This window comes from Brachybacterium atlanticum (assembly GCF_025669985.1).
Classification (GTDB): domain Bacteria; phylum Actinomycetota; class Actinomycetes; order Actinomycetales; family Dermabacteraceae; genus Brachybacterium; species Brachybacterium conglomeratum.
Map to the genome: position 1 here is coordinate 113,428 of NZ_JAKJJW010000003.1, position 55,494 is coordinate 168,921.

The 55,494-nt window shown below is 69.9% G+C and carries 48 protein-coding genes and 4 pseudogenes; 38 read left to right on the forward strand and 14 right to left on the reverse strand.

Going from position 1 to position 55,494, the window contains the following annotated elements; translation table 11 throughout:
- Positions 1–71: 71 nt before the first annotated feature.
- A complete protein-coding gene (locus L3K22_RS02450) occupies positions 72–1,385 on the forward strand; it encodes a thermonuclease family protein (protein WP_263310001.1) in 1,314 nt (437 codons plus the stop codon).
- A 198-nt stretch (positions 1,386–1,583) separates the two neighbouring features.
- On the opposite strand, the gene L3K22_RS02455 is transcribed toward L3K22_RS02450, so the two are convergent.
- Positions 1,584–2,156: a recombinase family protein gene (locus L3K22_RS02455; RefSeq protein ID WP_010551803.1), complete on the reverse strand. Its 573-nt coding sequence runs from the start codon at positions 2,154–2,156 to the stop codon at positions 1,584–1,586.
- A gap of 192 nt (positions 2,157–2,348) precedes the next feature.
- Between L3K22_RS02455 and cmtR the strand changes: the two genes are divergently transcribed.
- The 3 genes from cmtR to L3K22_RS02470 all read left to right on the forward strand — a co-directional run bounded on the left by cmtR (position 2,349) and on the right by L3K22_RS02470 (position 4,740).
- Positions 2,349–2,708 carry a Cd(II)/Pb(II)-sensing metalloregulatory transcriptional regulator CmtR gene (cmtR, locus tag L3K22_RS02460; protein WP_006590980.1) on the forward strand — a complete coding sequence of 120 codons (360 nt, stop codon included), beginning with the start codon at positions 2,349–2,351 and terminating at the stop codon, positions 2,706–2,708.
- Entirely contained in the window at positions 2,705–3,307 is a 603-nt protein-coding gene (locus tag L3K22_RS02465; protein WP_070501740.1) for a cadmium resistance transporter, read from the forward strand. The genes cmtR and L3K22_RS02465 overlap by 4 nt, the downstream gene beginning before the upstream one ends.
- A gap of 455 nt (positions 3,308–3,762) precedes the next feature.
- Positions 3,763–4,740, forward strand: a complete 978-nt coding sequence (locus L3K22_RS02470) for an aldo/keto reductase (protein ID WP_263310020.1) — start codon at positions 3,763–3,765, stop codon at positions 4,738–4,740.
- 58 nt (positions 4,741–4,798) lie between these two features.
- On the opposite strand, the gene L3K22_RS02475 is transcribed toward L3K22_RS02470, so the two are convergent.
- Complete coding sequence (locus L3K22_RS02475) at positions 4,799–5,539, reverse strand: DUF2238 domain-containing protein (protein ID WP_259881916.1); 741 nt, start codon at positions 5,537–5,539, stop codon at positions 4,799–4,801.
- The gene (locus L3K22_RS02480) at positions 5,536–6,297 is read right to left on the reverse strand and encodes a glycosyltransferase family 2 protein (RefSeq protein ID WP_070500903.1); all 762 of its coding nucleotides are present in this window, start codon (positions 6,295–6,297) and stop codon (positions 5,536–5,538) included. Before L3K22_RS02480 ends, L3K22_RS02475 begins: the two co-directional genes overlap by 4 nt.
- A gap of 124 nt (positions 6,298–6,421) precedes the next feature.
- Between L3K22_RS02480 and L3K22_RS02485 the strand changes: the two genes are divergently transcribed.
- The 20 genes from L3K22_RS02485 to L3K22_RS02580 all read left to right on the forward strand — a co-directional run bounded on the left by L3K22_RS02485 (position 6,422) and on the right by L3K22_RS02580 (position 31,173).
- Positions 6,422–7,339: a class II glutamine amidotransferase gene (locus L3K22_RS02485; protein ID WP_263310002.1), complete on the forward strand. Its 918-nt coding sequence runs from the start codon at positions 6,422–6,424 to the stop codon at positions 7,337–7,339.
- Entirely contained in the window at positions 7,336–8,415 is a 1,080-nt protein-coding gene (locus L3K22_RS02490; protein ID WP_263310003.1) for a CPBP family glutamic-type intramembrane protease, read from the forward strand. The genes L3K22_RS02485 and L3K22_RS02490 overlap by 4 nt, the downstream gene beginning before the upstream one ends.
- Positions 8,416–8,445: 30 nt before the next feature.
- Positions 8,446–9,375, forward strand: coding sequence for a serine hydrolase domain-containing protein (locus tag L3K22_RS02495; RefSeq protein WP_263310004.1), 930 nt, complete (start codon positions 8,446–8,448; stop codon positions 9,373–9,375).
- A 109-nt stretch (positions 9,376–9,484) separates the two neighbouring features.
- Complete coding sequence (locus L3K22_RS02500; RefSeq protein ID WP_263310005.1) at positions 9,485–10,822, forward strand: hemolysin family protein; 1,338 nt, start codon at positions 9,485–9,487, stop codon at positions 10,820–10,822.
- 172 nt (positions 10,823–10,994) lie between these two features.
- The gene (locus L3K22_RS02505; protein ID WP_263310006.1) at positions 10,995–12,746 is read left to right on the forward strand and encodes a pyruvate dehydrogenase; all 1,752 of its coding nucleotides are present in this window, start codon (positions 10,995–10,997) and stop codon (positions 12,744–12,746) included.
- A gap of 187 nt (positions 12,747–12,933) precedes the next feature.
- A complete protein-coding gene (locus L3K22_RS02510) occupies positions 12,934–14,661 on the forward strand; it encodes a tyrosine-protein kinase domain-containing protein (RefSeq protein WP_263310007.1) in 1,728 nt (575 codons plus the stop codon).
- Positions 14,661–15,635 carry a glycosyltransferase family 2 protein gene (locus L3K22_RS02515; protein WP_263310008.1) on the forward strand — a complete coding sequence of 325 codons (975 nt, stop codon included), beginning with the start codon at positions 14,661–14,663 and terminating at the stop codon, positions 15,633–15,635. The genes L3K22_RS02510 and L3K22_RS02515 overlap by 1 nt, the downstream gene beginning before the upstream one ends.
- Complete coding sequence (locus L3K22_RS02520) at positions 15,632–16,660, forward strand: CgeB family protein (RefSeq protein ID WP_263310009.1); 1,029 nt, start codon at positions 15,632–15,634, stop codon at positions 16,658–16,660. Before L3K22_RS02515 ends, L3K22_RS02520 begins: the two co-directional genes overlap by 4 nt.
- Entirely contained in the window at positions 16,648–17,736 is a 1,089-nt protein-coding gene (locus L3K22_RS02525; protein ID WP_259881899.1) for a hypothetical protein, read from the forward strand. The genes L3K22_RS02520 and L3K22_RS02525 overlap by 13 nt, the downstream gene beginning before the upstream one ends.
- Complete coding sequence (locus L3K22_RS02530) at positions 17,733–18,440, forward strand: acylneuraminate cytidylyltransferase family protein (RefSeq protein WP_259881897.1); 708 nt, start codon at positions 17,733–17,735, stop codon at positions 18,438–18,440. The genes L3K22_RS02525 and L3K22_RS02530 overlap by 4 nt, the downstream gene beginning before the upstream one ends.
- A complete protein-coding gene (locus tag L3K22_RS02535) occupies positions 18,437–20,686 on the forward strand; it encodes an N-acetylneuraminate synthase family protein (RefSeq protein WP_373317972.1) in 2,250 nt (749 codons plus the stop codon). Before L3K22_RS02530 ends, L3K22_RS02535 begins: the two co-directional genes overlap by 4 nt.
- Positions 20,677–21,690: an acyltransferase family protein gene (locus L3K22_RS02540; protein ID WP_263310011.1), complete on the forward strand. Its 1,014-nt coding sequence runs from the start codon at positions 20,677–20,679 to the stop codon at positions 21,688–21,690. The genes L3K22_RS02535 and L3K22_RS02540 overlap by 10 nt, the downstream gene beginning before the upstream one ends.
- Entirely contained in the window at positions 21,687–22,790 is a 1,104-nt protein-coding gene (locus L3K22_RS02545; RefSeq protein ID WP_259881892.1) for a glycosyltransferase family 4 protein, read from the forward strand. The genes L3K22_RS02540 and L3K22_RS02545 overlap by 4 nt, the downstream gene beginning before the upstream one ends.
- Positions 22,787–24,019 (forward strand): ABC transporter permease, encoded by a 1,233-nt coding sequence (locus L3K22_RS02550; RefSeq protein ID WP_259881890.1) that lies wholly within the window; start codon positions 22,787–22,789, stop codon positions 24,017–24,019. Before L3K22_RS02545 ends, L3K22_RS02550 begins: the two co-directional genes overlap by 4 nt.
- On the forward strand, positions 24,016–25,089 hold the full coding sequence (locus L3K22_RS02555) for a glycosyltransferase family 4 protein (RefSeq protein WP_259881888.1): 1,074 nt from the start codon (positions 24,016–24,018) through the stop codon (positions 25,087–25,089). The genes L3K22_RS02550 and L3K22_RS02555 overlap by 4 nt, the downstream gene beginning before the upstream one ends.
- Before the next feature lie 52 nt (positions 25,090–25,141).
- On the forward strand, positions 25,142–25,933 hold the full coding sequence (locus L3K22_RS02560; protein ID WP_259881887.1) for a hypothetical protein: 792 nt from the start codon (positions 25,142–25,144) through the stop codon (positions 25,931–25,933).
- Positions 25,930–26,889 carry a glycosyltransferase family 2 protein gene (locus tag L3K22_RS02565; RefSeq protein WP_259881884.1) on the forward strand — a complete coding sequence of 320 codons (960 nt, stop codon included), beginning with the start codon at positions 25,930–25,932 and terminating at the stop codon, positions 26,887–26,889. The genes L3K22_RS02560 and L3K22_RS02565 overlap by 4 nt, the downstream gene beginning before the upstream one ends.
- Positions 26,886–28,025: a glycosyltransferase gene (locus L3K22_RS02570; RefSeq protein WP_259881882.1), complete on the forward strand. Its 1,140-nt coding sequence runs from the start codon at positions 26,886–26,888 to the stop codon at positions 28,023–28,025. Before L3K22_RS02565 ends, L3K22_RS02570 begins: the two co-directional genes overlap by 4 nt.
- Entirely contained in the window at positions 28,022–29,941 is a 1,920-nt protein-coding gene (locus L3K22_RS02575) for an ABC transporter ATP-binding protein (RefSeq protein ID WP_259881880.1), read from the forward strand. The genes L3K22_RS02570 and L3K22_RS02575 overlap by 4 nt, the downstream gene beginning before the upstream one ends.
- Positions 29,938–31,173 carry a glycosyltransferase family 4 protein gene (locus L3K22_RS02580; protein ID WP_263310012.1) on the forward strand — a complete coding sequence of 412 codons (1,236 nt, stop codon included), beginning with the start codon at positions 29,938–29,940 and terminating at the stop codon, positions 31,171–31,173. The genes L3K22_RS02575 and L3K22_RS02580 overlap by 4 nt, the downstream gene beginning before the upstream one ends.
- 15 nt (positions 31,174–31,188) lie before the next feature.
- On the opposite strand, the gene L3K22_RS02585 is transcribed toward L3K22_RS02580, so the two are convergent.
- From L3K22_RS02585 to L3K22_RS02610, 6 genes are read right to left on the reverse strand one after another with little or no spacing between them, the layout of a single operon-like run.
- A complete protein-coding gene (locus tag L3K22_RS02585; protein ID WP_259882699.1) occupies positions 31,189–32,157 on the reverse strand; it encodes a glycosyltransferase family 2 protein in 969 nt (322 codons plus the stop codon).
- Positions 32,154–33,005 (reverse strand): alpha-1,2-fucosyltransferase, encoded by an 852-nt coding sequence (locus L3K22_RS02590; RefSeq protein ID WP_259882703.1) that lies wholly within the window; start codon positions 33,003–33,005, stop codon positions 32,154–32,156. The genes L3K22_RS02585 and L3K22_RS02590 overlap by 4 nt, the downstream gene beginning before the upstream one ends.
- Positions 33,002–34,006 carry a hypothetical protein gene (locus tag L3K22_RS02595; RefSeq protein ID WP_259882705.1) on the reverse strand — a complete coding sequence of 335 codons (1,005 nt, stop codon included), beginning with the start codon at positions 34,004–34,006 and terminating at the stop codon, positions 33,002–33,004. The genes L3K22_RS02590 and L3K22_RS02595 overlap by 4 nt, the downstream gene beginning before the upstream one ends.
- Positions 34,003–34,959 (reverse strand): glycosyltransferase family 2 protein, encoded by a 957-nt coding sequence (locus tag L3K22_RS02600; protein WP_259882707.1) that lies wholly within the window; start codon positions 34,957–34,959, stop codon positions 34,003–34,005. The genes L3K22_RS02595 and L3K22_RS02600 overlap by 4 nt, the downstream gene beginning before the upstream one ends.
- Position 34,960: 1 nt before the next feature.
- Entirely contained in the window at positions 34,961–35,485 is a 525-nt protein-coding gene (locus L3K22_RS02605; RefSeq protein WP_259882708.1) for an acyltransferase, read from the reverse strand.
- Positions 35,482–36,459 carry a glycosyltransferase family 2 protein gene (locus L3K22_RS02610; RefSeq protein ID WP_263310013.1) on the reverse strand — a complete coding sequence of 326 codons (978 nt, stop codon included), beginning with the start codon at positions 36,457–36,459 and terminating at the stop codon, positions 35,482–35,484. The genes L3K22_RS02605 and L3K22_RS02610 overlap by 4 nt, the downstream gene beginning before the upstream one ends.
- A gap of 843 nt (positions 36,460–37,302) precedes the next feature.
- Here L3K22_RS02610 and L3K22_RS02615 point away from each other — a divergent pair.
- Together L3K22_RS02615 and L3K22_RS02620 are read left to right on the forward strand one after the other, a co-directional pair.
- Entirely contained in the window at positions 37,303–38,787 is a 1,485-nt protein-coding gene (locus L3K22_RS02615) for a sugar transferase (protein ID WP_259882712.1), read from the forward strand.
- 2 nt (positions 38,788–38,789) lie between these two features.
- Entirely contained in the window at positions 38,790–39,365 is a 576-nt protein-coding gene (locus tag L3K22_RS02620; RefSeq protein WP_259882713.1) for a VanZ family protein, read from the forward strand.
- Here L3K22_RS02620 and L3K22_RS02625 read toward each other — a convergent pair.
- On the reverse strand, positions 39,265–40,098 hold the full coding sequence (locus L3K22_RS02625) for a nucleotidyltransferase family protein (protein WP_259882715.1): 834 nt from the start codon (positions 40,096–40,098) through the stop codon (positions 39,265–39,267). The two genes, L3K22_RS02620 and L3K22_RS02625, sit on opposite strands and share 101 nt — an antisense overlap.
- Positions 40,099–40,219: 121 nt before the next feature.
- Between L3K22_RS02625 and manA the strand changes: the two genes are divergently transcribed.
- The 3 genes from manA to L3K22_RS02640 are packed head-to-tail and all read left to right on the forward strand — an operon-like array spanning position 40,220 to position 42,860.
- The gene (gene manA / locus L3K22_RS02630; protein ID WP_259882717.1) at positions 40,220–41,434 is read left to right on the forward strand and encodes a mannose-6-phosphate isomerase, class I; all 1,215 of its coding nucleotides are present in this window, start codon (positions 40,220–40,222) and stop codon (positions 41,432–41,434) included.
- Entirely contained in the window at positions 41,431–41,718 is a 288-nt protein-coding gene (locus tag L3K22_RS02635) for a PqqD family peptide modification chaperone (RefSeq protein WP_259882719.1), read from the forward strand. Before manA ends, L3K22_RS02635 begins: the two co-directional genes overlap by 4 nt.
- Positions 41,715–42,860, forward strand: coding sequence for a hypothetical protein (locus tag L3K22_RS02640; protein ID WP_259882720.1), 1,146 nt, complete (start codon positions 41,715–41,717; stop codon positions 42,858–42,860). Before L3K22_RS02635 ends, L3K22_RS02640 begins: the two co-directional genes overlap by 4 nt.
- Here L3K22_RS02640 and L3K22_RS02645 read toward each other — a convergent pair whose 3' ends face one another.
- Positions 42,861–43,424, reverse strand: a complete 564-nt coding sequence (locus tag L3K22_RS02645; RefSeq protein WP_259882722.1) for an arsenate reductase/protein-tyrosine-phosphatase family protein — start codon at positions 43,422–43,424, stop codon at positions 42,861–42,863.
- A gap of 327 nt (positions 43,425–43,751) precedes the next feature.
- Here L3K22_RS02645 and L3K22_RS02650 point away from each other — a divergent pair, with 327 nt between their 5' ends.
- Positions 43,752–45,437, forward strand: a complete 1,686-nt coding sequence (locus L3K22_RS02650) for a choice-of-anchor G family protein (protein ID WP_259882724.1) — start codon at positions 43,752–43,754, stop codon at positions 45,435–45,437.
- A gap of 212 nt (positions 45,438–45,649) precedes the next feature.
- Here L3K22_RS02650 and L3K22_RS02655 read toward each other — a convergent pair whose 3' ends face one another.
- The 3 genes from L3K22_RS02655 to L3K22_RS02665 all read right to left on the reverse strand — a co-directional run bounded on the left by L3K22_RS02655 (position 45,650) and on the right by L3K22_RS02665 (position 48,717).
- Positions 45,650–46,801, reverse strand: coding sequence for an acetyltransferase domain-containing protein (locus L3K22_RS02655; RefSeq protein ID WP_263310014.1), 1,152 nt, complete (start codon positions 46,799–46,801; stop codon positions 45,650–45,652).
- Positions 46,798–47,835, reverse strand: coding sequence for a TlpA family protein disulfide reductase (locus L3K22_RS02660; RefSeq protein WP_259882728.1), 1,038 nt, complete (start codon positions 47,833–47,835; stop codon positions 46,798–46,800). Before L3K22_RS02660 ends, L3K22_RS02655 begins: the two co-directional genes overlap by 4 nt.
- Before the next feature lie 273 nt (positions 47,836–48,108).
- A complete protein-coding gene (locus L3K22_RS02665) occupies positions 48,109–48,717 on the reverse strand; it encodes a hypothetical protein (RefSeq protein ID WP_263310015.1) in 609 nt (202 codons plus the stop codon).
- A gap of 186 nt (positions 48,718–48,903) precedes the next feature.
- Between L3K22_RS02665 and L3K22_RS02670 the strand changes: the two genes are divergently transcribed.
- From L3K22_RS02670 to L3K22_RS02700, 8 genes and pseudogenes are all read left to right on the forward strand, one after another.
- A complete protein-coding gene (locus tag L3K22_RS02670; RefSeq protein ID WP_263310016.1) occupies positions 48,904–50,334 on the forward strand; it encodes an aldehyde dehydrogenase family protein in 1,431 nt (476 codons plus the stop codon).
- A 662-nt stretch (positions 50,335–50,996) separates the two neighbouring features.
- Positions 50,997–51,516 (forward strand): annotated as a pseudogene (locus L3K22_RS02675) (transposase family protein); the annotation flags it as partial.
- A 91-nt stretch (positions 51,517–51,607) separates the two neighbouring features.
- Positions 51,608–52,027, forward strand: coding sequence for a hypothetical protein (locus L3K22_RS02680; RefSeq protein WP_259883749.1), 420 nt, complete (start codon positions 51,608–51,610; stop codon positions 52,025–52,027).
- Positions 52,028–52,290: 263 nt separating this feature from the next.
- Positions 52,291–52,668 (forward strand): annotated as a pseudogene (locus L3K22_RS02685) (transposase); the annotation flags it as partial.
- Between the two features lie 46 nt (positions 52,669–52,714).
- Entirely contained in the window at positions 52,715–53,455 is a 741-nt protein-coding gene (locus L3K22_RS02690) for an ATP-grasp domain-containing protein (RefSeq protein ID WP_263310021.1), read from the forward strand.
- 147 nt (positions 53,456–53,602) lie between these two features.
- Positions 53,603–54,076 (forward strand): annotated as a pseudogene (locus L3K22_RS16775) (glycine-rich domain-containing protein); the annotation flags it as partial.
- A 453-nt stretch (positions 54,077–54,529) separates the two neighbouring features.
- A complete protein-coding gene (locus tag L3K22_RS02695) occupies positions 54,530–54,700 on the forward strand; it encodes a hypothetical protein (RefSeq protein ID WP_259883748.1) in 171 nt (56 codons plus the stop codon).
- Between the two features lie 510 nt (positions 54,701–55,210).
- A pseudogene (locus L3K22_RS02700) lies at positions 55,211–55,372 on the forward strand (integrase core domain-containing protein); the annotation flags it as partial.
- Between the last annotated feature and the right edge of the window lie 122 nt (positions 55,373–55,494).

Genomic DNA, 55,494 nt, shown 5'->3' on the forward strand with positions numbered 1-55,494 from the left:
TTGTCGCACCGGTCGGAGATGCTTCAAGCATTGACGAGCAGGTGCTCTCGAGAGGAACGAATCAGGTGGTCATGGGCAGGTTCAGCGGGTCGCGTCGGGGTCGGATCGCGAGCGTCGGAGAGGAGGGGCGTCGGCCGCGGCGTGCGCGGAGCCTGGGCCTCGCCCTCAGCGCCATTCTCGCGGGGACCCTGCTCACCGGCTGCCACGACGGCAGCGGCGAGGGCACCGTGGTGCGCGTGATCGACGGTGACACCCTGGTCGCGGTCGTCGCTGGGGAGGAGACCACGATCCGCCTGCTCAACATCGACACCCCCGAGACGAAGCACCCCGACCTGCCCGTGCAGTGCCTGGGCCCCGAAGCGACGGATTTCCTCGCCGAGCGGCTCCCGGCCGGCACCGAGATTGAGCTCGAGTACGACGAGGAGCGGCTGGACCGCTACGACCGCACCCTCGCGGGTGTGTACGAGTCGGGCTCGCTGGTCAACGCCGAGATCGCCGCGGAGGGACTCGGCGTGCCGGTCTACTTCGAGCCCAACGACCGCTTCCTGCCCGAGGTCGAGGAGGCCGCGGCGACCGCGCAGTCCGAGGGGCTCGGTCTCTTCTCCGCCGCGACCGAGTGCACCGTCCCCGCACAGGTCGAGTCCCTCGGCGCCGCGGCCGACGAGATCCCGCAGACGGTCGCGGGCGACCCCGCCCAGGCGCTCGCCGACGCGACGACGCTGGTCGAGGGCGCGGAGGCGCTCGTCGATGCGCTCGACGCGGACGTGCTCGCGACCGGCCCGAACGCCGTTCTCGCCCTGCCGCTGGTCGCCCCCTTCCTCGGCGGGCAGCGGAAGGCCGCCGACGAGGTGCGCGAGCGCGCCGTCGAGGGGCGTGACCGGGTGCAGGGCCTCAAGGACGACTGGGACGAGGAGCAGGAGCGGCTGCGCGAGCAGAAGGAGCGCGAGGAGCGGGAGCGGCAGGAGCGCGAGCGGATCGAGCGGGAGGAGCAGGAGCGCGAGCGGATCGAGCGGGAGGAGCAGGAGCGCGAGGAGCTGGAGCGTCGCGAGCGGGAAGCGGCACCGGCCGCGGACTCGTCCGACGAGGAGACAGTCTCCGGCGCGACGAGCTCGGGCAGCGGCAGCGGCTCGGGGTCCGACGGGAAGTCCGGCTCCGGGGGCGGGTCCTCGAGCTCTGGCGGTTCGAACTCCGGCGGCGGCAACTCGGGCGGCGGCGCTTCCGGCGGTGACTCGTCCGGCGGCGGCAGCTCGGGCAGCGGGAAGTCCGGTGGCGGGAAGTCCGGCTGTGAGCCCTACGGCCCGGAGATCCCCTACTCGGACGACGGCGGCTACACCGGCAAGCGCTACGGCATGCCCGGCGGCAAGACCTTCCGCAAGTGCAGCTGACCGGCACGTTCGCCACCTGACGGTGACGGCGGCTCGCCGCGGCCGTCCCCGTCGATCCCGGGCCGTCTCCCCGGCCAGCGCCGGGCCGGCGCGTCCCGGTCCCTCCTTCCCGTGCTGATCGCCTCGTCCCGCTCAGACTGTGGATGTGATGGCTTGGTGGCGGGTTTCTGTGATCGCTCAGTGGCGGTGCAGGCGCGGTCAGGTGTCGGCCGTGGTGCGGCGCAGCTCGCGGTAGATGGTGGTGCGGGAGACATTGAACAGCTCGGCCAGCTCGGCTTGGGTGTGCTCACCGGCGGCGTGCAACGTCAGCAGGTGCTTGCGCTGAGAGGGCGAGAGCTTGGGCTTCTTGCCTTTGAGTTTGCCCTTGGATCTGGCGATGGCCATGCCCTCGCGGGTGCGCAGGCGGATGAGGTCCGCCTCAAACTCGGCCACCATGCCGAGCACGTTGAACAGCAACCGGCCGACGGCGTCGTTGGGGTCGTAGACGCTGCCTCCGAGACTGAGCGCCACTCCCTTGATGGTGAGCTCGTCGGCGATGTCCCTCGCGTCCGGGAGCGAGCGGGCCAGCCGGTCGAGCTTGGTCACCACCAGGGTGTCCCCATCCCGGGTCGCGGCCAGTGCCTCGCGCAGCCCGGGCCGGGCGCGGGTCGTTCCCGTGAGGCCGTGGTCGAAGTAGACGTTCTTGTTCTCGACTCCGAGGCGCTCGAGTGCTTCCCGTTGGGCGGAGAGGTCTTGCTCGAGAGTCGAGACGCGCGCGTAGCCGACATGCATGTCCCCATTGTTGCAGTTGCCCTCCCCTCACCGCCCATGTCACCGTACGGGTCTTGCGTACATGACGATCCCTCATAAAAAGTCGTCGAGGAGTAAGCTCGCACGACGTACGGTGAAGGATCCCCTTACGGGCATGCGATCTGGGCTGACGCCTGTGACCGAGTGTTCAGTGCGCGCTGTATAGTTCAGTCCATGCTGACTATTGCTTCGCGTCTCGACGTGATGAACCGCCTGGGTCGTGCACTGGCCGACCCCACTCGATCCCGGATCATCTTGACCCTGCTCGACCATCCCGCTTACCCGGCGGAACTGGCCCGAGATCTGGACCTGACACGCCCGAACGTGTCCAACCACCTGGCATGCCTGCGCGATTGCGGGATCGTCGTCTCCGAGCCCGAGGGTCGTCGGACACGATATGAGATCGCCGATTCGCACCTGGCGCAGGCGCTGACGGCACTGGTCGATGCCACCCTGGCAGTGGACGAAGACGCCCCGTGCATCGATCCCGCCTGCTCGCTTCCCGGATGCGACGCAGCTGGGGAGGGCGCATGATCCTCACCTCGGTCTTGCAGGCGATGGGCCTGTTCGCAGCGACCAACATCGACGACATCATCGTGCTCTCCCTCTTCTTCGCGCGAGGGGCAGGCCAGCGCGGCACTACCGCCCGCATTCTGGCCGGCCAGTACCTCGGATTCGCCGGCATCCTCGGTGCCGCGGTCCTGGTGACCATCGGTGCCGGAGCATTCCTGCCCTCGGCAGCCATCCCGTACTTCGGTCTCATCCCTCTGGGCCTCGGCCTCTGGGCCGCATGGCAGGCCTGGCGCGGAGACGATGACGACGATGACGACGAGGCCAAGGTTGCCGGCAAGAAGGTCCGCGTGTGGACAGTCGCAGGCGTCACCCTTGCCAACGGCGGCGACAACATCGGCGTCTACACCCCTGTCTTCCTCAGCGTGGAACCTCTCGCAGTAGTCGCCTACTGCATCGTCTTCCTCGCGCTCGTCGCGGTCCTGGTGGCCCTGGCAAAGTTCGTCGCCACCCGCCCCCCGATCGCCGAAGTGCTCGAACGCTGGGAGCACATCCTCTTCCCCATTGTTCTCATCGGCCTCGGCATCGTGATCCTCGTCAGCGGCGGAGCCTTCGGACTCTGACGTAGCGGCAGCGATCCAAACGGCCCCGACCGGGCGCACCCCTCTCGGTTCAGACCGCGACACCTACCTGCAGCCAGTCCTGCGTGATCGCGGCAACAAGACCGCCACGGAGCGCTGCAAAAACCCCGCCACCAAGCGAACGAAGCCACACGCTCAGACATCCACGTCTCGGCGGCTCCCCGGGACGGGACGGGCCGCTGACAGCGCGGCGCGGGGGAGTTGTTCGACGAAACGTGCCACGAATCTGGCACGTTTCGTCGAACAACTCCGGGAGAGTCGTGCAGCGGGGTGCGCACGGCCCGTCCGCGGGAGGGGTGCTCTGACAGGTCCTCCCATCGCGGCGCGGGCGGCGCGAGGGTGGGGGCATCGGGCGAGCGACGCCCGCACCATCGCAGCAGGAGGAGCACCGCATGGAGTACGTGAAGCTGGGCCGCACCGGACTGGACGTGTAGCGGCTGTGCCTGGGCACGATGGGTTTCGGCAGCGCCGAGCGCTGGATCCACAAGTGGGTCCTGGAGGAGGACGACTCCCGCCCCGTCATCAAGCACGCCCTCGACGCAGGCATCAACTTCTTCGACACCGCGAACGTGTACTCGATCGGCCGCAGCGAGGAGATCGTGGGCAAGGCCCTGGTCGACTACGCGAACCGCGACGAGATCGTGCTGGCCACGAAGGTGCACGGGACGATGCACGAGGGCCCCAACGGCGGCGGGCTCTCCCGCAAGGCGATCCTCGCCGAGGCGGAGGCGAGCCTGCGCCGGCTCGGCACCGACTACATCGACCTGTACATCATCCACCGCTGGGACCACACCGTCCCGATCGAGGAGACGATGCAGGCGCTGGATGACCTGGTCCGCTCGGGGAAGGTCCGCTACCTCGGGGCCTCGGCCATGTTCGCCTGGCAGTTCCTGCAGGCGCAGCACGTCGCCGAGGTGAACGGCTGGACGAAGTTCGTCTCGATGCAGAACCACTACAACCTCCTCTACCGCGAGGAGGAGCGGGAGATGATGCCGCTGCTGCGCGAGCTCGGCGTCGCCTCCACGCCCTACAGCCCGCTCGCCGCCGGCCGCCTCACCCGTGACTGGGATGCGGACACCGAGCGGGCCCGCACCGACCAGACGGCGAAGTCGAAGTACGACTCCACCGAGGACACCGACCGCGCCATCGTCGAGCAGGTCGCGAAGATCGCCGCAGACCGCGGCGTGGAGCGCGTCCACGTGGCGCTGGCCTGGCTGCTCGCGAAGAACCCGGTCGTCTCCCCGATCATCGGCGCGACCAGGACCTCGCACATCGACGGCGCGCTCGGCGCGCTCGACCTCGAGCTCACGGCCGACGAGATCGCCGCGCTCGAGGCGCCCTACGCCCCGCACAGGGTCGTCGGCGCGCTCGCCCCGGGGGAGTCCACCCTCGGCGGGCGCGCGAAGACCCGCTGAGCCGAAGCCCGGAGCCCCGGGACCCAGGTCAGCGTGTCCTGTACTACCATCTGGCGGGTCAGGGCACGGTGGAGGAAGGACCGCAGTTGTCGTCATCGATGCAGCGCTCGGCGGTCGCCGCATGAGCACCGCCGCTCTCCTGCTGCTCCTGCTCTCCGGGATCTTGCTCTTCGCCACGATCATCGCCATCTACGCGACGGTCGTGACCTCGAAGAGCCGCGCGGTGCCGGGCTGGGTCTGGGGTCTCGGAGCCGCGACCCTGCTCGTGGCGTTCGTCGCGGTGCTGCTGATGCGCTGAGCGCCGTCGGCGCCACAGCAGCGCCGCGACCGCGCTGCCGCCGAGCGCCACGATCAGATCCAGCGCGGTGTCGGCCGGGGCGATGTGCACGGCGGGGTCCACCCAGTGATGACCCGCCAGCTCCATCAGCTCCCAGACCACCGCGAGGACCGCGCCGGTCACGACCACCTCCGCCGCGGAGACCTCCCGGGAACGGACCACCCGCGCCACCAGCACGGCGAGCAGCCCGTTCAGCACGGTGTGCACCGGGACGTCCCACCAGGGGATCCGCTCGTAGAGCAGGAGGAACGAGCTGATCGCCGCGACCATGCAGGCCGCCGAGGTCGCCACCTCCCAGGCCAGCGGGAGGCGAGAGCGCCAGCCCACCACCTGCGCGAGCGCCACCAGCATCGCCACCGCGGCCTCCACCCCGTGCCCGGTCAGCGCGAGGCCCGCCGACAGGGCGAGCCCGGACCAGCGCACCGGCAGCAGGGCCACGGCGCGTGCCTGTCCGGCGGTCATCGCCCTCGACCCGGCGCGGTGAGCCTCGCCGCCCAGCGCTGCCACGGCCGCTCGAGACGCCAGTTGCGTCGCAGGGTGCGAGTCGCACGGCGCCACCGACGCAGCGGATCGTGGCCGACCCGCAGCGCCCGGGCCGACATGCCCACCGCGACCGTCCGCGTCACCTGGACGCGCTGCCCCGGCCGTACCCGGAAGGACAGGTCCATGTCGTCATGCACCTCTGCGCTGCGGGAGGTCTCCTCCCGGACCTCGTGCCACCATGCGCGCCGCATCGACATGGTCGTGCCGAACGCCGGGAAGTGCCCCAGCGCCGCGGCGGTGCACAGCAGGTACGTGCCGACGTAGAGACCCGAGAGGAGCTCCCCGAGAGGTGCGGGAATCCGGAAACGGCCGGGGCCGGTGACGAGCACGGTGCGGGGCCCCGACCGGACATGTGCGAGACGATGGGCGCCGAGCCATCCGGGCGAGGGTCGGCTGTCCGCGTCGCAGCGCACGATGAGGTCCCCGCGGGCGACGTCGTAGCCCGCGGCGGCGGCCGCGGCGATGCTCGGAGGGGGAAGGGTCAGCACGATGCAGCCCGCGGCTCGGGCCACCGCTGCGGAGCCGTCGCACGAGCCGTTGTCCACCACTATGATCTCGAGCGCGGGCTCCCGCTGCTGCGCGAGGGCCTCCAGGAGACCTCGCAGCTCGGCGGCGTCGTCGCGAACGGGCACGACGACCGAGCAGCTGCGGGGCTCGGTGTCGGCGGGGGACTCCACATCGCAGAACGCTACCCGTGCTTCCGGGGCGGATCCTGGCAGCGCTCGCCCGGGCGGCCGATCTCCCGGCCGGGTGTCGGCCCTCACGGCGATCTCGGCCGTCCCGCTCTACAGTGGAGGCGTCATGTGCCGACTCTTCGCCCTCCATTCCGACCAGCCCATCACCGCCGACTTCTGGCTGCTGGACGCCCCCTACTCCCTGCTCAGCCAGTCCCGCTTCAACGCCGACGGGACGGGGCTGGGCTGGATCGACGAGCACGGTGCCCCGCAGGTCGCGAAGAAGCCCGTGGCCGCCTACGCCTCCGAGCGCTTCGGACAGATCGCCACCGCGGTGCGGTCCCGCGCGATGATCGCGCACGTACGGCTCTCCTCCGGCACCGGGCACAGCGACGAGAACACCCACCCCTTCCTGCAGGACGGGATCCTCTCCGCCCACAACGGGGTGCTCGAGGTGACCGAGCAGATGAAGGAGCGGGTGCGCGCGCTCGGCGCCGCACATCACGTCCGCGGCGTCACCGACAGCGAGTGGATGGCCGCGCTGATCACCGGGGAGGTCGCCGCGCACGGCGGCGACCTGCGCGGCGGCGTCGTCGCGGCGCTGGACTGGATCGCGCGGAACGTGCCCGTCTACTCGGTGAACGTGCTGGTGCTGAAGGACGAGGAGCTGATCGCGGTGCGCCTGCCCGCCACCAACGAGCTGTGGGTGCTGGAGCGCGAGGCGACCACGTCCGCGCCCCGCGAGGCGCTGGACCAGTCCTCCGCCACGCTGCGCACCCGCAGCGAGGACCTCGCCGGCATCGACTCGGTGGTGATCGCCTCCGAGCCGATGGACGATGACCCCGCCTGGCGTCTCATGGACTCCGGCGAGCTGCTGCACCTCGCGGCCGACGGCTCCATGCACCGCGAGCGCCCCTTCGGCCCGCTCGCCCAGCCGCTGGCGCTGGAGGACCTCGGCCTCTCCGCCGCCGCGTCCCAGGCGCACGCCGCCCAGGACCAGGCGCAGCAGGAGCGTCGCCGCCGCCTCGCCGAGCGCGCCGCATGAGCGGGGCGAGCTCCGAGCCGGCCGGCGCTGCCGCGCCCGACAGCACCCCCGACGCCGCACCGTCGGCCACCCTTGCGACGGCGTACCACCGCCTCGCGACCCTCCGCCCCGCCTGGTCCCGGCCTGCGAAGCCGCTGCTCAGCCTCGGCGCGGCCCTCCTCGCCTATGTGGTGCTCAGCTCCGTCGTGCTGGTCACCGCGGTGCTGCTGCTCGCGGTGGTGCCCGGCGTGAACATCGCCCGTGGCGTCACCAGCGGCGACCCGACCAGCCCCCTGGACGTCGGCCTGGCGCTGGCGATGGGCGCGATGTGGCTGCCGGCGGGGATCGTCGGCGTGCGCGTGGGCGGCTGGCGACCGCTCGGCACCGCCTGGTCGGTCGCGGCCCGTCTGCGCCCGGACCGCTCCCTGCTGATCGCCGGAGCCGGGGGAGGGCTCGCGGTGGTCGTGCTCGCCGCGCTCGCCGGCATGCTCGCCGGAGCCCCCGACGCCGCCGGGTCCGGCGCCTCGATCCCGCAGCTGCTGCTGGTGGTGCTGCTGGTGCTGGTCCTCGCCCCGGTGCAGGCGATCGGACTCGAGCTGAGCCTGCGCGGCACCGTGATGCAGGCGCTCGGCACCTGGCTGCGCAGCCCCGCCCTGCCCGTCCTCGCCGGCACCGCCGTGATGCTGATCGGCCGGGATCTCACCCCGGCTGTGCTGCTTCCCGCGCTCGCCCTCGGCCTCAGCGCCGGAGCGCTCGCCTGGAAGACGGGCGGGCTCGAGCTGCCGATCGCGCTGACCACCATGCTCACCGTCCTCGCGCACCTGGTCGGGGCCGTTGGCGCGGGCAGCGGCGCGGGCGCCGGCGTCGGCGCCGTCGGGGCGGCCGCCGCGGCACCGGGCACCTCCGCCGCCGCGCTCTCCGTCCCCGCCGCGAGCGCGCCAGAGGCGGCGCTCGCCGGCGGGATCACGGGCGCGATCGCGCTGCTGCTGCTCACCGGCCTGCTCGTGGTGTGGATCGGCCGACGTGAGGGCGTGCGCCTGCTCCAGCCCGTCACCCGGCCTGCAGGCCAGGAGGCCCCCGACCCGGTGCACATCTGAGGCATCGGCCCCACCGGCTACGGTCGAGCCATGAGCGACCTCGCTGCCACCCCCGCCGACCACCTCCTCCTGCTGCCGCTGCGCCAGCGGATCCTGGAGCAGCGCCTGGGCGTGCGCGTCCTGCACCTGCACCGCACGGGCCGTCCCGAGCTCTCCCACCGATTCGTCGAGGACACCGTCGAGAACGTCTACTCGGTCTCGAAGACCGTCACCGCCCTCGCCGTCGGGATCGCACAGGCCGAGGGGCTGCTGCAGGTCCAGGACCTGCTCACAGACCACCTGCCCGCCCCGACCGGCGGGTACGGGCAGGGCGTGGACGAGGTGCGGCTGCGGCACCTGCTGACCATGACCTCCGGCTCCCCGGTGCTCGGCTTCCTCGACGCCGAGCGCGAGCACGAGAACCTCACCGCCCACCTGCTCGCCACCGACCTCACCGCCGCGCCGGGCGAGCGGTTCGAGTACTCCAACGGCTCGATCTTCCTGCTCGCCCGCGTGATCGAGGAGCGCACCGGGCAGACCCTGCGCGACTGGCTGATGCCGCGCCTGTTCGCACCGCTCGGGATCCTGAACCCGCAGTGGTTCACCACCCGTGACGGCCACACCTGGGGCGCGACCGGCCTGCACCTGAAGAGCGGTCAGCTCGCCCGCCTCGGCCGCCTCCTCCTGGACCGCGGCGCCCACGAGGGCGCCCGGCTCGTCCCGGCCGACTGGATCGACGCCCTCCACGCCGAGGGCACCTGGGTCACGACCGGCGACCCCGAGCCGGAGGCCGCCCGTTACGGCTTCGGGGTCTGGGACTGCACGGCCGACGGGGCCTGGCGGGCCGACGGTGCCTACGGCCAGTTCCTGCTGGTCCTGCCCGCGCAGCAGGCCGTGCTCACCGTGACCTCTCACCTCGAGGGCCGCGCCGGCGCCGAGATCCTCCGCGCCGTGTGGGAGGAGCTGCTGCCGCTGCTGTGAACAGTCCGGCGCCGCCCTCCGGTGCGTGCCGCGAGGGACGACCCTGCCGCGACCGGCGCGGCCCGTTGCCTGAGCCGCGCCCCAGGCGCGCACCGGTAGGTTTGTCCCCATGGATCCTTCCGTCCTCCTGAACATCGCCCTCGTGCTGCTCTTCGTGCTGATCGGCGGCGTGTTCGCGGGCACCGAGATGGCGATCGTGAATCTCCGCGAGTCGCAGATCGACCAGCTCGAGGAGTCCGGGCCCCGCGGCGCGAAGACCGCGACGATGGTCCGCGACCCCAACCAGTTCCTCTCCGCGGTGCAGATCGGCGTGACCGTCGCCGGGTTCTTCTCCTCCGCCTACGGCGCCGCCACGATCGCGCCGTCGCTCGTGCCGGTGCTGACCGGGCTGGGCCTGCCGGAGGCCACCGCCGGGACCGCCGCGCTGATCGGGATGACGCTGATCATCGCCTACCTCTCCCTCGTGCTCGGCGAGCTCGTCCCCAAGCGCCTGGCCATGCAGAACGCGCTGGCCATGACCAAGGTGGTCGGCCCGCCGCTGCACCTGTTCGGGCAGCTGATGCGCCCGGTGATCTGGCTGCTGTCGGCGTCGACCAACCTCGTCGTGCGCCTGCTGGGAGGCGACCCGGACGCGAACCGCGAGGCGGTCTCCGCCGAGGAGATCAAGGCGATGGTCCGCGACTCCGACGCTCTGGATCAGGCGGAGTCGCGGGTGCTGGCCGACGTGTTCGACGCCTCCGAGCGCACCGTCGTCGAGGTCATGCAGCCCCGTCACCAGGTCCACTTCCTCGACGGGCGTCAGAGCGTCGAGGAGAGCCGACAGGAGATCCGCGACACCGGCTTCTCCCGCTATCCCGTCACCGGCGACGACGTCGACGACGTGCTCGGCTTCGTGCACGTGCGCGACATGCTCCTGGTCGAGGACCCGGTCCGCACCCGCATGTCGGAGCTGGTGCGCCCCATCGAGCACATCCCGGGCACCGTGCAGGTGCTCTCGGCGCTGAACCGGATGCGCGCCCACGCCGACCAGATCGCCGTGGTCGTGGACGAGTACGGCGGCACCGACGGCATCGTCACCCTCGAGGACCTGCTCGAGGAGCTCGTGGGCGAGATCTACGACGAGTTCGATGCGAAGACCTGGCCCGCCCCCGGCGGCCTGGACAGCATCCTCGCGGCCGACGGCACCTTCGAGGGCGGCCTGATCCTGCAGGAGTTCGAGGCCGCGACCGACATCTCCCTGCCGGACACCGGCGGCTACGAGACCGTCGGCGGCTTCCTCATGGCGCAGCTGGGACGCATCCCCGAGGCCGGGGACATGGTCGCGATCGACGGCGGCACCCTCGAGGTCGCCGAGGTCGACGAGCGCCGGGTGAAGACGGTGCGCTTCATCCCGGGGACGCCCGCCGAGGGCGAGGTGCAGGCCGACGAGGAGACTCCCTCCGTCTGAGCCGGCGGGGCCCGCCCCCGCCGCGCCGCGCCTCCGCTGCCGCCCGCGCCGTTCCCGAGCCGATCGGTCGGGGCTCAGCCCTGCCCTCGGGGCATCTCGCGAGTAGGGTCGAGGACATGCACTCCGTCCCGGGACCGTGCTCCCGGGTACCCACACCTCGGGAGGACCTCTCATGGCTCGCAGCACCTTCGCCCAGCTTCTCGTCGCCCAGCTCCGCGACCTCGGCGTGGAGCGCATCTACGGGGTGGTCGGCGACTCGCTGAACCCCGTGGTCGACGCCGTCCGCACCACCGAGGGCATCGAGTGGGTGCACGTGCGCAACGAGGAGGCCGGCGCCTTCGCCGCGGGAGCCGAGGCCCGCCTGACCGGGAAGCTCGCCGTGTGCGCCGGCTCCTGCGGCCCGGGCAACACCCATATGATCCAGGGGCTGTACGACGCGCACCGCGACAACGCGCCGGTCCTCGCGATCGCCTCCCATATCCCCTCGGAGAAGATCGGCACCGGCTTCTTCCAGGAGACCCATCCCGAGCGGCTGTTCCAGGAGTGCTCCCACTTCTGTGAGATGGTCAACTCCGGCCCCCACGGCGCGACGATGCTGCACATCGCGATCCAGACCGCGATCGCGAAGAGCGGCGTCTCCGTGCTGGTGCTGCCCGGCGACGTCGCCGACCAGGGGGTCGACGCCCCGCTCACCCGGGATCTCGCCACCGAGCTCGGCGCGGTCCAGCCCGCCGCAGGCCCCGTCGGCCGTCTCGCCGAGCTGATCGACGACGCGGACACCGTGATGCTGTTCGCCGGCGCCGGGGTGCGCGGCGCCCGCGAGGAGGTTCTCGCGCTCGCCGAACGGGTCAAGGCGCCGATCGGCCACGCCTTCGGCGGCAAGGAGTGGATGCAGTACGACAACCCCTACGACGTGGGGATGAGCGGCCTGCTCGGCTACGGCGCCTGCTACGAGGCGATGCACGAGGCGGATCTCGTGATCCTGCTGGGCACCGACTTCCCCTACAGCGAGTTCCTGCCGCGCGAGAACGGCAAGGGGGCGCCGCGGATCGTGCAGATCGACGCCGACGCGTCCCGGCTGGGCCGCCGCGTGGGCCTCGACCTCGCCGTGCACGGCGACGTCGCGCTCACCCTCCAGGCGGTGCTGCCGCTGCTGACGTCCACCAAGGGGCACCGCTACCTGCACCGCCAGCTGAAGGCACACCACAAGGCGCTCTCCGGTGTGGTCGCCGCGTACACGAAGAACGTCGAGCGGATGACGCCCATCCACCCCGAGTTCGTCGCCGCGACTCTCGACGAGCTCGCCGACGACGACGCCGTGTTCACCGTGGACACCGGCATGTGCAACGTCTGGGGCGCCCGCTACATCACCCCCAACGGGAAGCGACGCGTGTTCGGCTCCTGGCACCACGGCACCATGGCCAACGCCCTCCCCCAGGCCATCGGCGCCTCGAAGGCGTTCCCCGGCCGGCAGGTGATCTCGATGAGCGGCGACGGCGGGCTCGGCATGCTGATGGGCGAGCTGCTGACCGTGAAGCTGCATGAGCTGGACACGAAGATCCTCGTGTTCAACAACTCGAGCCTGGGGATGGTGAAGCTCGAGATGCTGGTCGAGGGCCTGCCCGATCACGGCACCGACCACGAGGCCGTGGACTACGCCGCGATCGCCGAGGGCGTGGGCATCGGCGCGGTGCGCATCACAGAGCCGAAGAAGCTGAAGAAGCAGCTCGCCGCCGCGCTCGCGACCCCTGGCCCGGTGCTCATCGACGTGGTCACCGATCCCGACGCCCTCTCGATGCCCCCGAAGATCACCGCCCAGCAGATCCGCGGCTTCGCCACCGCCTCGACGAAGGTCGTGCTCGGCGGCGGGGTGGGGAGGATGGTCGACATGGCCGCGAGCAACCTGCGGAACATGCCGCGGTGACAGCGGCTCTCCCGCCGCGCTCGGCGACTCGGTCGATGCTGGTTCGGCGACCGGCAGGTGGACACCGGCACAGGGTCGGGCGAAGCGCCTGTTCGTGACGTGGTCGTGATGACATTCCGGTCGGTTGTGCACCGGTTTCACCTAATATGACCAGGCCCCCTCGAATGACCTCAGAAGAAGAGTTCCGGTGACGATCGAAGACTTCCTCAGGCTGCTGCTGCGCAACCTCCTGCTCCTCGTCGCCGGCCTCGTGCTCGGTGCCGCCGCCGGCTACGGCCTCTCCTTCACGCAGAGCACCACCTACTCCGCGAGCGCGCTCGGCTACGTCTCCGCCAGCGCGCAGTCCGACGAGAACGGCGACCCGATCCAGCAGGCCAGCGGGAACATGCAGTTCCAGTACTCGAAGGCGCAGTCCTACCTGCCGCTGTTCAACACCCGCGCGGTGGGCCAGCGGATCGTGGACGAGCTGGGCCTCGAGGCGAGCCCCGACGAGGTCGCCGGTTCCCTGCAGACCACCCTGGACCCCAACGCCCCGATCATCACCGTCGAGGCCGTCGCGCCCACCGCGGAGGAGGCCTCCGCGATCGCGAACGCCGCCGTCGAGGCGACCGCCGCCGAGGCCCGCTCCCTCGAGACCGGCGGGAACGAGAACGCCGCCGTCGGCGTGCAGCTGACCAACTACCAGAACGCCGTCGTGCCCGGCGCCCCCGTCTCCCCGGACCGCGAGAAGTTCCTGATCGCCGGCGCCGCCTTCGGCCTGCTGGTGGCGCTGGGCCTCGCCTGGCTTCGGGACCGCAACGACAGCCGCCTGCGCACAGCCGACGACGTCACCGACGTGGTGGGTCTGCCCACCCTCGGCGCGCTCCCGGACGCGAAGGAGTTCGCCCGCGGCAAGGACGGCGTGCTGCCCGAGCCCGCGTTCTTCCCGAGCCGGGAGGCGCTGCGCAAGCTGCGCACGAATCTGCGCTACATCGACGTGGACAACCCGCCCCGCTCGATCGTGGTCACCTCCTCCGCCCCCGGCGAGGGGAAGTCCACCGTCGCCTCGAACCTCGCCCGCGTCATGGCCCGCGCCGGCCAGCCCACGCTGCTGGTCGATGCGGACCTGCGCCGCCCGATGATCGCCCAGCAGTTCTCCGTGGACGGCGAGGTGGGCCTGTCCCAGCTGCTCGCCGCCTCGGTGAGCCTCGAGGACGTCGCCGAGCCGACGACCGTCCCGCTGCTGACCCTGCTCCCGGCCGGGCAGATCCCGCCGAACCCCTCCGAGCTGCTCGGCTCGCGCCGCATGCAGGAGCTGATCGAGGAGCTCTCGCGGCAGTACTTCGTGATCATCGATGCGCCGCCGGTGCTCGCGGTCACCGATGCGCAGCTGCTCACCCGCCACTCGGACGGCGCGATCCTCGTGGCCGTTCCCGGCCAGACCCGCACCGCCGCGATGCAGAAGGCGGTCGAGGCGATCCGCGCCGTGAACGGCACCGTCTACGGCGCAGTGCTCAACCGCGCCTCGACCGGCCGCCTGAACCGACTCGCCTACGGCGACGCCGTCTACGGCTACAGCGCCTACGGCAAGTACGGCTACGGCGCGCTCGGCGGCTACGACGAGTCCGCCGTGGTGCCGGATGCCGAGGAGGTCGACGTCGAGCAGGCCGGCGGTCCCGCCGAGCCCGGCCCTGCCTCCGCGCCCGCCGCAGCCGTCGCTGCCCCGGACGCCCCGCGACCTGCGGACACGGAGGCTCCGCGACGTGCCGCGCAGGCTTCGCCGCGCCCCGAGGCGCAGCCCGTCGCTCACCCCGCCCGTGCGGCCGACGAGTCGGCGCCGGTCGAGCACGACGAGAACGAGCCCGAGGGGGACTCCGCGCCCGCTGCGCGCACCTCGCCGCGCGGTCGCCGCGCCGCCCCCACCTGGGGCCGGTGATGAGCCTCCGCGGGCTCGGGGCGATCGTTCCCGTCCACGGAGCGCTCGCTCCCGTGCTGCCGCTGCTCGAGTCGCTGTGCGGCGAGGCCGTGCCCGCCGCGCAGCGCCCCGCCCGTGTGGTCCTGGTCGACGACGCGAGCCCCGTCCCCGTCGCCGCCGACGAGCTGCCGGCCGGGGTCGAGCTGGTGCGCCGGCCCGCCAACGGCGGCTTCGGCGCCGCCGTGAACACCGGACTGGACGCGCTCGCCGCGCCGGTCGGTGCGGCCGACGCCGCGGGCGGGCCCGCGATCGAGCACGCCCTCGTGCTGAACTCCGATCTGCAGATCCCGCCGGGCTTCTGCGCGGACCTGCTCGCGCACGCCCTGCCGTGGATGCCCGCCGTGGTGGGCTGCCGGAACGTCGGCGAGGACGGCGGCTCCGGCTACGCCGCGAGGTACTTCCCCACGATCTCCCACCAGGTGGTGGAGTGGCTGGTGCCGCTCGCCTCCCAGCGCCACCGCGACGTGCTGCACCGCGCCGTCGGCCACGACCTCGACGCCGAACGCGGCAGCGGGATGGTGCCGGTGGACTGGGTCTCCGGGGCGGTGCTGCTGCTGCCGCTCGCGGAGGTGCGGAAGGCCGGCGGCTTCGACGAGGGGTACTTCATGTACACCGAGGAGGTGGACCTCCAGCTGCGGCTGCGCCGCGCGGGGATCCCCGCCCTGCTCGATGCGGACCTCGAGGTGCGCCACGTGGGCGGCGGCTCCTCCGGCGGGGAGGCCCGCCGGCGTCGCTGGCTCGTCGGCGCCCGCATGCGCTTTGCCCGCAAGCACGGCAACGTGCACCTGCTTCGCGGCGCGATGACGCTGGCCACCGGCGTGAACCTGCTGTGGAACAGCGCTCGCCGCGCCGCCGGACGGGACGTGGCCCCGCTGGCCGCGGCCCGCGAGGAACTCGACCTGATCCACCGCGCCGGAAGGACCCTCCCGCGATGAGCCCCGCCCCCTCCACCCCGGAGCGGCTCCTGCTGATCTCCCCGGCCTTCCACGGCTACTGGCGCAGCATCGGCGACGCCCTCGCCCGCCGCGGCTACGAGGTCCACACCGCCCGCTACGACGCCTACGACACCGTCGGCGACAAGCTGCGGCTCAAGGCGACCGTCGAGCTGCCCGACCGCCTCCACCTGCCCGGCGACCGCCGCACCGCCGAGCGCGCCCGCCTCACCGACCGCGTGATCGCGCGGATGCGGGAGGTGCGCCCGCACCGCGTCGTCGTCATCAAGGGCGACGGCCTCGATCAGCGGTTCTGGGATGCGCTGGGGGACACCCCGCGGATCCTGTGGCTCTACGACGACCTCCACCGCCACGACTACACCGACGAGTTCCTGCGCCAGGTCGGGCCCGTGGTGGACTACGCCCGCTCCGAGACGGACATGCTCCGCGCCCGCGGCGTCGACGCGCACTTCGTGCCCAACGCCTTCGACCCCCACCGCAGCGAGCCCACCAGCCGACGCACCGACGAGATCGTGTTCATCGGGTCCGGCTACGCCAACCGCAAGGAACTGCTCACACACCTCGCCGAGCACGACCTGCCCGTGCACGCCTGGGGCCGGGACTTCTCCCGCCACCCGTTCGACCGCGCCCGCACCTTCTCCTGGTCACGGCCCCCGATCGCCGCCTCCCGCGAGGTGCCGCTCGAGCGCGCCTACCAGATCCACGCCGAGGGCGCGGCGGCCGTCGCGATCCACGGCCTGCAGAACGGGCACGCGATGCGCACCTTCGAGATCCCCGGCATGGGCGGCGTGCAGCTCGTGGACCGCGACGACGTGGACCAGTTCTACGAGGTCGGCACCGAGGTCGCCGTGTGGCACGATCGCGAGGAGCTCCTCGATCTCGCCCGGCGCGCCCTGCAGGACCGGGCCTGGGGGGAGAGGATGCGAGGAGCCGGCAGGCGCCGCACCCTCGCCGAGCACACCTTCGATCATCGCCTCGAGGAGGTCGATTCGCTGTGGCAGGACTGATCCACCCCAGCTCCCTGGAGCGCTGGCAGGAATGGCAGAGCACGCGGAACCGCGCCCGCCAGGTCAAGCATGCCGTCACCAGCGCGGTGCGCTCGCGTCGCGGGACTCAGCAGCTGCCCGGCCTGGTGCTCCACTCCCGAGAGGGTGAGGGGGACACGCGCCTGCTGATCGCCCTGGACTCCGCCTCCCCGACCTCCCGCGCGAGCCTGCTGACCTCCCTGCCCTACCTGCGCATCGGCGTGGACGTGCTCAGCCCCGCCGGCCTCGACCTGCCCGAGCTCGACGGCGACGAGTGGACCCATCAGCGGATCGAACCGGCCACCACCGAGGACGAGCAGCGCCGCCGCCTCGCCGTCGTGCTGGACAGACGCGGGATCGGCGCCGTGCTCACCCTCGGCCAGCACCTCGCCGCGGGTCGCTCCGCCCACGAGTGGGCGCTCGCCACCGACACCGCCTCCGCCGTGGTCCAGCACGGGGCCCTGACCCCCTACGCCCCGCCGCTGCCGCCCCGCACCACGCTGCTGGCCTGGAGCGACGCCGACGCGGAGTTCTACCGCTCCGGCCGCGACGACGTCGAGGTGCGCACCGTCGGCTCCCAGCTGCTGTGGCAGGCCGGCAAGGAGAGCGAGGGCGAGGTCGACGTGACCGGGCAGAAGCCCGTGTTCCTCGGCCAGATGCACGGCGCCGAGCTGCCGCGCCGGATCACCGCGGGGATCGCGATGTCCTTCTGCCGCGCCGAGGGCGCGCTGTACCGCCCGCACCCCTCCGAGGTGGACGTCCTCTCCCGCGCCGCGCACAGGCTGATGACGCGCCGCGGCGTCGAGTTCCAGGACACCTCGATCCCGCTGCACGAGGTGCGCGCCCCGGTGGTCGGGATCTTCTCCACCGGCGTGCTCGAGGCCGCCGCCCGCGGCATCCCCTCCTGGGTCGCCGGCGAGAAGGTGCCCGCCTGGGTGCGCGAGTTCTGGGACCGCTACGACATGCGCCGCTGGGGCGGGGAGCCCACCCCCGCGCTGGCCACCGGGGCCGACGAGCCCTCCCGCCTCATCGCCCAGATCCTCGAGGGCGCCGGATGACGGCACTGGTCGTGATCCCCGCGCGGGGCGGCTCCAAGGGCATCCCGCGCAAGAACCTGCTGCCCGTGGGTGGGCGGCCGCTGATCGCCTGGACGATCGCGCAGGCCCTCGAGGCGCAGCAGGACGATGACGTGATCGTCGCCGTCTCCACCGAGGACGAGGAGATCGCGGAGGTCGCCGCCGCGCACGGCGCGCGTGTGATCCAGCGCCCCGCCGAGCTCGCGACCGACGACGCCCCTACCGAGCCGACGGTCCTGCACGCCATGGACGTGGTCGAGGCCGAGGGCACGACCCTGGACGCCGTGGTGCTGCTGCAGGCCACCTCGCCCGTGCGCCGCCCGGACACGATCCGTCGGGCGCTCGCCATGTTCCGCGGGAAGGGCGTCGATGCGCTGGTGGGCGTGGTGCCGGAGTCGCCGTTCTTCTGGCGCCTTCCGGAGGCGCCAGGGCAGAGCGCGCGCGCCGCCTACGACGTGGACGCCCGGCCCCGCCGCCAGGAGCTCACCGCGCAGCAGATGCACTACTTCGAGAACGGCAGCCTCTACGTCACGGCGCCGCACATCTACCGCACCAAGAACAACCGCATCGGCGGGCGCACGGACCTGTTCGTGCTGGACGAGGTGGAGGGCGTGGACATCGACACCCTCACCGACGTCGCCGCCGCCGAGAGCATGCTCGCCCGACTCGGATGGAGGACCTCGTGATCCTGGACCGCACCACCGCCCCCTACACGGTCGACGTCACCGCAACCGTGCTCGAGGCGCTGCGGCGCATCAGCGCGAACAAGGCCCGGGTCGCGTTCGCCCTGGACGAGCACGGCACCGTGCGCGGCACCCTCAGCGACGGCGACATCCGCCGCTGGCTCGTGGAGCACACCGCCCCCGACCTCGCCGCCCCCGCGGTCGACGCCGCGAACCCGCGCTTCGTCTCGGTCCCCGAGGGCACCCCGGTCGCCGAGATCACCCCGCTGTTCCGCGACGGCGTGGACCGCATCCCCGTGCTCGACGAGCGCGGCCGCCTCGTCGCCGTGGCCACCCCCGGCGCGCGCACCCTCACCATCGGTCGCCGCACCGTGGGCGAGGACCATCCCGCGCTGATCATCGGCGAGATCGGCAACAACCACCAGGGCGACGTCGAGCTCGCCACGACCCTCGTGGACCACTGCGTGGCGGCCGGCGTGGACGTGGTGAAGTTCCAGCTGCGCGACATGGCGGCGCTGTACCGCTCCGGCGGTGCCGCCAGCGCCGGCGAGGACCTCGGCCCGCAGTACACGATGAACCTGCTGGCCAAGTACTCCCTCTCCGTCGAGGACATGTACCGGGTGTTCGACCACTGCGCCGCGCGCGAGGTCGACGTGATCTGCACGCCCTGGGACCTGCCCTCGGCCGATGCCCTGCAGCGCTACGGCGTGCCCGGATTTAAGATCGCCTCCGCGGATCTCACCAACCACGACCTGCTCGCCCACGTCGCCGGCTTCGGCGCCCCGATGATCGTCTCGACCGGCATGAGCACCGAGCAGGAGATCACCGGTGCGGTCGAGGTGCTGCGCGGCCAGGGCGCCCCGTTCGCGCTGCTGCAGACCCAGTCGACCTATCCCGCGCCCTACAAGGACGTGAACCTGCGGTACATGGACCGCCTCGCCGAGCTGGGCGACGGCCTGGTGGGCTACTCCGGGCACGAGCGCGGCTGGCACGTGCCGGTCGCGGCCGTGGCCCGCGGCGCGCACATCATCGAGAAGCACGTGACCGTGGACAAGACCCTCGAGGGCAACGACCACAAGGTCTCCCTGCTGCCCGACGAGCTGGGGCAGATGGTCCGCCAGATCCGCGACGTCGAGGAGGCGCTGGGCACCGACGGCCCGCGCGAGCTCTCCACCGGCGAGCTGATGAACCGCGTGAACCTCGCCAAGTCGCTGGTCGCCGCCCGCGACCTGCGCTCCGGCGACGTGGTCACCGCCGCGGACATCGACGTCAAGAGCCCCGGCCGCGGCCTGCAGCCCAACCAGCGCGAGGCGCTGCTGGGCACCACCCTGCACCGCGACGTACCCGCCGGCGACTTCTTCTACCCGGGCGACCTGGCCGGCCGGCCCCGGCAGCGCAGCGGCTACAGCTTCCGCCGTCCCTGGGGGCTGCCGGTGCGATTCCACGACTTCCGCGCCCTGCTGGAGGTCTCCGAGCCGGACTTCCTCGAGTTCCACCAGAGCGCGAAGGACATGGACCTCGACCTCTCCGAGTTCTTCGCGCCGGGGGAGAAGCTCGAGCAGTTCTTCACCGTGCACGCCCCGGACCTGTACCCGGGCGACTTCCTGATCGACCTCGCCTCCCCGGACGAGGCGATCTGGGAGCGCTCGATCCACGAGGTGCAGCGCGTGGTGGACCTGACCCGCGACCTGCGCGAGCACTTCACCTGCGAGCAGGACCCGATCGTGGTGGTGACCATGGGCGGCTTCCTCCCGGACCGTCACCTGCGGCCCGAGGAGCGCTACCCGTTGTACGAGCGGGTGCAGCAGGGCCTGGAGCGGGTGGACGAGGCCGGGGTGCGCCTGACCGCGCAGACCCTCCCGCCGTTCCCGTGGCTGATGGGCGGCCAGCAGCACCACAACCTGTTCATGGAGCCCGAGGACACGGTGTGGTTCTGCGAGACCTACGGCCGCCGCCTCACCTTCGACGTGTCCCACTCGAAGCTCGCCGCGAACTTCTACCAGCGCCCCTTCAGCGAGTACATCGACCTGATGGGCCCGCACACCGAGCACCTGCACATCGTGGACTCGGTCGGGGTGGACGGAGAAGGAGTGCAGGTGGGCGAGGGCGAGGTCGACTTCAAGGACCTCGCCGAGCGCATGGACCGCCTCGCCCCGAACGCGCCGTTCATCCCGGAGATCTGGATGGGGCACGTCAACACCGGAGAGGGCTTCTTCGTGGCCCTGGATCGGCTGCAGGAATGGTTCTGACCGAGACGAAGCCCGCCGCGCCGCGGATGACGTGGATGGACCTGGTGCGCGGCGGCGCCATCCTCCTGGTGGTCTTCTGGCATGCGGCGTCGGTCCCCGATCAGCTGCTCGACGGCGCCGAGCCCGGCTACTACGTCAGGAAGCTCAACGCCGCACTCGGACCGTTCCGCATCCCGACGCTGCTGGTGCTCTCCGGCCTGCTCGTGGAGCGGTCGCTGGCCAAGGGCACGTGGAGGTACGTGACGGGCAAGCTCCGCCACGTCGCCTGGCCCTACGCAGTGTGGCTGACCATCATCTTCGCGACGATGGGCTGGCTGAGCAGCCTCACCCACGTGAAGGTGTGGGTCTCCGGCGGGATCCTCTGGTACATGGTGGCGCTGCTGTTCTGCTACGCCGCCGCGATGCTGCGGCCCCGGTGGATGCCCTGGCTGCTCTTCGCGGCGCTGCCGCTAGTCGTGCTGTGGCTGGCCGAGCCGGGCATCCCCATCCTGGACCGGTACCTCTGGTACGGGGCGTTCTTCTTCTTCGGCGCGGCGGTGGGGCCGCACCTGGCCACGATCCAGACGCGCATGCCGATCTGGGCCGCGGCCCTGCTCGCGCTGGTCACGCTGGGCGGCGGATACATCGTGGCCAAGCGGCTGCTGGTCTCGCAGACTCCTGAGTACCTCCCCGTCTCGCTGGCCGGGATCCTCTTCGTGCTCAGGCTCGCGCCCCGCATCCCCCGGTGGCCCCCCACGCGGCTGCTGGAGTGGTACGGGCGCAATTCGATCGTGATGTACGTGGGGCATGCGTTCGCCTCCTATGCGACCGTGCGCGTGCTCGACGTGACCGGCACGGAGAACATGCCCTATGTGATCCCGCTGATGATGATCATGACGTTCGGCGTCCCCACTCTGCTGGTCCTCGCGCGCCGGCGGATCGAGTGGCTCTTCGTGTCCCCCGAGCTGCGGCGCTCGCGCCCGGCCGCCCGTGCACCGCGCCACCTCTCGGTGACCACGCCATGACCGCAGCACCGGCGGAGAGTCGTGACCGGACCGCGCTGTGGTGCGTGCCCGTCGCCGACCTCGGCGGCGTGGCTCGCCACGTGCTCGACGCCGCCCGCGTCGGGATCCCCGGCTGGCGTCTGGTGGTGCTGTGCCCCGAGGGGCCGCTCGCCGCGGCGCTGCGCGCTCAGGGCACGCCCGTGGTGACCGGGCCGGTCTCCCCGGCCGACGGCACCGCCGCCGCGGTGCGCACGATCCGCCGCAACCTCCAGCGCCTGCGCCCCGACCTGCTGCACACCCATCTCGCCTTCGCGGACCTCGCCGGGGTCGCGGCCGTGACCGGGCTGCGCTCCGGCCGCGGTGAGCGGATCCGCCTGGTCTCCACCGAGCACGGGATCTCCGGAGTGCGCGGCTACTACCAGTCCAACGGCCTGCAGGCTCGGGTGAAGGCCGGGGCGCATCGCGCCCGCCTGCTGCGCACCGACCGGGTGATCGCCGTCAGCGACTCCACCGCTGCGCAGGTCGCCGAGCAGTGGGGGAGCGGGCAGAAGCTCACCGTGATCCGCAACGGCGTCGACGCTCCGCAGCCGACCCCGCAGCCCCACGCGGGCCTGCGCGTGCTGTCCCTCGCACGCCTCGCCCCGGAGAAGAACATCGACCAGCTGATGCGGGCCTTCGCCCTCGTCGCCCGCGAGCACCCCGAGGCCCGACTCACGATCGCCGGTCGCGGACCGGAGGACGGTGCCCTGCGCACCCTCGCCTACTCCCTCCACCTCGAGGACCGGATCGACTTCCCCGGTCACGTGGACGCCGGAGAGGCACTCGGCTCGCATGACGTGGTCGTGCAGCTCTCGGCCTGGGAGAACCTCTCCTACACGCTGCTGGACGCCGCGGCCCACGGCCTCGGCGTGGTCGTCACCGATGTGGGGGGCAACGGCGAGATCGTGCCCGAGCGGTGCCTGGTCACGGCCGAGGAGGCATGCTCGCCGGAGCTCGTGGCCGCGCGGATCATCGAGCAGGGGAACGACCTGGCGGCGCGGCCCGAGCAAGCGGAGCACGGGCTCACCGTCGCGGAGATGACCGTGGCGATCGCGGACGTGTACCGGGAGGTAGCCGCATGAGCAACCGCAATGCCTCTCGGGAGGCGACGATCGACCGCACCGCCACCACGATCGGCTCCCGCCTGCGCACCGAGACCTCGGGCGCGCTCTCCGCGATCGGGAAGCTGCGCATCCCGGAGTTCGTGCTGTTCTTTGGCCTGATCTTCGAGGGATCCATGTTCGGCCTGCCGATCCCGCTCAATCAGGTGGTGATGGTCGGGATCATCCTGCTCGCGATCACCCGCCGACCGCAGGTGGAGCTCGGCCGACTGCAGCTGCTCGTGCCACTGCTGGTGATCGGCTTGTTCTACATCGGGATGATCTCGATGTTCGCGGATCCCACCGAGTTCGCATTCGACTGGAAGCGACGACTGATCAGACTGGCTCTGACGGCGGTCCTGCTCATGGTCCTCGCCTCCGGGCGCATCGATTTCCGCTCCGGCTTGGCAGGGCTCGGCGTGGGGATGATATTCAATGCGTTCGCGTTCTACGCCGGGTTCGCGCCGGACAACTACGGGGGATACCTCTCGGGCTTCTTCGAGGACAAGAACGTGGCGGGCATGGCGTACGCCGTCTTCGGGGTGCTGATGCTCGCCGTGGTGGAGCGACGCTGGGCGAGGGTGCTGCTGGTCCTCCTCATCGGAGTCCTCGTCTGGGAGACGGGCTCTCGCACCTCGATCGCTGCTCTTGCGGCGGGGGTGGGGTGGATCGTCCTGGCGCCGAAATTGTCGGTGCTCGGACGGTGGCTCCTGGGGATCGCGATCGTGATCGGCGTGTCCCAGGTCGCGGAGGACTATTCCCAGATCGGCGTCTTCTCGGATCGGGAAGGATCGGATCTGCTGCGAAGTCGGATCGACGGCGCCTCCGAGGTCAAGGTCCACGACGCCGGCTTCTTCGGCTCGGGACTAGGCGAGGCCTATGTGGTGTTCGACGACGACCCGGGCAAGGTATGGCTGTTCCACGACTCGTATTGGACGGCACTGGTCGAGGGCGGGTGGCCATGGCTGCTCATCGTTCTCGGCGTGACCGTGGTGTTCGCTCTGCGCCCGTTCGCCCGTGAGCTGAGCCGTCAGGAGATCGTCGCCCAAGCCGCGACCGTGACCACGTTGATCTGTGCCTGGCGCCTCGGCGAGGTGCTGTTCACCCTCCAGTGGGCCCTCGTCATCGCCATCGCCCTGTACGCACATGCGCGGGCACGAGACAGATCTGAGGCGGAAGAAGACTCTTCACCTGAGGCGGAAGCGCGGTGAGCGTTCCGAAGATCGCAATCGCGACCAACAACGGCGACATGGGTGGCGGCGAGGTCATGCTGCTCAACATCGCTTCTGCATTGCGATCGATGCAGATCGACGTGACGGTACTCGCGCCGACGACTCCGGGGGAGCTGCTCGACGAAGCGCGCGCCCGTGGCTTCGACGTGGTTCCGCTGAAGGCATCAAGCCGCCCCGGGTACATGCGTGCGCTCGCTTCCTGGCGACTGCGAAACCGCACGATCCCGCTGTGGTGCAACGGGTTGGTGCCGACTGTCGCGACGACCGGGATGGGACCACGCATCGCCCATCTCCACATCCTCCCGACTAGGCTCAATGCCCTGGCAGCGCGTCTTGGTCGGGTCGGTGCCACGACGGTCCTGGTTCCCTCGCGCTTCATGGCTTCCCGGGTCCGTAGCGCCCGCGTCCTGGAGAACTGGACCGAGGACATCACCGTCTGTGCCCGAGCGCCTCGTTCTGTAGGGCCGCTCCGTGTGGGGTTTCTCGGACGCCTTACAAAGGACAAGGGCGTACACGTGCTCGCCCGCGCGATGGTCGAGGTGATCGCATGGTCGGAGCGCGAGGTGCGCCTGGTCCTCGCCGGCGAGAACAGGTTCGGGGATGCGGTAGACGACCGGGAGATACGGGCCGCCCTCGAGCCCCTCGGGGGGAGCGTGGACCATCTGGGCTGGGTACGCCGGGAAGAGTTCTTCGACCAGGTGGACCTGGCCGTGTTCCCCTCAGTCTGGGAGGAGCCGTTCGGGCTCGTCGCTGCCGAGGCGATGGCGCGAGGGGTGCCGTTCGTGATCTCGGATGCTGGCGCACTTCCTGAAGTGGCGGGTAAGGATTTCCCGTGGATTGCTCAACGCGGTAACGCTGCAGACCTCGCCGACATCATCTGCGAGGCACTCGCTTCTCTGAGCGCGTCCGGGCGAACTCTCGAGAACAGCCGCGCACGCTGGGAGACGTGCTACTCCCCGCAGGCCGGATCCCGCAGAGTTGCCGAGCTGGTCGGGTCGATGGGAGGACGGTTCGACGTACCGACTGCAGGGGGAGGACGAAATGCGTGATCAGAGAGTCTGCCTGGTCTCAGGAGGCGATGAGGTTCGGCTCCGCTCCTATGTGAACCACCAGATCTACGCCCAGGAGCATGGGCTGGACTACCGCCTGGAGATCGGTCTCGGCGAGGGGGTGACGAACAAGTTCTTCTACAAGACGACGATCCTCCGCAGGATCCTGCCCAGATATGACTGGATCGCATGGATTGATGATGATGCGTTCTTCACCGACTTCACCCGGAACACCATCGGCGAGCTGGTCGATGCTGCCGAGTCCGAGGGCAAGTTCCTCGTCATCGCGGAAGGACCGGAGGAACCCAACGGCTTCTGGTCGCGCATCAACACCGGAGTCGTTCTCCTGAAGAACGACAGCCGAGGCGAGCAGTTGCTGGACCTCATGTGGAACGCGGACCTCGGCGCTGCCAGGGCCTGGTGGGATGACACGCGGGATGGGGTCTTCACCGGCGGCGATCAGGACCAGATGTGGTGGGTGCTGCAGGAGACCGGTCTCATCTCGGACACGTCGATCGTCGGTCACCGTGAGCTGAACTCGCGGGGCCATTACTACGAAAGTTCTTTGGACGACGCTGCAGTCATGCACTTCTGCGGTCATCGGGACAAGCCGCTCGGCATCGCAAGGTTTGCTGAACGATTCCACATAGGGCATGAGCTCGTGCCCGAGGAACTGCTGGACAAGTACAGCGTCACAGTCAGGTCGCCCATGAACGGGACGGAGCGGTCCGTGAGGGCGTTGCGCCAGGAAGCGATCGGTCGGGCCAAGCCGTACCTGAAGCCCCTGGTCGTCCGCTGGCGTGAGTACTCACGATCGAGAGCGGGAAAGGGCGGGGCGCGGTGACGAAGAAGCGAGAGGTCGACGCGACCGTCATCGTCCCGTCGTACCGAGGAGTGGATCGGCTGCCACTGCTGCTGGACAGCCTGGCCGTCCAGCAGGACGGCACGCCGTCCTTCGAGGTCATCGTCGTCGTTGACGGCGTCGACGACGGCTCGGTGGCGCTCCTCGAGAACGAGTCGAGGCTCGACCTGCGCAGCATCGTCTTCCCGGAGAATCGTGGGCGAGTCGCCGCGCTCAACGCGGGATTCGAGGCCGCCCGCGGCGACGTGCTGATCCGCTGCGACGACGACCTCGTGGTTCCGTCCGGCTACGTCGCTGCCCACTTCGACGCGCACGCCTCCGGAGACCCGGTCGGCGTCGTCGGCCCGACCCGGGACATCCATGCCCCCAGCCCGTACGCCCGCGCATACGGCGAGGACGCGGCGAGGAAGTCATACGCCCATGTGCTCAGCCGGCCGCCGTCCGAGCGGTGGCGGCTCTGGGCCGCGAGCTGCTCGATCACAAAGTCGACCTGGGAGTCGATCGGGACCTACGACGACAGGTACCGGGGCTACGGCTGGGAAGACGTCGACTACGGCTACCGGCTCCACGCTGCGGGCCTTCCAATCGAGGTGGTCGACGATGCGACGGCAGAGCACCACGGGCCGGCCCGCACAACCCGTGCCCGCTCGATCAAGGCCTTCGAGGCCGGTGGGGCACGCGCGACCTTCCTAAGGCTGCATCCGAAGGCTCCGATCGGGGCGCCAGCAGCCGGAAAAGGACTCTGGGGAGCGGCGGTTCGACTCACCGCATCGTCCATGCGCTCCAGGCAAGCAGTGGAGCGAGGAGCAGGGTGGGTCGACAGAATTCTCCCCCTCGTATTGACGCCGGTGGGCAGAAAGCTCGTCGCACTCGCCGTCGAGGGAGCCGGCCTCGCCGGTGCGACGCGCTCCAGCGGTGATCGGGGAAGGAACCGATGAGTCCTCGCATCGCGATCGCGCACGACTACCTCACGCAGCGTGGGGGAGCGGAACGAGTGGTGCTCTCCCTCGCGAAGGCGTTCCCCGAGTCGGAGATCCACACGCTGTTCTACGAGCCGGAGCAGACCTACCCGGAGTTCCGGGAGATGCGAATCCGCACCAGCGGCCTGAACCGCCTCGGCGCGTTCCGGCGGGATCCTCGGATCGCCCTGCCCCTCCTCGCCGCAGCCTCCTCGCGGATGAAGATCGATGCGCATGTCGTGATCGCTTCCTCGTCCGGCTGGGCGCACGCCTTCCCGACCACGGGGAGGAAGACCGTGTACTGCCATTCGCCTGCCCGCTGGCTCTACCTGCCCGATGACTACCTCGGTGAGGCCGGTCCGCTCGATCCGAAGCGGATCGCGCTCAAGGCGCTCACTCCGTTCCTCACGAGATGGGATCAGCGCGCCGCACGGACCGCGGACCTGTATCTCGCGAACTCCTCCGTCGTTCGTGAGCGGATTCAGCGCGTCTACGGGATCGCCGCTCCCACGCTGTTCCCGCCGTTCAGCCCGGCCGTCGCCGAGGGCGAGCAGGAGCCGATCGGTGAGCTCGCAGGATGGGCCGGGGAAGACGGGACTGAAGGTGGCCACTACCTCGTGGTCTCGAGGCTCCAGCCGTACAAGCATGTCGACTCCGTGATCGAGGCGTTCGCCGAGATGCCGGATCGGCGGCTGCTCGTGATCGGCCGAGGGCCCGAGAAGCAACGCCTGCGGGATATGGCCCCCGCGAACGTGCGCCTGGTCGAGGGGCTCTCCGACGCGCAGATGCGGTGGGCGTACGGCCATGCCACGGCACTCATTGCCGCGAGCCACGAGGACTTCGGCCTGACCCCGCTCGAGGCGGGAGCACATGGGGTCCCGACCATCGCACTGCGCGCGGGCGGATACCTCGATACGGTGCTGGAGGGCGTGAGCGGGGCGTTCTTCGACTCTCCGGACCCCAGCACGATTCGTCGTTCCATCGATCATCACTCCCGGGGCGTCTTCCCGGACCCGCACGCAATCCGCGCGAGAGCGGAGCAGTTCTCCGAAGAGCGTTTCCACGCCGAGCTGCGCACGCTCTTCGATGACCTCAGAAGGAGCACTACCCCGTGACAGTTGAGCAGGGTCCGGAAACGCCCGAGGCGCGGAACGAACGGACGACCGGGACACTCCGCCTCCTGCTGCGGCTCCTCGATCGACCGACACGGTGGCGGCTCGTGATCGCGGCGGCGCTCTCGGGCGCCCTGGCCCTCGTGGAGACAGTCGCAATCGTGACGGTGCTCCCGCTGGTCCAGATCGCCACCGGAGCACCCCTTGACGACGGTGCGACTGGAGTGGTGTGGAATCTGCTGGGCCAGCCGGGACGGGGAACGTTCGGTATGGTCCTCGTCGGCGTCGTGGTGGGGCTCTTCATCCTGAAGGACGTCCTGGCGATGGTCTTCGTCTGGTGGCAGTCCGGATTCGTGATGGACAAACGGGTCGAGATGTCCACCAGGCTCTTTCAGGGGTTCCTTCATGAACCAATGGCGGTGTTCCGTCGCCGCAACATCGGAGAGGCCATCCGCACCATGAACGCGGCGGTAGGGCAGGTGTTCAACACCGTGAGTTCCACGATCACGATCGTCTCGTCCGGGCTCACCGTCACCGCGATCCTGGTCGCTTTGCTGGTGACCACCCCAGTGCAGGCGATGCTCGCCCTGATCTACTTCGGCATCGCTGCTCTTGCCTATCTTCGAGTCGTCCGCCCGAGGATCGCGCAGGTCGGCGACGACATCATGGAGGGCTCGAAGGTTGCCACGATCGCAGGCCTCCAGGGCCTGCAGGGGTTCAAGGAGGTCAAAGTTCGCGGGTCCGCGCACGTTTTCGTAGAGCGATTCAGAAGAGGCCTTCTGATTAACGAGCGAGCTTCGCGTGAGGGGAACTTCTACAGCTCGATCACCAAGTATCTTTTGGAGATCCTCTTCATCCTCGGAGTTGGCGTGCTCCTCGCGGTCAGCTTCCTGTCCGGGGCAGAGAACCAGGCTGTGGGGTCGCTAGCGCTCTTCGTCGCCGCAGGGTTCCGGCTCCTCCCGAACATCTCTTCGTTGGTGGGTGCGGTCAACGGATTCCGCATCGGGCGGGCGTCCGTCCTTCTGGTCGAGGATGAGCTTCGCGATGCAGCCCAGCGCGCTGGAATGCCTCAGACGGAAGAATGCGCACCGATGACCCTCTCGAAGTCGCTTCGGATCGAAGGCGTGCATTATCGCTACCCCGGAGCGGAGCACGAGGTGCTGCGGGGCATCGACCTCGACATTCCCGCGGGTAGTTCGGTTGCCTTCGTCGGTTCGTCGGGGGCGGGGAAGACGACACTCGTGGATCTGGTGCTCGGCTTGCTCACCCCGACCAGCGGGAATATCAGAGCCGACGAGGTGAACATCGCCGAAGGCGCCGAAAGCTGGCGACGCATCTGCGGCGTGGTCGCCCAGGACGTCTTCATCGCCGAAGACACGGTGAGGAAGAACGTCCTCTTCGACGTGCCAGTCGAGGAAGCCGACGAGCAGCGTCTGCGGCAGGCCGTCAAGATGGCGCAGCTCGAAGACGTCGTCGAAGCGTTACCCGGCGGTCTGGATGGTGACGTCGGGGACTGGGGGAGTCGGCTCTCCGGTGGTCAGCGGCAGAGGCTGGGAATTGCGCGCGCTCTCTACCGCTCCCCGCAGCTTCTCGTGCTCGATGAAGCGACCTCGGCTCTCGACAACGAGACCGAGCGCAGGGTCACCGAGACTGTCAATGCGCTGCATGGCGACATGACGGTCATCGTCGTCGCGCACCGACTCTCGACCGTCAAGAACGTCGACACCGTCGTCTACATGGAGAACGGCCGGGTCGCCGGGACCGGGACGTTCGACGAGCTGCGGCGGAGTAATGCCGGGTTTGCTCACCTCGTCGAGCTCGGGGATCTCTCGACGTCTCGAGGCGAACCTGATGACGCGAATCCTGCAGCGGGCAGCCAGGTGAAAGGGCTTAATGATGGCTCGGGGCGGACGCCATGAGAATCCCCAAGGTCGAGAACCCGTACTCACCGCAGGTGCGACGGATCGACTTCGTCGTCGACACCGTGGAAGGAGCTCCCCTTCGCTATCGCGTCCAGACCCCCATAGCGGGTCTCGAGCGTCGTGGCATTCTGGCGCTCGTGCACGATGCAGCCGACCCGGAGCTGCCGGGCAAGGTGGTGGGCGCTGATGCGGTGATCGTGTTCCGAGTCCCGGCGACGAGAGTGCTTGCGCGCTCTCTGGCCAAGATCCGAGAGCAGCTCCCGGACACGATCCTTGCATTCGATATAGACGATGCTCTCTTCGATGTGGAGAGTAACGGGTTCGCAGGGGAGGCTGCGGAGTTTGCGATTCGTTACCAGGAGACAGTTCTTCTGTGCGGACGGATGCTGGGGTCGACGGAGGCTATAGCGAACCTCGCCCAAACCCAGTTGGGTGTCCCTTCCGCGCCATTCCGCAATGGAGTGCACCCCGCTCAGATGGAGCTGTCTGAACGAGCTCGTCGCCGACCTCGGGTGCCGGGGCCGGTGCGTGTGGCGATGTTCGACGGGTCCGGAACGCACGGGCCCGGTCTGAGCTGGCTCTCACCGGCCATCGCAGAACTGCTCCGCTCGAGACGTCACAGAGGTGTCCACTTCTGGGCGTTCGGGGCTCATTCATGTCCCGAGCCACTCGGTGAGCTCGGCAGAAGGTTTCACCGAGTGCCTTTCATGGACTGGAAGGATCTCCCGATGTGGATGCGCCAGATGGATCTTGTTCTAGCGCCGAACATGGACAACCCCACGATTGCTGACACCAAATCTGCACTGAAATGGCTCGAGTCGGGAGCGGTGGGCGTGCCGACGCTTGCTCAAGCGACACGTCCGTACCGGGAAGCGGTGACGCCGAATGTAGACGGCGCACTGGTGGGGCAACGCACACTCGACGCGTGGACAGAAGCGATGGATCGCCAGCTGTCCCAGCCGGCTGAACGGCGAAGAATGGGGAAGAACGCTCTCCGATCAGTTGCTCGCCACAGCTGCGAGGCCGTGGCGGACGATCTGCTGAGATCGTTGTCGGACTTGGCTGTCTCATCTGCTCCCGTGTTGTCCGTGTCCCCGGGCCAGGTCTTTGTTGAGGGAACTCCTCTCGAGAGCATCCCCACGGCCACTCCGCTGCGAAGCAAGGCGCCCCTGGGGCGCCGAGCGATCCTCAAAGCCCTGGCCGGTGAGGCTCGAACACCAGCACGCTGATCCCGGGGGAGGGGGCTATCGACGTGCGGCGACGATGTCGTCCCAGTGGATTGAATCGGTGACAGAGAACGGCACGGTGACATCGCCCGGCTGCCAGGCGTTCTCGGGGATCTTCTCGCCGGAGAGCATGCCGTGCCACGCGGCGCGCAGCTCGCTCTCGTCCATCGCCCCGAGACGGCGCCAGTGCCATCCCGCATCGGCGTCCAGCTCTGCCGCGTCGAGCGCTCGTGAACCGTGCTCCACCTTGGCCCGGAACTGCTCGAAGCTGCGCCAGGGGAGATGGACGATGCCGAGACCAGGGACGATGTCGCCGGGGCGCATCACACGGTGGTTCCCCATGCCGATCACCGCTCCTCGCATCGGGCGGAAGGCCATCTTCGGGTCATGGTGAGCCATCGGATCCAGTCGCCACGCCCCGTCCTGAAGCGGATCGGGAAAGGCGTTCACGAGTTCGGCGACGACGATGGGTGCGGCAGTGCTGCGCAGCACGTCGGCGATGGAGCCGCCCTGTCCCATCCAGCGCTCATCAGCGTCGAAGGGCAGAACCCAGGCGGCTCCCGCTCGTCGTGCGGCATCAGCGAGGACGGTCATCTTCGCGGACTGCTCGAACGCGGTCCATGAGTCGTCGCCGACGATCACGGGAAGGTCTCGTGGGGCGGAGGCGAGCACGTCCCGTGTGGCGTCGGTCGATCCGTTGTCCACGCAGAGCACGCGGTCCACGCCCTGTGACGCCAGCTGAGTGAGCGTGCCCTCCAGGACGTCAGCCTCGTTCCGGACCATGGCGATGCCCCAGATCTCGCCCCGGCCCGCAGTCGGCAGCGGGGGAAGAGTGATCCCCTCCGCGGCACGTCGCAGTGCGTTACGACGGCGAACTCTAAAGGCGACGGCGTCGCACGCTGCAGCCGCGCTCCGGCGAGCGACGAAGAGACGATGCTTGGCGGCTCGCGCGGTCGCCAGTGGATTAATAGACGGCAGCTTGCTCATCCAGCTGCTCCTCGGAGCGGCGAGTACTCGGTGCGGGGCCAGGCCGGGTCGAACATCGGGGCGATGAGGCTTCCGTCAGGTGTGATCTCGTGGTGGGACGGCGCGATCGCGAGATGCTCGTCGTCGAACGAGGAGGCCAGGTGGCTGCCCCAGTAGGAGAATGTCGAGTTCGCGAGGACCAGGGTGGTGGCTGAGGACAGCGCAGCGAGATCGTCGAACGGCGAGGACCTGCCTTCGAGCGTCCGGATATCGCCGAGCACTGGCGTGAGCTCCCGGCGACACCAGTCGACGTCGTCGGAGACGACCAGGACGTCGTCGACAGGACGACCGGCCTGTCGCACGAGCTCGACCGCACCGGCGACGTGGCTCTGTATGTCCAGGCCGAATCGTGCGAAGAACTCGGGCACCTCGTAGTAGTCGCCACGGCGCACGTTCACGACAAGGGTCTCGGGAGCGATCTGATCTCGGATCCGTGAGCGTCGTGCGCGGAAGGAGTCGCTGCTGTCCACGAGCGCTAGGCAGAAGTCCCTGTTCTGCGCGCGATCGAAGTCGTGGTCAAAGAAGAAGCGGGTCGCGAACCGGCGGCGATCGAGGAGCGAGATCTCCTTCTTGTCGATCGTGAGGTCCTGGAGGAGTGGGAACTCGTCGATCCAGTCGGGCATGGTGGCGGAGCGCAGCACGGCGGCACGTCGTCCGGCGCGGTGTTCAAGATGGGCCCACTGCCACAGGTAGAGGTTGTTGCCGCCCCGGATGGCGTCCGACGATCCCTGGATAGTGCGTGCTCCGGGACGCTCGCGCACGGTGTTCAGCAGGCTTCGTGCCGTGCTCTCCGCCGCCGACCGGATCATCGGATCGTTCCTCCTGCCTCGAGAAGGGCGAGCTCGTTCTGGAACTGCGTGGATGGGGCGAGGTCGAGCGCGAGGGCGATCTCATGGATCCGCCACCGCCAGTCCAGCGTCGCACGCGCATGAGCGTGAGTCTGCGCAGGAATCGATGGGGACCAGCGCTGAACGGCCTCACGGATCTGCGCGATTCCGCGAGAGAGGTCTGAGGGATCAATCTCGATCGTGCTCGCAGGACCAAGCGTCCGGTCAGCGGCCCTCGGCGCGACCCCCGCGACGATCGCGCCCGCCCCGAGCGCGTCGGTCCAACGCCCAGTGACGTAGTCCCTGGTCGGATGGGTGTAGTCGGCGGGGCTCACGAGATTGGAGAAGGCGAGCACGAACTTGGAGCGCAGAAGGGCCGAGCGGACGTTCAGCTGATTCACCGCAGGATCCGGGTCCATGGCAGGCCGGCCCTCGAACGTCAGCCCCGCGGCCGCAGCGGCTTCCTCAGTGCGACGGTCATCGTCCCAGGCGGCCGGCTGCCGCCCGATGCGGAGCAGGTCCACAGGACGTTCGGTCGGCAGCTCGTCGATCACGAGCGTGTCGGTGCCCCACGGCGCCCAGTGGATCTTGGTCTTCGTCGCGGACGCCCATTCGTCCCGCAGCTCGCGGTCGGTGATGAAGATGTGGTCGAAGTGGCCACGCCCCTGGGCCATGCGCGAGATGCGATCGATCCAGAAGGAGTCGATGACCCAGGCAGCGGTCGTGCGGTACCCGGGCAGCCAATGGCGGAGGCGGGCGGCGTAGGCGAGGTGCGCGGGGTTCGAGGCGAGGACAAGGACGGCTCGGTCTCCCGAACGGTGCCGCGGCAACTGGCCGAGGAGCTTTCGGGCGATCGAGACCTCGCCCTGATCCTGCAGGGTGACCAGGTTGCCCTCGAGGAGCCGTGCGGTGAGAGCGGCGAGCTGGTCGATGGGACCCCAGCCGTTCCCACCCGCTCGGATGTAGAGGATGTCGAGAGTCATCGGGCGGGCGCCCCCAAAGTCTCCGCTGTGATGGACTGCGGTGCAGGGTTAAGTCGCAGGATTCGGAAAGCGAGAATCCCCTGCAGAGCCCCCACGTTTCCGCCGAGGATCCGGGCCGTGCGCAGGCGGTCGGCCCGGCTCTGTCGACGCAGCAGATTCGGGACCTGGAATGCGATCTGGACGATCGAGTGCTTGAGGCTCGGCCCGGTCATGCCGCTCGAGCGATAGCGGGTCCACAGGAGTATCCGTGCGCAGTGCTGGATGCGCTGCTGGCGGAAGAGCGCCCTCGGTGCGTGCTTGAGGCGATAGTGCACGACGGCACGGGGACGCGTGACCACTTCGGTCCCTGTCAGCTGCGCGCGCCACGCGAAGTCCGTCTCCTCCGCCCCGCCGGGATAAGACGGGTCCATGCCGCCGAGCGCGAGATAGCGGTCGGGCCGGATGGCGAAGTTCCCGCCTGGGGCGGTTGGCAGATAGCCGGCGTATCCCGCTGGGGCCTTGGATTCCGGAGTGGAGGCCGGATCGGGATCCGGAGTGATGCCGTACGCCGCGAGGACATCCGTGTCGTTGAACCGCTCGTGGTGCAGGGCGCCGGCGGCGATGACATCAGCTCCATCCAGGAGCGGTGCCGAGAGCTCGCGCACCCAGTGCGCATCGACGAGGTCATCCGCATCGCAGAACAGCAGGACTGCCCCTCGCGCGGCGGAGGCGCCCCGATTCCGGGCGTGGCTGGCCCTCGCAGGGCCCGAGGCGTCGACGACCCGCAGATCCAGGGATCCTGCCTCGTCGAGTGCGAGCTGTGCCGTGCCGTCGGTGCTGTTGTTGTCGCAGACCAGAACTTCGAAAGGGTCGGCGCCTTCCTGTACACGAAGCGCTTCGAGCTGCTCGCCGAGCACGCTCGCGGCATTGTGCGCGGGGATGATGACACTGAGCCGGGGTGGGGTCACGCTCACGTCAGTCCGTCTCTCCGCCTTGATCTCCGGGCTCCAGGTCGCGCAGCTTCCGAGCGGGAACTCCGGCATAGACGCTGTCCGGGAGACAGTCGGAGGTCACCACGGCCCCGGCGCCGATGATGCTACCGGCGCCGACGGTGATGCCCGGGAGCACGATGGCTCCTGCTCCGATCCATGCGCCATCGCCGACGGTGATGCCTCGGTGGGCACCATCTCCGGCCCGTCGAGTGGACGGACCTATTCCGTGATTGCCGGTCACGAACATCGCTCGAGGCCCCACGGTGACGTTGGCTCCGAGCCGGATCGGGCCGGCGTCGAAGTAGGCCTGATTGTTGATGAAGCTGCCTGCACCGACCCGAATCGAGTTCGGGTTGCAGAAGGTGATGCCCTGTCCGAGGTCCACGTCGTCGATGCCAGCGAGCCCCAGCCGAGCCAAGAGTCGACCCCGATGTCGGATCGGCACCACGGGCGATCCCGCGGCCTGGAAGAGCGCGCGCTTTACGGATCCTGCGAGCGGCAGCCTCATGCGGTGGTCGTTCCTTCCGAAAAATCGTCGTGGCGAGCGGAGTGTGCGGCGAGTCCGAGCCCTGGCGTCGACGCGGGCGCCATGCGCGGCCATCCGAATCGCAGCGCGCCGCTGGAGTTCCCTAAAACATGCGACCACCGCATAGCGACGTCGAAAGGGGAGACGGAGCGACGGAACGGCATCAGAGCCGTGGCCACCAGGCATCGGGCGATGTCGATCGGCCACGGCGGGACGGGTGACTGCGAGGACACGTCGTGGACGATCAGCAGCCGTCGTCTGGCTCGCGCGTCGAAGAATCCGCGGCGCAGTCTCTGCTTTGCGGACCACTTCCCCCGATACCCGATGCGGACTGACTCCGCGACAGGGACGCGATGGCCGGCGCGTCGGGAACGGAAGGCGAGATCGTTGTCGTCGCCGTAGTGAGCGAACCCCTGGTCGAAGCCGCGCAGCTCGAGAAGCGTCGACCGGGCCCCTCCGAAGTTTCCCCCCATCAGGACGGGGAACGGGCCGGGCTGCTTGTCCGCCGGTGCGCTCCACCCCGGGGGAGGAGCGTCGAACTCCCGGCGGACCGCCTCGAGGCCGTCTGAGAAGGGCGCCTCGGCCAGCAGGATCGACTCACCGGTCCAGAGCTCGGTGTGCTGGGACGAGAGATATCCATTCCTCACCCAGGTCCGTGAGACGACGTCATCCGCATCGCAGAACTGCAGTGACTCGGCGCGAGCATGGGAGATCCCCACGTTCCGCGCATAGGAGGAGCCCTGGTGCTCGTGTGCGGGGACGATCCTCAGTTCGAAAGCGTTGGAGTGCAGGACGCCCGCAGCGGCCTTATCGAGTCGTTGCGCCGGGTCGTTGTCCACGAGGATCACCTCGAACGGCGGTGCGTCGACCTGATCCGAGAGCGATGCCAGCTGGAGCGCGATGGTCGACTGCGCCTGGAAGCACGGGATGATCACGCTGACCGATGGACCGGCCACGTCCCCTCCTTGCTCCTCATTGCGGCCCGCGCTCGGTGCGCGTGCAACAAGTCGAACGATAGCGGCAATTCACCGGCCCGGGCCGAAAGTCTCGTCGCCTCGTCTTGCCTCTCAGACCGCGATCGAGCCTCGAGTTCGGGTGCATCACCGTCGGACGGCCGCGGATGTGACGCCACCCACCGATCGGAGGCGAGAAAACTCTTCAGCTACCCCTCGGGGCGAGCCGCCGCGCTTCAGCGGCGATGCCGTCGTGGATCCGTCACGCCGCTCGGACAGTGCTCAGGGGGCGTCGAGAGACAAGGGGATGCGAGATGACCACGCGGTCGCGACGAGTCGACCGCCCGTGCAGCACGACATGGACCTCGGGATCTTCCTCTCCACCACGGCGTCCGCCGATACCGTCGTCCGCGTCGGGTACTTCGGCGGCACCCAGGCGGGCTGCCGACACCCCTGCGGAGTCGTTCCGGAACGGCACGACATGGGCGGAGCCCGAACTGAACTGGGTGGACGGGAGAGGGGCCGACACGCTCCCCCCGGGGCACCACGCGGCAGCCGGTGCGGCTCTCGCGCGCCCCCACACAGCGGGCCTACCTCTCGCTCTCGGGTGCGTGGCCGCCCGAGTGAGGCCAGCGGCTCTGATCACAATTTGCGAAGAACTGCGCTCATGCGTTGTTACCCGCCGTTAAAGTCGCAACCAAGAATCGTTTCGTCCGTTATCTCCCCCGCGCGCGTGGCGTCGGGTCGAGCGGTCCAGCGCAGGGGTGTGAGACGGTGGCTGTGGTCGCCGATGAGCCGTGGAGCGGCCGTTGAACGCTGTTCCCGGGGAACCTGGGGTTGGGGACCTTGACTGATCTGGATATCGAGCGTGCCGCGCCGGCGCGCCATCGACCCTCGACGCGGACCCGGCGCTCGTCGGAGGCGCGGCTGCGCCTGCTGGCGCTGCCGGCCATGATCGTCGGGGACGTGCTTGTGCTCGCCCTCGCGGTGGGCATCGCGTTCGCCGTGCGCCAGCTCGTCCTGCCGCCGGCCGGTGATCTTCGCGAGAACGTCGCCAGCGCCTCTGTCGTAATGGCGCTGGGTTGGTTGGCCGCGATCGTGATGCTCGGCGGGTACGACCGCCGTCAGCTCACCTCCGGCCCACAGCTCTACCGCAACGTCCTCCACGCATCCGGCGCCGCCTTCGGGGCCATCGGAGCGTTCGTCTACCTGCTGGATCTCGAGCTCTCGCGCGCCTTCTTCCTCGCGTTCTTCGTGGCGGGTCCGCCGTTGCTGCTGCTGAACAGGCTGCTGCTGCGGCGCGGTCTCGCCACGGCCCGCGTGCGCGGGGTGTTCCGGCAGTCGGTGATCGCCGTGGGCTCCCTCGGTCACGTCGACGGGGTCGCCGCGACCCTGCACCGGGAGCGGTGGCTCGGCTACGACATCGTGGGCGCCGTGACCCCGGGAGGCATCGCCGACTCCTCGCGGCTCGGGATCCCCGTGCTCGGCGCGGAGCGGGATCTGCTGGCCATCGCGGAGTCCGCCGCGCCGGACATGCTCCTGTTCACCGCCGGCTCCACCGCGAGCGCGGAGGAGTTCCGGCGCACCGCCTGGAAGCTCGAGCACGAGAAGGTCGGCGTGATCGTGGTCCCCGCCCTCACCGAGATCTCCGCGGACCGCGTCACGATGCGCCCCGTCGCGGGCCTGCCGCTGGTGCACATGGACCTGCCCCGCGCCCGCCAGGCCCTGCGCTGGACCAAGCGCCTGTTCGACGTGGTCGTTGCCGCGGCCCTGCTGGCGCTGATCTCCCCGCTGCTGGCCCTGATCGCGCTGCGCATCCGCACCCACGACGGAGGCCCGGTGATCTTCCGTCAGCAGCGCGTGGGCCGCGACGGCAAGCAGTTCGAGTTCCTGAAGTTCCGCACGATGGTCACCGACGCCGAGGCCGTGAAGGTCGAGATGGTCGAGCGCGCCGTCCAGGACCGCGGCAACACGGTCATGTTCAAGATGCAGAACGACCCCCGCATCACCGCCCCCGGACGCTTCCTGCGCCGCTTCTCCCTCGACGAGCTGCCGCAGCTGTGGAACGTGCTGCGCGGCGACATGAGCCTCGTCGGCCCCCGCCCCGCCCTGCCCGGCGAGGTGGAGCGCTACGACGACGACGCGAAGCGCCGCCTCCACGTGCGCCCCGGAATCACCGGGCTGTGGCAGGTCTCGGGCCGCAGCGACCTCTCCTGGGAGGACACGGTGCGGCTGGACACCTACTACGTCGACAACTGGTCCTTCACCCAGGACCTCCAGATCCTCATCCGCACGGTCAAGGCCGTGCTCGCCTCCTCGGGCGCCTACTGACGATGGCCCGGCCCGCCCCGGGCGGAGCGCCCGCTGCGCGCCCCCACAGCGCACTGCCCCGCCCCCTCCGCCTCCTCGCCGCGCTCGTGCTGCTGCTCTACCCGCTCGCGGCCGGTGCCCTGCTGCTGACGTCGGACGGCTGGGCCGTGAACCGGCTGAACGTGCGGGTCTGGTACGCCGTCACCGGTGCCGTCGGCCTGCGCGAGCAGATCACGCCGGAGATGTTCGCGGCGCTCGCGAACGTGGCGCTGTTCGTGCCGTTCTTCGTGGCGCTCGCCGTGCTGTTGCCCACCTGGTGGTGGGTGGCGGCCGGCGCGGGGCTCTCGATCGCGGTCGAGCTCTACCAGGGCGAGATCGGCACGCGGGAGCAGGACCTGGTCGACATCCTCGCCAACACCGCAGGGGCCGCGCTCGGCGTCGGCCTGGGGCTCCTCGTGTGCAGGGTCGCCGTGCGCAGGTCGGCCCGTCGGCCGGGACTCAGCGACGCAGGAAGCGCCCCCAGCGCACCCACCACTCCCGGCGCACCTCGCGCCGAGACGGGGCATGGCCCAGGCGGAGGCCCAGATGATCGCGATTGACCTGCAGCGCCTCGACCAGCAGCCGCGCCTTCACGAGCGGTCCCTCGGCGTCCCGCAGCCGCGCCCGCCATACCTCGGAGGGGGCGGCGCCGTCGTGCACCGCCTGCCACACCCGCGCACCGGGCAGGCCCTCGACCGCCTCCGGGCGGCCGGTCGCGAGCGCGAGCGGCACCTGGGCGCCGAGCTCGGCGGCGAGGTCCTCGATCCGCGCCCGCTCCGCCTTGTCCACCTCGGTCCAGGCCACGCGCACGTCGTGACGGGAGCGGCCGCTCGCATCGCGGGCGGCGTGCACCAGCAGCACCAGACGCTGCGCGGTGAGATCCGGGACCGAGCACGGGGCGCCGCCCAGGTCCACGGTCTCGCGCTGCGCCCACAGGCGCTCGAAGGTCGCCGCCACATCCCGGTCCAGGCCCGGGAAGGCGCGATGCAGATCGGCCGTGCCCCACACGCGGTGGTGGAACGTCGCCGCATGCGCGAACACGCTGCCGTGCTCGAAGGTGGTCACCTGCCCCCACCCGTCGGCCTCGAGCGCGGCCACCAGCGGCGCGACCTGCGCCGGGTCCACCAGCACGTCGCAGTCCGAGGAGCCGGCGCGGCCCTCGGCCAGCAGCGGATGCAACGCCTCGCCCTTGAGATGCAGGATCCTCACACCCGCACCTCGGGCAATATGGTCGAGGCAGCCATGGGCCATGCGCAGACGCACCCGGACCGGCACCTGCACGGGGGATGTCATGGGGGCAAGTGTAGAAGCCGCAGGCCCCTTGCCGCAGGATTGACAGCGGCGCCGACGGGCGAAAGGACGCTCGTCACGAGCGCAGTAGGACGCAGGGACGAGAAGGGAAGGGGGAGCGGACGTGTGGGAGCTCGATAGCCGCATCCAGCACTACGACTGGGGATCGACGACCGCGATCCCCGAGTTCCTGGGCCGTCCCTCCGACGGCGCCCCCTGGGCCGAGGCCTGGTACGGGGCGCACCCGCTGGCGCCCTCCACCCTCGCCACCGGACCGGACGCCGGCGCCGGGCTCGACGCCGCGATCGCCGCGGACCCGCGCCGCATGCTCGGCGACGGCGTGGAGCGCGCCTTCGGTGCCCGTCTGCCCTACCTGCTGAAGGTCATCGCGCCGGAGAAGCCGCTGTCCCTGCAGGTCCACCCCGATCGCGAGCACGCCCAGGAATCCTTCGCCGCGGAGACCGCCGCGGGGCTCCCGCTCGAGTCGCCGCTGCGCAACTACCGCGACGACAACCACAAGCCCGAGATGCTCATCGCGCTGACCCGGTTCACCGCGCTGTGCGGGTTCCGCACCCCGCGCCGCGCCGCCGCGCTTCTGGAGGGGCTCGGCACCGACCTCACCGACCGCCTCCACACCCTCCTCACCCGCAGCCCCACCGCCCACGGCATGCGCGCCGCGTTCCGCACCCTGGTCTCGTCCGCCATGCGCCCGAGCCCCGAGGCGGTCCAGCAGGTGGTCGAGGCCTGCCGGGCTCGTGCCGAGTCCGGCCGCTCGCCCTCCCCGCGCATCGACCAGACCGTCGCGCTGCTGGCCGAGCACCACCCGGGCGACCCCGGCGTGGTCGCCGCGCTGCTGCTGAACCCCGTCACGCTCCGCCCCGGCGAGGCGATGTTCGTGCCCGCCGGCACCCTGCACGCCTACCTGCACGGCGTGGGCCTGGAGATCATGGCCGCCAGCGACAACGTGCTGCGCGCCGGACTGACCCCCAAGAAGGTCGACGCCGACGAGATGCTGCAGTGCGTGAGCGTGCAGGCCGCGCCGCCGCTGCGCGTCGCACCCGAGCGTCAGAACGCGACATCGATCGCCTACTACGCACCCGTCGACGATTTCGAGCTCTCGCTGACCACGCTCACCGATCCGCCCGGCACCTTCCGCACCCGTCACCGCGTCCCCGGCGGCGGGCCCCGCACCCTCCTCGGCCTCGAGGGGGAGGTGCTGCTCCAGAGCGACCTGGGCCGCCACGTGCTCACCGCCGGCAAGGCCCTGTTCGTGCCCGCCGCCGCCGGGCAGCTCCACGCCGGCGGCTCCGGCCGCTTCGTCCAGGCGAGCGTCCCGTGACCCGCTACCGGCTGCGCCCCCTGGTCAGCGAGTGGGACGGGGAGGACCTGTGGGCCGGGGCGCTGCCCCACGGCCCGATCACCCGCATCCAGGGCGCCGGCGCCCTCGTGCTCGAGCTGCTCGCCGAGGCGCCGGACCGCGCCGCGAGCCCCGCCGAGCTCGCCGACCGGCTGCGGCAGGAAGTCGAGGACGTGCCCGAGGACGCCGAGCAGATCATCACCGGCTTCCTCGCCGAGCTCGATACGGGCGGGATCCTCGAGACGATCGACGGTGACGCCCCATGACCGCCGCACCCACCACCATCGCCGCGACCCGGCTCGAGGTCGCCGGCCACAGCGTGCTGCTCACCTTCGGGCCCGGCCTGGAGACCGTGGCCGAGGAGATCGACGCCCTGTGGTCCCACCTGCGCGCGGCCGACGACGACGGCGCGACACCGCAGATCCGTCTCGACTATGCGCTCGCCGGCGGCGACCTCCCCGCCGGGACCGTCCCGCTGCCGGCGCGGCTCGAGGCGAGCTACACGGTCTCCGGCCACCTCACCCGCGAGGTGATCCGCCGGCTGATCGGCACGCGCCTGCTGCTCCACGCCGGCGCCGTCGCCCACCCCGAGCTCGGGACCCTCGTGCTCGTCGGCGCGTCCGGGGCGGGGAAGTCCACCGCCTCCTCCCTGCTCGGACGAGACGGCGCCTATCTCACCGACGAGCTGACGATCATCACACCTGGCAGCTTCGCGATCACCCCGTATCCCAAGCCGGTCTCCAAGCACGACCCGGAGCTCGGTGCGAAGCGGGATCTCGCCCTGGGCGACCTGGGGCTCCGTCCCGCCGATGAGGTGGCCGTCCCGGCACCGGCGATGGTGCTGCTGCTCGAGCGGATCCGGGACGAGGACGAGGCGGGGGAGGGGGCCTCGGTGACGCGCGTGCCGCTGTTCGAGGCGCTGACCCGGATCGTGCCGCAGACCTCCTCGCTGTGGGAGGTGCCCGGCGGTCTCGCTGCGCTCGCCGGACTGCTGGACACCGTGGGCGGCGCTCTGGAGGTGCGCTACCGGGAGGCCGCCGAGCTCCAGGAGCTGCTGCGCCATCTGCCGCCGCCCGAGCACGTCGAGACGGTCGAGATCGCGCCGCGTCCCAGCGATGCTGCCGGCGGCGAGGACACGTCGCCGGCACCCGGCACGATCGCCGCCGCGCCGTTCCGCCAGGCGCTCGCCGTCGAGTCCGGATTGTTCGTGCTCGGAGAGCACGGCGCGATCCACCTGCCCGGCCTCGCGGGACTGGTCTGGGACCTGCTCGCCAACGCAGGCCCCCTCACATTCGACCAGCTCGAGCAGCTGGTGGTCGAGGAGATCGGGGAGCACCCCGAGAGCGCGGCCCTCGTTCGCGGCAGGGTCGCGGATCTCGTGGACCACGGCTGGGCCCGCCAGAGCTGATCAGCGGGCGAGGATGCCCCGGCGCAGTACCGGCACCAGCTGCTCCACCCGCTCGGTCAGCAGCGCGGCCGTCCGCGCCGCCTGCGCCGCATCCTTGCCGTAGGGATCGGGGACGTCGAGGCCCTCGGGAATCGCGCGCCGCGTCCATGTGGAGATGATTTCCTTCAGCGGAGCGTCCGGACTCTCCGCGGCCATCCGAGCGAGTTCTGGAATATGCCCCATATGTCCGATGCGCCGGGCCGCGGCAGGGAACTCATCCAGGAGGTAGGTGCGCTGCCGACGCGACATCGTCAGGATCAGTTCTGCCTCGAGGTCCGCGGCAGAGACCTGTCGGGCGCGGAAGCCCTGCGGGTCAACGCCACGCACGGAGAGCTCGCCCGCCATCTGTGACTCCATCGCGCTGCCCTCCAGGGCGAAGACGCCCCTGCTCAGGGTGTGGATGCCGGGCAGTCGAACGCGCAGCAGATGCTCGGCGAAGGGGGAGCGGCAGACGTTGCCGGTGCACACGAACAGGACCGAGGGCGGCTGCGGCTCAGGGCGGTGCACGGGGAGGGCAGTGCTCATGCCGACAGACTAGACGCCGCAGGAGACTTGTCGGAAATGTCCAGATAAGAGTGGTGTCGCCGGAACCTCGGGGGAACCTACTCGACGGTAAGGCCACGGAAAGGTGTCGGAGGCGAAGAATCGTGACCGCCCTCCTTTATCTTCGCCGAGGACATGTCAGTATCGGGGTCGTGACGGTCCGTCGTCGCACCTGTCCGCCTGAGTGTGCCTCCCTCGGAAGGCGCCAGCTGGTGCGCCCGGAGCGAAGCGTCCCCCGTCGTCGACTCGACGCGACCCGGCCACTCGTGAGGTGAGGCGCCGGGACGCCTGTGCCCGAACGAGGTTCCCGTGACCGCACCCTCCCGTGTCCGCCCCGCCGAGACCGGACACTCCGCCTTCACCCGCCGCACCCTCGTCAAGGGCGCGGCCTGGGCGACCCCCGTCGCTGCGTTCTCGCTCAGCGCGCCGGCGATGGCGCTCAGCCAGCTCGATTGTCAGCCTGGCGACCTGTTCGACGGGGTCGGCCGAGGTCGAATCCTGACCGGTAACGCCCTCTTCCTGGACCTCGATGAGGACCGAACCCAGGGCGTCGAACTGCTGACCCTGAACGGTGTCACCGCGCAGAACCCTGGGGGCGGCGCGCCCGGCCCTTCGCCTGACGTGCCTGTCGAGGACAGGCAGGACAACAACCTGTCGGTGACTGCGCTCGATCTCGTCAATGTCGACCTGAACGGGGCGACGCCCCCGCTGTCGCAGATCCTTGAGCTCACCGCCGACGTCGACACCGGGGTTTACAGCCAGTTCGGCCACGTCCATCAGGACGGCACTCAGCGCGGTGCCTCGGGCTACCTCCTCGACAGCGGCGCGATCAACTTCGAGGGGCAGCCCGACGGAAGCATGCCGCAGTTCGGTCGAATCGATCTTCGTCAGATCCTCGAGTCCTCGCTGCTGAGGCCTCTTCCTCTCGTCACTCCGCTGCTCGACTCCGCAACCGGCGTCGACGCCCTCTCTCTGGAGATGGGCGCCATCGCGGGAAGCGCTGAGCAGCTGCAGAACTGTGAAGCAGGCAGCGGAGCGACGCTCGAGCGCGACTACCTCGTCTCCGACCTGAAGGCGATCGTCTCTCCGGCGGACGAGAGTCTGCTCGGCGGGCTGATCGGCGAGGTCGCGGATGGTGCGGTCGGACTGGATCTCGACCTCACCGGGCTGACCGGGACACTCGATTCGCTGCTCTTGAGCCTTCCGATCCTTGGGAGCCTGGTGCAGGTGAGTCCGGCTCAGATCGCCTTCGAGGTGGATCTCGCGCCGGTCACCGATACGCCCCTCCCTTCTGCTGATGGCACGCCCACGCCGAGCTCAATTCCGATCCAGATCGACTTCGGTGGGGACACCGTGACCGTTGACCTGGCAGATCTCGTTGGCGGGCTCAACAATGCCCTCCCGAACGCGGTGCTTTTCCGAGATCTGGGTACGCAGCCGACGGTCGAGAATCTGACGGGATTCCTCGACGCGCTGGTCCAGCAGCTGACCGAGCGGCTCCTGGAATCGATCGAGGTGACGGTGACCGCAGGCGTCTACCTGCTTCTGGTCGTCGATGGGACGCTCACCATCCGCGGCACCTTGAAGCAGCTCCGCGACGGGGGTGCCACGGTGAGCCTGGCCGGCATCAACCTCAGCCCGATCACCGAGGGATTGACCGATGCGGTGTTCAACCTCGTCTACGGAGCGCTGAGCGCAGCTCTCTCCGAAGGCGGTGCACTGAAGCAGATCCTCGTCGACGGGCTGCTCACGAACTTGCTCGAGCCCGTACTCGCGGTGCTGGCAGACGTGGTGCACATCCGGCTCAACGCCCAGAATCGACCCGAGGCGAACGAGCCCGCGACGGGCGGGTTCGCCGCTCCAAGCTACTTCGACGATCTCGAATGGAACAGGTTCGATGTCGCAGCGCTCCACATCAGCGCGGTGAACGCACTCAGCGTTCTGAACCTCCTCCTCGCGCGGGGGTCTGTGGGACCGACGCAGCTCAGGGCGTGATCCCCGAGGTGCGGGGCGAAAGGGTCACCCTGTCGTCCCGCATCTCCGTCGGATTCGCCGAGTTCTCCGCCCCAACTCGATCACGGCAGTGCTGCCGTGATCAGGTCCGTCTACCAAGAGGCCTTCGGCGCCCACCAGCTCTGCTCACGGACGCCCACGCACGTTGGGCCGTGGTGCTGCGAGCCGTTTGCAGAAACTGCTCCGGGTCCCTGTCACCAGGTCGTGGACGCCTCGGGGTTCGCCCTGCCTTCGGCTGCGGCGTCATGGGGAGGCAGTGGCACGAGCAGGTCCTGCGCTCCGCGGATCACCCCTTCGAGCGGGCCGCGCACCCACCGCCGAGCCGCCGGGGCGCGGCACGCGAGCGCCCCGAGCGCCGCCTGCCACGACACCGCCATGCCGACACCGAGCACGATGAGCAGGGCGAGCATCCACCAGTGGTCGTCACGGATTAGCGGATTGTTCACCTGGTAGACGTGGAGCACGAGGATCTGCAGGGCGTACAGCGTGAGGGCCGCCTGACCCGGTGCGGCGAGCAGCGGCGCGACGCGTGACGGCAGCGCGCGTCCGAGGGGGCTCGCCTGCAGCGTCCACATCGTCAGCAGTATGCCGAGCGCCCCAGTCGCCACGCCGATCTGCTCCGATGGAGTGCCGTCGTACGCGTGCACTTCGTACAGTCCGAGCAGGTTCGGAGCGACCAACAATGCCAACATCACCGCGAAGGCGGCGGCGCTCGCGAGGGCTCCGCGCCGCCACTCCGCCGCCGACATGTTCCGCAGAACCCGGATCGTGAGCATCCCGAGGATCGCGCACAGCAGGAAGCCCGTCATCCGGTAGCCGCCGGTGCCGCCGATCAGGCCCAGCACAGTGATGAACGCATCCGGCTCCGAGGCGGCCGTCACTGCTACGTGACCGCCGGTGAGGCTGCGATAAAGGCCCGGCACCGCGACGGCCAGCACCAGGGCGAGGACAGCGACGACGGCCAGTGGCGTCGTCGTGCGCAGCCGCACCAGCGGCACGCACAGCAGCATCAGCACCCCGAGGTGCACGAGCACGATCAGCACACTCGCGGCAGACTGCATGAGCAGCAGCCCGAGCCCGATGACCAGTGCCGCCCGGATCACCTCCCGCAGCACGTACCGCCATCCGTGCTGTCCCGAAGCGGACCAGCTCAGCTGCGCGCCCACTCCGATCAGCAGTGCGAACAGGGGAGCGGTGAGGAACTCGCTGACCAGCAGGATCCGAGCGGGGCCGTCGCCGGGTGCGACGTGCGCGACCACCATCAGGACATAGGCGGCGCCGCGCGCCCAGTCCACGAAGAGCAGGCGAGAACCGCCGGACCGCTCCGCGGGAGTCCCGCCACTCACGCGGTCGCGTCCTGCTTGCCGCCGACGCCCGCCTCCGCGAGCTGCTCCCGGATCTCCTGCACGAACTCGATCACCGCGCTGCCGCCGTTGACGGGGCCGCCGGCGAGCTGGCCGTCGGCCCCCAGCAGCACTGCGCTCGGCGCGCTCGTGCCGCCAAGGGCGGTGCGGGCGGTGAACTGCAGGTCGTGAAGGGCGTGGCCCTCGACGCGGTCCGTGGTCCGCTCGCGCAGCTGGTCCAGCGGGCGGGAGAACACGAACCGCACCTGCAACGTCTGCTCCAGCTCGCCGATCCACTCCTCGGCATGGTCCAGCACCCGTTCGCACGGCCCGCAGCCCTCGGTGACGAACACCAGCAGCGCCGCCCGCTGCGCGGTGAGCTGGGTGAGGGTGATCAGGCGGCCGTCAGCCTGCTGCAGCACCGCCGCCGGGATCGGGCTGCGTTCGTAGTCCAGCAGCTCGTCCTCGTCCGCATCGGCCGCGGTAGTGGCGGGAGCGGTCGAGGCGTCGGCATCGGGCTCGGCGACGCTTCCGCCAATCGTGGCGGCCGTCAGCGCGATCGCGATCAGCAGCGCTAGCCCGAAACCGATCAGCCCCATCGGCGCCTGCACCAGGAGAGTGGTCATCGCGCCGCTCGCCGCCGCGACCACGGCCAGCAGGCCCAGCACGCTCAGGAGCACGTTCCGCACCAGCGTGGTGCGGGAGACGGTGGGGGAGGCGAGGGTGCCGAAGCAGGAGCAGTGCACCTGCTCCTCGAAGGTCAGCGCCCGCGCGATGATCACCAGGTAGGTGAGCATCAGGAGTGCCACCAGCCCTGCCAGCAGCACCTGCAGGGGTGGCACCGGGATCCACAGCGCGAGCGCCAGGAAGACTTCCGTCACCGGCAGCACCGAGGCGACCGAGGCGTGGAACGCCGGCAGCGGGAGGCGCAGCGAGCGCATCGCATCCTGGGTCCCCTCGCGCGCGCCGAGCTTCGCGAGCCCGGAGATCAGCAGGGTGATCGACAGCAGGATCGGTGCCGAAAGCAGCACAGCCATTCGGGGAGCCTCCTCGCGTCGGCCCGGCCTTCGGGACGGCGTCCCCTCCATTGTCCGGCATCGACGCCCGTCGGAACGGGGACGGACTAGCCGTTCGCCCACGGCGCATCCGACGCCGTCCGCGGCCGGGGACGATGAGGGAGCAGAGCGCCTGGATCTCGGCCGAGCGACCGGTCGTCGTCCTCGCTCTGCTCGGCGACGGGTGACGGCTCGCCGAGCCAATGGGGCGGCGCCGCGGTCTGTTAACCGACGTTCGGGCCGGACCGGGGAGTTTCAGGCGGGTACGGTCGGGGTGAAGGTGACTGGGGAGATCGTGATCTCCGGGGAAGATGCGAGGGTTGCCCGGACACCCTGGCGATAGCCGATCTGGAGAGAACTGATCGGCTCCTCCCAGGTGAGCGAGACGGAATACTCGGGACCGGTGAAGTCTCCGTTGACGTCGTCCTTCGCCCGGAAGGGATCGCTCGGTGCGCCGCTCCCGGTGACCTTCGTTCCTGCGGAGAATGCTGTGAACGCTGTGCTGTTGGAGGGAACGTAGACCTCTTCGAGGTGTCCGAGCCCGCTGCTTCGATCGATCCCGTCAATGGTGAGCGAGACGTGTGAGACGGGGGCGGAGAAGTCGAGAGTGACAGTCTGCGCCGAATCGCCGGTGGTGAGCTGCTTGCTGACCAACTTCAGTCGACCCTCGCCGGTCGGAGTCCAGTTGCCGCTGGGGTTGACCCCAGACGGGCGGGCAAGGCTCGCCGTGACCTTGACGCCGTCGACCGTCTGGGTCGGTTGATTGGCCAAGGTGCGGTTGGGCGCGCCGAAACCGCTCCACAGCATCGTGACCGGCGTCGCGCTCGCCGCCACAGCGGGCGCCGCCGAGCTCACGGCGATCACGGGCAGGGACCAAAGGGCGCCCTTGGCGAGTGATCGACGGGGGAACGAGGTGCCCTGCACGGGATGCTCCGATCTTCGGTTCCGAGAAAAATGACGACTGACTCCAATTTAGGGAAAAAAAACCGTCCGGTCATCATCTGGAGACGAAGGTTATGGGGTCGCGATCCCGGCTCGTACCCTGGATCCATGTCGACCGACGCTCAGCAGGCCCCGACCTCCCTCGACGCCGTCCGACGGGGCGAGATCCTCGCCGACGTCGCCGCGCTGCGGGACTCCTTCGACGCCGGCACTACCCGGTCGCTCGAGGCGCGGATCGCGCAGCTTGACGCCCTCGCCCGCGGCCTACGCGCCGAGCGTCCCCGCCTGCTGGAGGCCCTCGAGCTGGACCTCGGCAAGTCCCGCACCGAATCGCTGATCACCGAGCTCGGTGTTGTCGCCCAGGAGATCGCGCACCTGCGGAAGAACCTCCGCGCCTGGCTGCGACCGGAGCGCTTCGGCCCCGGCCTGCTGCTCGCGCCCTCCAGCGGACAGATCCGCCGTGAGCCTCTCGGGACCACGCTGATCATCTCCCCGTGGAACTACCCTGTGAACCTTGCACTTGCCCCGCTGATCGGCGCGATCGCCGGCGGGAACACCGCGATCCTCAAGCCCAGCGAGGTCGCCCCGGCCACCTCCGCTGCCCTCACGCACCTGATCCACTCCCACCTCGACACTGCCTGGGTGAGAGTCGTCGAAGGCGCCGTCGAGGAGACCACGCTTCTGCTCGAGCAGCGCTTCGATCTGATCTTCTACACGGGCAACGGGACCGTCGGCCGGATCGTCGCCCGCGCCGCCGCCGAGCACCTCACCCCCACCGTGCTCGAGCTCGGCGGGAAGTCGCCGGTGTTCGTCGACGAGGGCACAGACCTCGCCACCACCGCCCGCCGCATCGTGTGGGGGAAGTTCACCAATGCCGGGCAGACCTGCGTCGCCCCCGACTACCTCATAGCCGCGCGCTCCACCCTCGACGCCCTCGTGCCCCATCTGAAGGACGCGGTCGCCTCGATGTACGGGCGCACTCCACAACGCAGTCGCGACTACGGCCGGATGGTCAACCAGAAGCACTTCGACCGCGTGTTCGCCCTGATCGACGACGACAAGGCCGTGCTCGGCGGCACCGCCGGCGCCGACCGCGCCAATCGCTACCTCCCGCCAACGATCCTCGACGGCGTGGACTGGGACGATCCGGTGATGGGGGAGGAGATCTTCGGCCCCGTGCTCCCGCTGCTCGAAGTCTCTGGGCCCGACGAGGCGATCGCCCGCATCAACAGTGGCGAGAAACCGTTGACCGCCTACGTATTCAGCCCCCGATCCGAGATCGAGGAGCGATTCATCGCCGAGACCTCTTCCGGTTCCCTCGCTCTCAGCCACACCCTCGCCCACCTCGGCTCCCAGACGATGCCCTTCGGTGGCATTGGGGAGTCCGGGATGGGGAAGTACCACGGCCGCGCGAGCCTCCAGGTGTTCACCCACGCGAAGCCCGTCGTGAAGAAGCCGCTGCGCCCCGACACGCTCCGGCTGGTCACCCCGCCCTACCGCGGGGCGAAGCGGGCTCTGCTCGGACAGTTGTTCCGTTGACTCACTGCGGGAACGCGCAAATCGACCTAATCCGGACGTAGCGCGCCGTGCGGTGTGACACAACGACTGAACAGGGCCGCGTGACCGTTGCGCCGGTTTAGGTTGAATCGTACCTTCGCTACCGTTTAGTACGTCCCATTTCCGAGCCGGGTGTGGGTCGAGTCCGCACGCCGTGCCCGTGAGGAGCCATCAACACCAGGAGGGCGCCAATGACCGGCTCCGATCCCATCCCATCCGTCGGCACCTGCTGCGGGGCGCGGCCTGGGTTGCCCCTGCGGCCGCTGTGGCTGTTGCAGCGCCCGCGGTCGCTGCCTCGCCAACGCCTCTCTTGGGAGGCATCCTCGCCGTGTCGTCCATCACGGGCAGTGGCCCCTCGGGTCGTACGCAGACCATCACCATCAACGGCAGCGCTGCTTACCCGACGGCGGGCATCTGGATGGAGAATGTCCCGGCCACCCCGAATCCCACCGCGGCACGCTCCACGCTCTACCTCCCCGCTGCGGCATATGCGGGCCTCAAGTGGGGGCAGGTCGGAACTGACCAGACGTGGACGATCCCGGCGCCGTACAGCACCGCGCGCCCCATCAACGGTTACACCGCATATACCACCACCTACTTGAATCGGCCCAGGTTTGATGCCGCTGCTGTTTGAGTCCGGAAGGATGGACAGGCAGCCGTGGAAGATCGATTCCCAGCTGCGCGTGAGGTGCGTGCGGCTTGTCAGGGAACACCAGCAGGAGTACCCCACTCTGACCGCCGCAGTCACTGCGGTCGCTCGGCAAGAAGGCGTCTCGCGGGGTCAGCACGGCGCTGGCTCGCGCAGGCCGAGGTCGACGACGGAACCCGCCCCGGGATCACGAGCGAGGAGTCCGCCGAGGTCGAACGACTGAAGGCTGAGAACAAGCGGTTGCGCGAGGACAACGAGATTCTTCGCCGGGCTTCAATTTTCTTCGCGGGGGAGCTCGTCCCGCGCAAGCGGGGGGTGCCCCCACCCCGCAACCGCTGATCCTGGCGTTCATCGACGAGATGAGAGCCGAGGGCTACGCAGTCGAGCCGATCCTTCGCGTCCTGAGCCAGCAGGGCCTTGCGATCGCTGCACGGACCTACCGGGCCTGGAAGCGCCCGGCCCGCATCGCTGAGCGCACCGTCGCAGACGCCCTGGTCGAGGACAAAATCCGCGAGTAGAGTCCGAAGTGCTCCACTACGAGGCCCTCACCCCAGAGCCCGAACCCGCAAAGTAGCGGCAGAGAACCCGGGCCGATTCACCATCCGCGTGGCGCTCCTGGGGGTGACTATTCAGGGAACGCTCGCCGAAGTGGTGGACGGATCTGCCGTGGCGATCGAGGTCTTCCGGCTGGGCTGGCAGCCGGTGACGCCGGCAAACGATGTCCTCTCGACTCTCGTCGGTGGAATCGTCGGCGTCGTCGAGGGTGCGGTGGACCTAGCATTCAGTCGTGACGGTGTTCTCGACACGGCTCTCGACGGGGTGAACCAGCTCCTCGACGTGCTCTTCAGTGCTTTCGGTGACGGCGGTGTACTCGCGTTGACGGTGAATGCACAGAACGAAGCCGCCGAGTCGAGCTTCGTGCCGCCAGCGGAGTACACCGCGATCGAGCGCGGTAGATTCGACGTCGCCGCTCTGCACGTCGCCCTGCTGGACGGTGGTTACCCGTCGGGTCTGCTGAATCTCTAGGTTGCTCGCGGCTCCGTCGGTAAGAACACGCCGCGTTGACTCCCCCGGCGTGACCCTCGATTTCGGGGGTTACGCGTGGGGTGGCGTTTCCCGCGCGTTTCCGGCGCCCGCCTCCGCCGGCTGCTCGCAGATCTCCTGCACGAACTCGATCACCGCTCTGCCGCCGTTGACGGGGCCGCCGGCGAGCTGGCCGTCGGCCCCCAGTAGCACCGCACTCGGCGCGCTCGTACCGCCGAGCGCGGTGCGGGCGGTGAACTGCAGGTCGTGCAGCGCGTGCCCTGATCACGGTCGTCGCGGACTGCTATCTCGCAGGTGTCTCCACGCGTCGCATGGACAAGCTCGTCAAACCCCTGGGCATCAACAGTCTCTCGAAGTCGCAGGTCAGCAGGATGGCATCAGATCTGGACGAGCACGTCGAGCAGTTCCGCCACCGGCCGCTGGACGAGGCCGGGCCCTGCACCTTCGTCTCCGCCGACGCGCTGACCATGAAGGCCCGTGAAGGTGGCCGCGTGATCAACGCTGTCGTCCTCCTAGCCACCGGCGCCAATGGCGACGGGCACCGCGAAGTGCTCGGCATGCGGGTCGCGACCAGCGAGACCGGAGCTGCGTGGAATGGCTTCTTCGTCGACCTTGTCGAACGACTACGAGCTCATGCACCTCCATGTCGCCACCGACCTCGCCGATCGGATGCGCGAGCGCGGCATCCTCGTGCCCGGCGTCGACCGCGCCTGGCAGCTCGGCTGCGCCGACAAGCTCCGCATGGCCCAGCTGCTCGAGGGCATCGGGATGCCCACCCCGCGCACCGTCACCGGCGACGACGAGGCCGGCATCGCCGAGATCCCCGCCGCCTCCGAGCGCCTCGTGGTCAAGCACCGCCTCGGCAGCGGCTCCTCCGGGCTCGCGCTGGTCCCGGCCGACGGGGTCCGCGCCGCGATCGACGCAGCGATCGACTCCGCCCCCGCCCCGGCCGACGGCTCAGCCCCCAGCGGCCAGGATGTCGTGGTCCAGCCCTGTCTGCCCGGGCTCGAGCACGGCGTGGACATCGTGGGTGATCTGCGCGAGCCCGGCGAGCTGCGGGCCGTGCTCGCCCGCCGCAAGGTGCGCATGCGCGCCGGCGAGACCGACAAGGCCGCCTCCGTGGATCCCGCACCCTTCGTCGCCAACGCCGAGAAGATCGCCCGCGCGCAGCTCACCGGACTCATCGACACGGACATGTTCCTCGCCGAGGGCGGCGAGCCCTCCGTCATCGACATCAACCCCCGCTTCGGCGGCGGCTACCCCTTCGTGCACCTCGCCGGGGCCGACGTCCCCCGCTACTACCTCGCCCGTGCGCTCGGCCTCGAGATCGACGAGGACTGGCGGGAGTACGCCCCCGGCGTCATCTCCGCCAACCACGAGAGCGTGCGCGTGACCTCGACGGAGGCTTGACCCTGTCACCTGCGGTCCTCTTGCGGCTGGATAGGGGCGGAGCCTGCGATCGGGGCCTCCTGGCCGGACTCGACGGCGCCTATACTTGATCAAGACCACCGAGCCCGTGAGCCTCGGAACTCGCAGCCAGAAAGGCACCAGGCATCGATGACCACACCACACCAGCCCATTTCCCGACGGAGACTGGCCCGCACGGCGGCATGGGCGGTGCCGGCCGCAGCCGTGGCAGTCTCCGCCCCCGCTGTCGCCGCCTCGCCCTTCCAATGCCCGTCGCGGACGTACACGGCCGAGAGTCCCGGCTCCGGGGTGGGGCGGACCACGGGGACCTGGAGGGTCCCTGCCGGGGTGACGCGGATCTGTGTGACCGTGGTCGGCGGCGGGGGCGGAGGCGCCGCCAACGGCAGTACTGGAGGCGCCGGGACCCGTATCACCGGTGACCTGGCGGTGACACCGGGCACGGTCCTGACCTTGACGGTCGGCGCAGGAGGGGTGCGACCGCCGACCACGGGCGTTCGCGTGCCCCCGGACGCAACCGGCGGTGGAGGATATGGCAAGGGCGGCGACGTGATCTTCAGTGCGGCGTCCGCCGGGGAGGCGACCAACAACAACGTGAGTGGATCAGGGGGTGGGTCCTCGGCCATCGTGATCGGCACGGAGGTGCTGGTCGTGGCAGGGGGCGGCGGTGGCGGTGGGGGCTCGGCGCTGACCTCGTCCGGGTACCCGCAGTTCAGCGGTGCCGTGGCGGTCGGCGGTTCGGCCGGAGCGAATGGCGGAGGATCGTCGACGTCGCACCCGAACGTGTCGAGCACCACGGCCACGACCAACGGGGGACGCGGCGGACCCGGCGGATCCGGCGGGCCCGCCGGCACAGGCGGACCCGCCGGGACCACGACCGTCGGCGCTCCCCAGAAGGAGCTCAGCTCCGTTAGCAGGGAGGGTGCAGCCGGTACGGCGGGGTTCACGGGGGCCGGCGCGAACGGTGTCCAGACGGCTTCAGCCACCACGTCGCACGTCTCCGCCGGAGGCGGAGGCGGCTACGGAGGCGGCGGGAGCGGAAGCTGCACGACCTTGCGGGTGCAGGGCACCGGCTCCACTCAGACCGCATCGATCTCCTTCGGCGGCGCCGGTGGAGCAGGAGGCAGCTATCGCAGCCCCCGGTTGAACAACAGCACTGTCTCCGCGGCCGCCAACGGCGCGGCGGAGGCGGGCACCCGTCGCCCGGGCTCCATCACCATCAACTTCTGAACCGCCGGCACGGCGAAGCGCCCGTCGTGCGCCGACCGCTGGCGCTCCTTCCCTGAAGCGCCGTCTCCTGTCGCTGGAGACGGCGCTTCGTGCTGTCCGGGCGCTGATCGGACTGCCGGTGCGGCTTGCATGACTACGCAGGCCGCAGCGCTGCCCCCTTGCGCCCGGCTCATGGTCGCCGCTCTCCGGCCGTCGGTCAGCCGGCGGCTACCTGCCGGGAATCTGTGGACCGGCTTCACAAGGATCAGAACCTGACGGATGGTACGAACCGGCACCAGGCGGGCAAAGCGGACATCGACGGTGACGTCGCAGGTCCGAGAGCTTCGCACCATCGGAAGAGGGGGAGTCGTGTCAATCATCTCTCTGCATGCCGTCCTGTGGCCCGCAGCATCCAGTCCGCGACGGATCAGCGAGGACGGGCAGCCCATCCGCGATGCCGGCCCCGACACCCTCTACGACCGGGACCTCCATCCCGCGCCGGTGCCGTTTAACCGTTCGACCAGCGCGTTCATCTCCCGGCACGAGCGCACCAGGATCTACACCCCCCGGCACAACGGGAAGATCGAGCGCTACCAGCGGCTGATGAGCGACGAGTGCCTCTACGCCCACGCTTTCTACTCCGAGGGCGAGCGCCGCGAAGCGATCAGCGTCTGGGTCCACCATTACAACTATTGTGAGTCTTGGGGCGGCTGGTCTGGAACTGGCTGGCAGGGTGAGCGGTCAAGTCCCCGGAAGTGGTGTAGCGATCCTTCGGCGATAGGGATCAGGCTGTCAGCGCGGGAAGTGCATCGGTG

What these genes read in the sequence shown, in the direction of transcription:
- L3K22_RS02450 (WP_263310001.1), top strand. Translation starts at nt 72, where the DNA reads ATGGGCAGGTTCAGCGGGTCGCGTCGGGGTCGGATCGCGAGCGTCGGA.
- L3K22_RS02455 (WP_010551803.1), bottom strand. Translation starts at nt 2,156, where the DNA reads ATGCATGTCGGCTACGCGCGCGTCTCGACTCTCGAGCAAGACCTCTCC.
- cmtR (WP_006590980.1), top strand. Translation starts at nt 2,349, where the DNA reads ATGCTGACTATTGCTTCGCGTCTCGACGTGATGAACCGCCTGGGTCGT.
- L3K22_RS02465 (WP_070501740.1), top strand. Translation starts at nt 2,705, where the DNA reads ATGATCCTCACCTCGGTCTTGCAGGCGATGGGCCTGTTCGCAGCGACC.
- L3K22_RS02475 (WP_259881916.1), bottom strand. Translation starts at nt 5,539, where the DNA reads ATGACCGCCGGACAGGCACGCGCCGTGGCCCTGCTGCCGGTGCGCTGG.
- L3K22_RS02485 (WP_263310002.1), top strand. Translation starts at nt 6,422, where the DNA reads ATGTGCCGACTCTTCGCCCTCCATTCCGACCAGCCCATCACCGCCGAC.
- L3K22_RS02490 (WP_263310003.1), top strand. Translation starts at nt 7,336, where the DNA reads ATGAGCGGGGCGAGCTCCGAGCCGGCCGGCGCTGCCGCGCCCGACAGC.
- L3K22_RS02495 (WP_263310004.1), top strand. Translation starts at nt 8,446, where the DNA reads ATGAGCGACCTCGCTGCCACCCCCGCCGACCACCTCCTCCTGCTGCCG.
- L3K22_RS02500 (WP_263310005.1), top strand. Translation starts at nt 9,485, where the DNA reads ATGGATCCTTCCGTCCTCCTGAACATCGCCCTCGTGCTGCTCTTCGTG.
- L3K22_RS02505 (WP_263310006.1), top strand. Translation starts at nt 10,995, where the DNA reads ATGGCTCGCAGCACCTTCGCCCAGCTTCTCGTCGCCCAGCTCCGCGAC.
- L3K22_RS02515 (WP_263310008.1), top strand. Translation starts at nt 14,661, where the DNA reads ATGAGCCTCCGCGGGCTCGGGGCGATCGTTCCCGTCCACGGAGCGCTC.
- L3K22_RS02520 (WP_263310009.1), top strand. Translation starts at nt 15,632, where the DNA reads ATGAGCCCCGCCCCCTCCACCCCGGAGCGGCTCCTGCTGATCTCCCCG.
- L3K22_RS02530 (WP_259881897.1), top strand. Translation starts at nt 17,733, where the DNA reads ATGACGGCACTGGTCGTGATCCCCGCGCGGGGCGGCTCCAAGGGCATC.
- L3K22_RS02540 (WP_263310011.1), top strand. Translation starts at nt 20,677, where the DNA reads ATGGTTCTGACCGAGACGAAGCCCGCCGCGCCGCGGATGACGTGGATG.
- L3K22_RS02545 (WP_259881892.1), top strand. Translation starts at nt 21,687, where the DNA reads ATGACCGCAGCACCGGCGGAGAGTCGTGACCGGACCGCGCTGTGGTGC.
- L3K22_RS02550 (WP_259881890.1), top strand. Translation starts at nt 22,787, where the DNA reads ATGAGCAACCGCAATGCCTCTCGGGAGGCGACGATCGACCGCACCGCC.
- L3K22_RS02570 (WP_259881882.1), top strand. Translation starts at nt 26,886, where the DNA reads ATGAGTCCTCGCATCGCGATCGCGCACGACTACCTCACGCAGCGTGGG.
- L3K22_RS02580 (WP_263310012.1), top strand. Translation starts at nt 29,938, where the DNA reads ATGAGAATCCCCAAGGTCGAGAACCCGTACTCACCGCAGGTGCGACGG.
- L3K22_RS02585 (WP_259882699.1), bottom strand. Translation starts at nt 32,157, where the DNA reads ATGAGCAAGCTGCCGTCTATTAATCCACTGGCGACCGCGCGAGCCGCC.
- L3K22_RS02590 (WP_259882703.1), bottom strand. Translation starts at nt 33,005, where the DNA reads ATGATCCGGTCGGCGGCGGAGAGCACGGCACGAAGCCTGCTGAACACC.
- L3K22_RS02595 (WP_259882705.1), bottom strand. Translation starts at nt 34,006, where the DNA reads ATGACTCTCGACATCCTCTACATCCGAGCGGGTGGGAACGGCTGGGGT.
- L3K22_RS02605 (WP_259882708.1), bottom strand. Translation starts at nt 35,485, where the DNA reads ATGAGGCTGCCGCTCGCAGGATCCGTAAAGCGCGCGCTCTTCCAGGCC.
- L3K22_RS02620 (WP_259882713.1), top strand. Translation starts at nt 38,790, where the DNA reads ATGGCCCGGCCCGCCCCGGGCGGAGCGCCCGCTGCGCGCCCCCACAGC.
- L3K22_RS02625 (WP_259882715.1), bottom strand. Translation starts at nt 40,098, where the DNA reads ATGACATCCCCCGTGCAGGTGCCGGTCCGGGTGCGTCTGCGCATGGCC.
- L3K22_RS02640 (WP_259882720.1), top strand. Translation starts at nt 41,715, where the DNA reads ATGACCGCCGCACCCACCACCATCGCCGCGACCCGGCTCGAGGTCGCC.
- L3K22_RS02645 (WP_259882722.1), bottom strand. Translation starts at nt 43,424, where the DNA reads ATGAGCACTGCCCTCCCCGTGCACCGCCCTGAGCCGCAGCCGCCCTCG.
- L3K22_RS02660 (WP_259882728.1), bottom strand. Translation starts at nt 47,835, where the DNA reads ATGGCTGTGCTGCTTTCGGCACCGATCCTGCTGTCGATCACCCTGCTG.
- L3K22_RS02670 (WP_263310016.1), top strand. Translation starts at nt 48,904, where the DNA reads ATGTCGACCGACGCTCAGCAGGCCCCGACCTCCCTCGACGCCGTCCGA.
- L3K22_RS02690 (WP_263310021.1), top strand. Translation starts at nt 52,715, where the DNA reads ATGCGCGAGCGCGGCATCCTCGTGCCCGGCGTCGACCGCGCCTGGCAG.